Origin of the sequence: Kitasatospora cinereorecta, from assembly GCF_024172095.1 — a bacterium.
In the GTDB taxonomy this organism is placed as follows: Bacteria; Actinomycetota; Actinomycetes; order Streptomycetales; family Streptomycetaceae; genus Kitasatospora; species Kitasatospora cinereorecta.
Window position 1 is genome coordinate 1,235,686 of record NZ_JAMZDX010000001.1, and the last position, 57,671, is coordinate 1,293,356.

Genomic DNA, 57,671 nt, shown 5'->3' on the forward strand with positions numbered 1-57,671 from the left:
GCGCGCGGCTTCGGCGGCCCGGTGATCGTCCACTGCATCACCGAGAAGGGCCGCGGCTACCACGCCGCCGAGAACAACGACGAGGACCGCTTCCACGCCGTCGGCGTCATCCACCCCGACACCGGCCTCCCGGTGAAGTCCTCCGGCAAGGACTGGACCTCCGTCTTCGGCGAGGAGATGGTCGCCCTCGGCCGCGAGCGCCACGACATCGTCGGCATCACCGCCGCCATGCTCCACCCGGTCGGCCTGGCCCCCTTCGCCAAGGCCTACCCGGACCGCATCTTCGACGTCGGCATCGCCGAGCAGCACGCCGCCGTCTCCGCCGCCGGCCTCGCCACCAACGGCCTGCACCCGGTCGTCGCCGTCTACGCGACCTTCCTCAACCGGGCCTTCGACCAGGTCCTGATGGACGTCGCCCTGCACAGGCTCGGCGTCACCTTCGTCCTCGACCGGGCCGGCGTCACCGGCACCGACGGCGCCTCGCACAACGGCATGTGGGACATGTCGATCCTCCAGGTCGTCCCGGGCCTGCGGCTCGCCGCGCCGCGCGACGCCGACCAGCTGCGCGCCCAGCTGCGCGAGGCCGTCGAGGTCGGCGACGCGCCCACCGTCGTCCGCTACTCCAAGGGCACCGTCGGCCCCGCCGTCCCCGCCCTCGGCAAGATCGGCGGCATGGACCTGCTCCGCGGCGCCGCCGACGAGGACGCCGACGTGCTCATCGTCTCCGTCGGCGCGCTCGCCCAGACCTGCCTGGAGACCGCCGAGCTGCTCGCCGCCCAGGGCGTCACCAGCACCGTCGTCGACCCCCGCTGGGTCAAGCCGGTCGACCCGGCGCTGCCCGGCCTCGCCGCCCGCCACCGCCTGGTGGTCACCGTCGAGGACAACGGCCGCGTCGGCGGCGTCGGCACCGCGATCGCGCAGGCCCTGCGGGACGCGGACGTCGACGTCCCGCTGCGCGACTTCGGCATCCCGCAGGAGTTCCTCGACCACGCCTCGCGCGGCGAGATCCTCGAGGAGATCGGCCTGACCGCCCCGGCGATCGCGGCCAAGGTCCTCGCGACGGTCGGCGAGCGTACGCAGGTGGGTTGAGAAGTCAGGGGCGCGGGGAACTGCGCGACAAGCCATGCACTCACGTAGAGCGGTGGCCGGTCGCGCAGTTCCCCGCGCCTCCGGTGTACCCGAACGAGTGAACAAGCCAGCCGTCGCGCTGCGGCCTCGCCCGCGGGTGGAACACCTCGTCCCATGGAGCTGCGCGAGCTGATCCGGGCCAAGCCTGTCGAGAAGTCCCTCGCGGACACCCACGAGAGCGGTCACGCCCTCACCCGCACGCTGTCCGCCCTCGATCTCACCGTCTTCGGTGTCGGCGTCATCATCGGGACCGGCATCTTCGTGCTGACCGGCACCGCCGCCAAGAGCCACGCGGGCCCGGCCGTCGCGCTGTCGTTCGCCGCCGCGGGCGTGGTGTGCGCGTTGGCGGCGCTGTGCTACGCGGAGTTCGCGTCGACGGTGCCGGTGGCCGGGTCGGCGTACACGTTCGCGTACTCGACCATCGGCGAGCTGCCGGCGTGGATCATCGGCTGGGACCTGGTGCTGGAGCTGACGCTGGGTGCGGCGGTGGTGTCGGTCGGCTGGTCGGGGTACGTGCAGTCGCTGCTGAAGAGCGGCGGGGTGACGCTGCCGCACGCGATCTCGGGGGCGTCCACCGGCGGTTGGAGCTTCAACCTGCTGGCGTCGCTGCTGGTGCTGCTGCTGACGGCGGTGATCCTGCTGGGGATGCACCTGTCCGCCGAGGTGACCCGGGTGATCGTGGCGATCAAGGTGACCGTGGTCCTGATCGTGATCGTGGCGGGCCTGTTCTTCGTCAAGGCGGACAACTACTCGCCGTTCATCCCGCCGGCCCAGGAGACTCCGGGGAAGGCGGGCGGCTCGCAGCCGCTGATCCAGGCGCTGTTCGGGTACACGCCGACGGACTTCGGCGTGATGGGCATCTTCACCGCGGCGGCCGTGGTGTTCTTCGCGTTCATCGGCTTCGACATCGTGGCGACCACCGCGGAGGAGACCCGCAATCCGCAGCGCGACCTGCCGCGCGGCATCCTCGGTTCGCTGGTGATCTGCACGGTGCTGTACATGGCGGTGTCGCTGGTGGTGACCGGCATGCAGAAGTACACCGAGCTGTCGACGGACGCCCCGCTGGCGGACGCGTTCAAGGCGGTCGGGCAGGACGCGTTCGCCGACATCATCGACGTGGGCGCGGTGGCGGGCCTGACCTCGGTCACCATGATCATGCTGCTGGGGCAGAGCCGGGTGTTCTTCGCGATGAGCCGGGACGGGCTGCTGCCGCGGCTGTTCTCCTCGGTGCACCCGAAGTACAAGACGCCGACCCGGGCGATCCTGCTGCTGGGGCTGGTGGTGGCGGTGCTGGCGGGACTGATCCCGCTGGAGGAGCTCTCCGAGCTGGTGAACATCGGCACGCTGTTCGCGTTCATCGTGGTGTCGATCGGGGTGGTGATCCTCCGTCGGACCCGGCCCGATCTGCCGCGGTCGTTCCGCTGCCCGTGGGTGCCGGTGCTGCCGATCCTGTCGGTGCTGGCGTGCCTGTGGCTGATGCTCAACCTTCCGGTCCAGACGTGGTGGCGATTCCTGGTCTGGCTGGTGGTCGGCCTGGTGGTCTACTTCCTGTACGGACGGGGCCACAGCCGGCTCGGTCGGGACGCGGACGGCGGAGTCGAGCCGTAGCCGTACCAATCCGGGACCGGCGCTGCCCGCCCCGACGCCGCCCGGTAGGTTGTCATCCGTGTCCCTTGCCATCAGCCGCCTGAGTGCGCTCGCCGAACGCCTGCCCGAGCGTGTCCGGACCGGCTACTGGACCAGACTGGTCCCGGCACTGGCGCTGCTGGCCGTGGCCACCCACATCCCGTCGTTCCTGCGGCCGGTGTGGAGCCCGGACGAGGGCTACCTCGCCACCCAGGCCAGGATGCTGGCCGACGGCGGGGTCCTCTACGACACCGTGGTCGACCGCAAGCCGCCGCTGCTGCCCTGGCTGTACGAGGCGTGCTTCGCGATCTTCGGCTCGGTCTCGCTGTGGCCGCTGCGGACCCTGGCGATCGTCGCCCACCTGGTGACCGCGGTGCTGCTGGCGTCGATCGCCCGCGGCCGCTGGGGCAACCGGGCCGGGGCGTACGCCGGCGCGCTCTTCCTGCTGCTGTCCATCGGCCTCTCGCCGGAGGACACCCAGGCGGCCACCTTCGAGGTCTTCATGCTGCCCGCGATGGTGGCGGCGTTCCGGTACGCGGAGCGGCGCCGCTGGCTGGCGGCGGGCATCGCGGTGGCGCTCTGCTCGCTCACCAAGCAGACCGGCGGCGCGGTGCTGCTGCCGGTGCTGTGGATGCTGTTCCAGGACGCCCGGCGGCGCGGGGTGCGGTGGCTGCCCGCGCTGTTCAAGATCGGGTTCGGCTTCGCGCTGCCCATAGCGCTGGTCGCGATGATCCTCACCAAGCCGAAGGGCTTCCTGTTCTGGGTGGTCACCGGCAGCGGGGACTACGCCACGTTCGGCTCGAACTGGCTGCAGATGCTCGGCCGGGCGCTCGGCAACTCGGCGATCCTGCTGGCCGCCGGGCTCGGCTTCCTGCTGCCGGTCGGCCACCGGCTGTGGCTGCGCCACCGCGGCCGGCCGGTGCCGGTGCGCGGCGAGTCGTACGGCTCCTCCACCGACCTGTGGGTGTGGCTGGCCTCCTCGGTGGTCGCCGTCTCGGTGGGCTTCCACTTCTTCGGCCACTACTACCTGCAGCTGATGCCGCCGCTGGTGCTGCTCGGGGTGGCCGCGGTCTGCGCCTCGGCGGTGCGCTGGAAGCCGGTGCTGGTGTACTCGATGGTCGCGTGCACGGTCTTCTGGGGCCTGGCGATCTTCTGGCCGGGGCAGAAGCTCGACCAGACCACCGAGGTGGCCACCGCGGTCGCCGCCCAGACCACGCCGAAGGACACCGTGCTGGTCTGGGGCATGCACCCCGAGCTCTACTGGCTGGCCGACCGCCGCCCGGCCACCCGCTACCTGACCGCCGGCTTCCTGACCAACTACAGCGGCGGCAAGGACGGCCAGAAGGTCGGCGAGCAGTACAGCGTCAGCGACGCGTGGCAGACCTTCGACGAGGAGCTGGCCGCCAAGGGCCTGCCGGAGGTCGTGGTCGACGACTCCGGCACCGCCCCGTACCAGCCGGTGATGATCCCGCGGATCGAGAGCCTGCTGGACACCCACTACGAGGTCGTCGGCGTCACCGGCGACACGGTGATCTACCGCCTCAAGCGCTGACCCGCGCCACCCCGCCGGCCCGGCCCGGAAAACCGGTTGTGCCCCCTCCTAGGCTCGCCACGGGGGGTGACAGTCAGTGTGCGATGGGTGCTCCCTGCGGTGGCGCAGGAGCGCCGCCGGTCCGACGACCGGGAGAAATCACACCGTGGTCCTCAGTACCGCACTGGGCCGCAGAATCGCCTCCGGGACGGCCGCGCTCGCGCTGGCCGTCCTTCCGGCCGTTCTGGGCCTCCAGCCCGCCGCCGCGGCGGCGTCCGGCCCGCCGACCCCCGCCGACCTGAACACCTCGGGCAGCTTCGCGGACTCCTTCACCCAGGGGACCGAGCTGGACACCGACCCGATGTACGGCCTGAACGTCGGCCTCGACCGGCGCGAGCAGGACGGCACGGCGCGGCAGATCTCGTACACCCGGGTGTCCGGCCGCTGGGACACGGCCGTCCCGCCGGCGCCCTGGTACGTCCAGACCAGCCACCCGCAGCACCCGAACAAGCTGCTGTTCTCGCTCGGCCACTCCGCGGTCATGCTGGACGCCCCGGCGCTGGCCGACGAGAGCGGGCACTACACCGTGTCCACCACGGTCGACCCGGTGGAGGGCGACACCACGGGCGCGGACTGGGCCTCGATCATGCTCAGCCGCAGCCACCGCAGCACCGGCTACGTCACCAACGCCGATGTGGACCTGGGCCTGACGGTCTCCTCCGGCGGCAAGCTGGCGCTGTTCCACGGCGGTGGCGGCGAGGTGCCGTTCTGGACCGGCCGGGTCACCCCGGGTGCCGGGCCGTTCGCGGTCTCGCTGACCGTCTCCACCGGCGCCGACCGGCTGGTCTCGCTGACGGTCGACGGCACCCGCTTCGACGTCACCGCACCGGCCGGTGTCACCCGCTGGCCGAGCAGCTCCTACCTCTACCTCGGCGCCTACCTGGACTCGGCGGGCGAGGTGACCACCTTCGGCGACGGCACCGGCCACGGCCTGGCGGTCAGCCGGGTCGACACCACGGCGGCGAGCGGGCCCAAGCCCTTCGTCGACACCTTCGACGGGGTGCCGGGCGACACCGCCGACTTCGGCCTCGACCAGCAGCTGAGCGCCCGTCAGCCGTCCCCGGCGTCGGCTCACTACACCCAGGTCTCCGGCGCGCCGGGCCTCCCGGTGACGCCGGCCGCGGGCGGGGTCCGGGTGAACAGCCCGGACCGGCCGAACGCGCTGTCCTTCACCGCCCCGACCGCCGTCCGGCTCGACAAGCCGGCCACCGCCGACCTGTCCGGCACGTACACCGTCCACGCGGTGCTCACCCCCGTCGTGGGCAGCCGGACCAGCCGGGACTGGGCCTCGCTCGCGGTCAGCGGTTCGGAGGCCGGGACCGGTTGGGTGGAGGGACCGGACGTCGCGCTGGGCCTGCGGATCCGGGCCGACGGCACGCTGCAGCTGTTCCAGCACGGGACGGCCACCTGGGCGAGCGAGCAGTCCGTCCCGGCCGCCGACTCCTACCGGGTGTCCCTGGCCGTCGCCGCCGGAGCGGCCCGCCAGGCCACCCTGGTGGTCAACGGCACCGCCTTCACCGTGCCGGCCACCGCGGACCTCCCGCGGGACGGCTACGTCTACCTCGGCTCGCACCCCTCGACCACCGGCCAGGCCGGCACCGTGGACGACCTGCGGATCTCGATGATCGGCGGCCTCTCGTACTACGGCTACTTCGACATCATGGACCCGGACGCGCCGAACAACAGCGCCGACCACAGTGCGGAGGTGGCGTCCTGGACCAACCTGAACGGCTACCTCGCGCAGGACCCGCGCAAGGGCTACCTGGACTACTGCGGCCCGGCGTCCTGCATCGTCGACGCCGGCTACCAGGTCTACGACCAGGCGCACGGCGGGCCCAACCCGGACGCGCCGGCCGCGCTCGCCGGGCTGCGCGCCGCCATCGGTTCCAACATCGACAAGGTCGCCGCGGTCTACGTGATCGACGAGCCGTACTACCACGGCCTCGACGCCCGGCAGGTGCAGACCGCGGTGGACCAGATCCGGGCGGTCTTCCCGGACAAGATGATCCACCTGACCATGGACGCCGGGAGCCTGTTCAACCCGGCCGACACCATCCCGAGCGGCGTGGACGTCGTCGGGTTCGACGACTACTGCAAGGGCCGCGCCACGGTCCGCGACGAGCTCAGCCAACTGGAGCGGAAGCTCGCCTCGCCCGACCAGCACCTGATGCTCTTCCCGGAGTCCATCACCGCGGGCCTGTGGGGGTGCGAGCACACCACCGACGCTGCCATGGCGGCGGCCAACGCCGAGTACCGGGCGATCGCCGGGACCGACCCGCGGGTGGTCTACCTGCAGGACTTCCGCTGGCTCGGTCCCGACCAGGCCGCGACCTACCCGCTGACCGTCGCCGAGCAGCAGCGGGAGGGCCGCGCGGTCGTCAACGCGACCCCGCACCCGCCACTCTCCTCGGTCGGCGTCCACCGGCCGGGCGACCGCAGCTTCCACGAGGCCGACCGCGCCGCGGCGACCATCGGCAGCGCGCAGTTCGGCGCGGCCGGCGACGTCCCGCTGGTCGGGCACTGGACCGGCCCGGGCACCGACACGATCGGCGTCTACCGGCCGAGCAGCCAGACCTTCCTGCTGAGCGCCGACAACGCCACCGCGACGGTCACCGCCAGGTTCGGCAACCCCGGCGACGTCCCGCTGGTCGGCGACTGGAGCGGCCAGGGCCGGGACACCATCGGCGTCTACCGGCCGGGCGACCAGACCTTCTACCTGAGCAACGACAACGCCACCGTCGCGTACGCGATCAAGATGGGCAACCCCGGTGACACCCCGCTGGTGGGCAACTGGAGCGGCCAGGGCCGGGACACCATCGGCGTCTACCGGCCGAGCACCCAGATGTTCTACCTGAGCAACAGCAACACCAGCGCCAACCCCGACCACGTGGTGAAGTTCGGCAACCCGGGCGACGTCCCCCTCAAGGGCGACTGGGACGGCACCGGGATCGACACGGTCGGCGTCTACCGGCCCGGTGACCGCACGTTCTTCGGGGCCGCGCGCGACAGCAACGTGGTGGTCCACAGCGCCACCTTCGGCGACCTGGACGACCTCCCGCTGATCGGCAACTGGGGCTGACCCCCTCCCGTCGGCCGACCGACCGGAAAACCGGTGGGTACCGTTGACATGTCCTCCCCGTGCTGTGAATCTTGCGTCGAAACTCGGACTTTCGAGCAGTTCTGCGCAGTCATGAACAGCATGTGTTCGGTCGACGGGAGAACACCCCTTGCGCTTACTCCGCATCCAGAGCCTGGCCATCAGCCTGGCCGCCTTCACCGCCCTCGCCGGGGCCACCGTCCCGGCGAGGGCGGCCACCCCGCACTCCGCCGTCCTCGACCAGGGCCACCAGGACGTCACCTGGCAGAGCCCCCGCTACGCCAAGGGCACCCTCGGCGGGCCCACCGACTGCCCCACCGCCGAGCAGGACCCCGACGGCGCGGTCTGCGACCGCTTCGACCTCACCGTCGACGTCCCCGCTGGGTACTGGGACGACAACCCCGAGGGCGGCATCCCGGTCTCGATCCAGTGGCAGACCCCCACCGACGACTTCGACCTGTACATCTACGACTCCACCGGCCGGCAGGTCGCCAGCAGCGCCGGCACCGCCGACCCCGAGGCCACCGTCATCCCCAAGGCCTCCGGCACCTACCACCTGGTGGTCGTCCCGTACGACGTCCACGACAACGCCTACACCGGCCACGCCTACCTGCCGCGGACCACCGACGCGGGCGACCTCACCGCCTTCTCCGGGTCCCAGGGCGGCTACGACATCACCGCCGGAACGCTCCGGGCCCGGGTCGACTTCCTCGCCGACGACCAGCTGCGGCTGCGCGCCGCCCCCGACGGCGTGCTCACCGACCCGGCCGGCTCCACGATCGTCCGCACCCAGCCCGAACCGCAGCGCGACACCAGCACCTTCGACGCCGGCGACTACTACGGCATCCGCGCCAGGAACGTGGTGCTGCGGGTCTACAAGCACCCGCTGCGCTTCGGGCTCTACCGGGCCGACAACCGCACCGCGATCTGGCAGGAGTCCGCCCCGCTGCGCTGGAGCACCGGGGGCATGCGGCAGAGCCTGGTCCGCGGCGCCGACGAGCAGTTCTTCGGCGGCGGCGAGCAGAACGGCTCCTTCTCGCACCGCGACACCACGATCCGGGTCGCCAACAGCTTCGACTGGAACGAGGGCGGCTACAACAACTCCCAGCCCTTCTACGTCTCCACCGCCGGCTACGGCGTCTTTCGCAACACCTTCGCCCCGGGCGTCTACGACTTCGGCTCGCCGGTCCGCACCGGCCAGCAGGAACGCCGCCTGGACGCCTACTACTTCACCGGCGACCTGAAGACGGTGATCGGCCGCTACACCGCGCTGGTCGGCAAGCCCTTCATGCCGCCGGTCTACGGCCTGGAGCCCGGCGACTCCGACTGCTACCTGCACAACGCCAACCGCGGCGAACGGCACACCCAGGACGCGCTCAAGGTCGCCGACGGGTACGCGCAGAACGGGATGCCGCTCGGCTGGATGCTGGTCAACGACGGCTACGGCTGCGGCTACGAGGATCTCGCCGCGACCGGCGCGGGCCTGCGCAAGGACCACGCCCAGCTCGGCCTGTGGACCCAGAACGGCCTGCCCAACCAGGCCGAGGAGGTCAAGGCCGGCGTCCGGGTCCGCAAACTGGACGTGGCCTGGGTCGGCAACGGCTACGACTTCGCCCTGAACGCCTGCGACCAGGCCAAGGCCGGCATCGAGGACAACAGCGACGCCCGCGGCTTCGTCTGGCTGCCCGTCTCCTGGGCCGGCGCCCAGCGCTGCGGCGTGCTGTGGAGCGGCGACCAGAGCCTGTCCTGGGACTACATCCGCTGGCAGATCCCCACCTACGCGGGCGCCACCATGTCCGGCATCGCCTACAACACCGGCGACGTGGGCTCGATCTACCGGCACGACCCGAAGATGTACGCCCGCGACCTGCAGTGGAAGGCCTTCCTGCCGGCCGTCATGACCATGGACGGCTGGGCGAGCGACCTCACCACCAAGCAGCCGCACGACCAGCAGCCCTGGCTCGACGGCGAGCCGTACACCTCGATCAACCGGAAGTACCTGCAGCTCAAGGAGCGGCTGCTGCCGTACATGTACACCCTGTCCGCCGAGGCCGCGAGGACCGGCGTCGGCGCCGTCCGCCCGCTCGCGCTGGAGTACCCCGACGACCCGGCGGCGCTCGGGCCGCAGGCCACCTACGAGTTCATGGCCGGGCCGGACTTCCTGGTCGCGCCGGTCTACTCGGACACCGAGGTCCGCGACGGCATCTACCTGCCCAAGGGCACCTGGACCGACTACTGGACCGGCCGCACCTACCAGGGCCCCACCGTCGTCAACGGCTACCGGGCGCCGCTGGACACCCTGCCGCTGTTCGTCAAGGGCGGCTCCATCGTGCCGATGTGGCCGAAGGGGACGCTCTCCTGGGAGAACCGCGACCGCACCGAACTGGACTACGACCTCTACCCGCAGGGCGACACCGCCTACACCCTCTACGAGGACGACGGCGTCACCCGGCAGTACGCCCAGGGCTCCTCGGCCACCCAGCGGGTGGACGTGCACGCCCACGGCGCGGCCACCGTCGTCCAGGTCGGCGCCAGCGAGGGCACGTACGCCGGCCAGCCCGCCGCCCGGGCCTACCGCTTCACCGTCCACGGGCAGGGCGAACCCCGGCTGGTGGTCGGACCGGGCGGCCCGCTGCCGAAGCTGACCACCGACGACCCGGCCGCCACCGGCTGGCGGTACGACCCCGCGACCGGCGTCACCGAGATCAGGACGCCCTCGCGCCCCACCGACCGCCCGTTCTCGGTCGAGATCATCCACTGACGGCGCGGGTCCCGGCCCCGGTGCGGGGCCGGGACCCGACGTCACACCGTCGCCAACTCCCGGGCGGGCACCGGGGTGCGCAGCCCCGGCGCCAGCGCCAGGGTGACGGCGATCGACCCGGCCGCGAGCACGGCCATCGCCGTCGCGGGCGAGGTCCATCCGGCGACGGCACCCGCCAGCCCGGCTCCCACGCCCTGCAGGGTGAGCAGGCCGGAGGAGTGCAGCCCGAGCGCGTGCCCGCTCATGTCGTCCGGGGTCAGCGCCATCAGCCGGTCCTGGAGCAGCAGGCTCGCCGAGTACCCCACCGAGGCGAGGGTCACGGCCGCCAGCGCGAGCCACAGCGTCGGACGCAGCGCGAACACCAGGTACGGGACGGCGAGCAGCAACCGCAGCGGCGAGCCGAGCCGGGCCCGCCAGTGGCCGGGCAGGAACCGGCCGGTGAGGGTGTCACCCACCAGCATGCCGAACGCGGCGCAGGCCAGCAGCAGACCCGAGTGCGCGGGCGCGTACGGCACGAACAGCGACTCGCAGCCGACGATCAGCCCGTTCGGCACCCAGAGCGCGAGGTACACGTACCGGCGCGGCCGGGCCGACCACAGCGCCGCGTTGTTCCGCCAGGTCCGGGCGACCGACGGACGTCCGACCGCCCGCGGCGCCCGCGGGCGCAGACCGAAGCGCGCGATCCCCGCCGCCGCGACGTACAGGCCGGCGGCCACCAGCAGGGTCCCGCGCGCGGACACCTGCTGCACCAGGACACCACCGATCGCGAACCCGCAGATCTGCACCACCCCGACCGACATGCTGAGCACCGAGCGGCCGAGGAGGAAGTCCTGCCTGGCCAGGATGTCGGTCAGCAGCCCGAACGTCGTGCCGCGGCCCGCGGCGGTCACCAGCCCGAAACAGAGCAGGACGGCGAACACCGCCCACACCGGCAGCCCGGGGACGGCCTGGACGGCCGTCCCGGCGCCCAGCACCAGGGCCAGGCCGCTCATCGCCGCGCGCGGCGGCAGCCGGTCGGCGGCCGACAACAGCGTCGCGGCGCCCACCACCTGGGCCAGCGCCGGACCGAACATGGCGAGCGAGGACAGCAGCGGCGAACCGGTGGCCGAGTACACGAGTGCGGCGAGCGCCGGCCCGGCCACCGTCTGCGCGGCGGTCTGGACCGACCAGGTCAGGAAGAACGGCGCGAACTCCGGTGCACGGAACAACTCTTGATACGTACGCATGACCCGGAGTCTGCAAATCCCCGGCGGCCGGGCGATACAGTTTCGCGGGGAGGCGAAACGTGGGGCTGTGGCAGATCAACGCGGACACCCTGGCGGGCAGCCGCTTCGTCGTGTCCGAACTGGCCGAGGCCGTCGCGAGCCTCAAGGCCCTGCACACCCGTAAGGCCACCGACCCGGGGGCGCGCGCCTGGCTCGACGCCCACCTGCCCGCCTACCGGAGGCGGACGGCCGCCGACCCGATCACCGCGCTGATCGTCCGGTGCGCGCTCGACACCACCTGGAACCCCGACTACCTCACCCCCACCCCGACCGGCGAGGGCGAGGCGGGCTTCGCCGAGGAACTGGCGGCGGTGCGGGCGACCGCACCGGACACCGCCCGGGCCGACCTCGCCGTCTCCGTCGGCGGACCACTGCCGGCCGCCCTGCACCGCGACGACCTCGCCGCCCGCACCGCCGACCTGCTCGCCTGGGTCTGGACCGAGACCGTCCTGCCGTACTGGCCCCGGCGCCGACGCGTCATCGAGGCCGACATCGTCGCGCGCACCGCCCAGTTGAGCCACAGCGGCTGGGCGGCGGCGCTGGACGACCTGCGGCCCGGCATGCGCTGGCTGGGGGACGGGCGGCTGCGGATCAACCGCTTCGACTACCCGCCGCGCGAGGTCGCCGATGCCCGGCTGATGTTCGTCCCGGTGACGCCGAGCACGGGCTGGGTCTCCTGGGACAGCGCCGGACGCCGCTTCGCCGTCGTCTACCCCTGCTCCGGCACCCTGGCCGACTCCGCGCCGCAGCCCGTCCCCGACCCGCTGGGCCGGCTGCTCGGGCCCGGCCGGGCCGCCGTCCTGGTCCTGCTCGACACCCCCAAGAGCACCACCCACCTGGTGGCGCTCACCGGCCAGGGCCTCGGCTCGGTGGGCCGCCACCTCAAAGTGCTGCTGGACGCCCGCCTGATCGACCGCCGCCGCGCCGGCCGTTCCGTGCTCTACTACCGGACGTCCGCCGCCGAGGCACTGCTCGCCGCCCAGCGCGAATGACCGCTCGTCAGCAGAACACCAGCGCGTGGCCGGTGGCGATGCTCGCCTGGCACGCCCGGTACAGGCCGTACCAGGTGAACTTCTCCGCCTCGTACGGGTCGCCCGCCGGGACGTCCGCCAGCAGCGCCTCCTGCCCCGGCGCGAGGGCCCCGGCCTCCACCGCGATGCCGATCGCCGGCGCGCACCGCACCAGCTCCGCCAGCAGCCGCTGCGTCGACCCGACCATCCCGCCGCCGGCCACCGCCTCCTCGTCCAGGAACAGCGGGTCGTCGAACTCCACCGGCACGTAGAAGCCCGCGCAGTCCGAGTGGCACAGCAGGTGCGAGGACATCATCATCGTCTCGTCCTCCACCAGCTCCGCGTCCCGGGCCAACCGCTCCGGCGCCGTCGACCCGGCCGGCGACACCGGCTCGCCGTTCACATGCAACGCGTACGCCCGCCGCACCTGGTGCAAGTAGCTGTACGGGAACCCCACCGAGGCACCCTCGGCCGCCACCCCCTCCGGCTCGCGCCACCCGACGCCCACCGCAGCCAGCACCCCGGACAGTGCGGCAAGATCCTCGGAGTAGTGGTCGTTCTCCCCGACCGACAGTGCAAGTCCCATACCCCGCAGGCTAGGGGGCACGTCCGACAACGCCGACGGGCGGTACCCCCGGTTCTGGGAGTACCGCCCGTCGATGCGTCACTGCGTCACTGCGTCAGGTTCAGGCCGGGACGGAGGCCAGGCCCGGGGCGAGGAACTTCTTGCCGATGACCCGCTCGGAGACGCCCTCGCGGTCCAGGTACGGCGTGATGCCGCCCAGGTGGAAGGGCCAGCCGGCGCCGGTGATCATGCAGAGGTCGATGTCCTGCGCCTCGCCGACGACGCCCTCGTCGAGCATCAGGCCGATCTCCTGCGCGACGGCGTCCAGGGCCTTGGCGAGGACCTGCTCCTCCGTCAGCACGGTGTCACCGAAGGACAGCAGCGCCAGGACCTCGGGGTCGAGCACCTGCTGGCCGTCCTGCCAGACGTAGAAGCCGCGCTTGCCGGCCTTGACCAGCTTGGTGAGGTTCTCGGAGACGGTGTACCGCTCCGGGAAGGCCGCGGCGAGGGTCTCCGACACGTGCAGGGCGATGGCCGGGCCGACCAGCTCCAGCAGCACGATCGGGGACATCGGCAGACCGAGCGGGAGCACGGCCTTCTCGATCGTCTCGATCGGGGTGCCCTCGTCGATGGAGCTCTGGATCGCGTCCATGAAGCGGAGCAGGATCCGGTTCACCACGAACGCCGGGGCGTCCTTGGTCAGGACGGCCGTCTTCTTCAGCTTCTTGGCGACACCGAAGGCGGTGGCCAGCGAAGCGTCGTCGGTCTTCTCCGCGCGGACGATCTCCAGCAGCGGGAGGATCGCGACCGGGTTGAAGAAGTGGAAGCCGACCACGCGCTCCGGGTGCTGGAGCTTGGAGGCCATCTCGGTGACCGACAGCGACGAGGTGTTGGTGGCCAGGATGGTGGTCGGCGAGACCACGGCCTCCAGCTCGGCGAAGACGTTCTGCTTGACGCCCATCTCCTCGAACACGGCCTCGATCACGAAGTCCGCGTCACCGAAGGCGACGGCCTTGTCCAGGTGGCCGGTGACCAGGCCCTTGAGCTTGTTGGCCTTGTCGTTGCCGATCCGGCCCTTGGCCAGCAGCTTGTCGATCTCGGCGTGGACGTAGCCCACGCCCTTGTCGATGCGCTCCTGGTCGATGTCGGTCAGGACGACCGGCACCTCCATGCGGCGGGCGAACAGCAGCGCCAGCTGCGAGGCCATCAGGCCCGCGCCGACCACGCCGACCTTGGAGACCGGGCGGGCCAGCGACTTGTCCGGGGCACCGAACGGCTTCTTGGCCCGGCGCTGCACCAGGTTGAAGGCGTACAGGCCGCTGCGCAGCTCGCCGGTCATGATGAGGTCGGCCAGCGCCGTGTCCTCGGCGTCGAAGCCGGCCTGCAGGTCCTGGTCCTTGACCTGCTGGATGATGTCGAGCGCCTTGTACGCGGCCGGGGCGGCCCCGTGTACCTTGGCGTCGGCGACCAGGCGGCCCCAGGCGACGGCGTCGTCCCAGGCCTTGCCGCGGTCGATCTCCTCGCGCTCGACGGCGACCTCGCCCTTGAGGACCTTGGCGGCCCACAGGATCGACTGCTCCAGGAAGTCGGCCGGCTCGAAGATCGCGTCCGCGATGCCGAGCTCGAACACCTCGGCGCCCTTGAGCTGCTTGTTCTGGCTCATCGAGTTCTCGATGATGACCTTGATCGCCTTGGAGGGGCCGATCAGGTTCGGCAGGATGGTGCAGCCGCCCCAGCCGGGGACCAGGCCGAGGAAGACCTCGGGCAGCGAGAACGCCGGGACGCCCGAGCTGACGGTGCGGTAGGTGGCGTGCAGGCCGACCTCCACGCCGCCGCCCATCGCCGCGCCGTTGTAGAACGCGAAGGACGGGACGGGCAGCGCGGCGATCCGCTTGAAGACGTCGTGGCCGCCCTTGCCGATGGCCAGCGCGTCGGAGTGCTCCTTGAGCACCTCGACGCCCTTGAGGTCGGCGCCGACCGCGAAGATGAACGGCTTACCGGTGATGGCGGCGGCGACGATCGTGCCCTCGGCCGCCTCGGCCTCGACCTGGTCCAGCGCCTCGGACAGCTTGGCCAGCGAGCCGGGACCGAAGGTGGTCGGCTTGGTGTGGTCGAAGCCGTTGTCCAGGGTGATCAGCGCCAGCTTGCCGGCCTGCAGCGGCAGGTCCAGGTGACGCACGTGCGCGGTGGTGACGACCTCGCCGGGGAACAGCTCGGCGGCGCGCTTCAGCAGCTCAGTGGTGCTCATGGTCACTTACCACCCTCGAAGTGCGGGTTTTCCCAGATGACCGTGGCGCCCATGCCGAAGCCGATGCACATGGAGGTCAGGCCGTAGCGGACGTCGGGGCGCTGCTCGAAGCGGCGGGCCAGCTGGGTCATCAGGCGCACGCCCGAGGAGGCCAGCGGGTGGCCGAAGGCGATCGCGCCGCCGTACGGGTTCACGCGCTCGTCGTCGTCGGCGATGCCGAAGTGGTCGAGCATGGCCAGCACCTGGACGGCGAAGGCCTCGTTGATCTCGAACGCCTGGATGTCGTCGATCGTCAGACCGGCCTTGGCCAGGGCCTTCTCGGTCGCCGGGACCGGGCCGATGCCCATGACCTCGGGCTCGACGCCGACGTAGGCGTAGGAGACCAGGCGCATCTTGACCGGCAGGCCGAGCTCCTCGGCCACGTCCTCGGCCGCGAGCAGCGAGGCGGTGGCGCCGTCGTTCAGACCGGCCGCGTTGCCCGCGGTGATGTTGCCGTGCGGGCGGAACGGGGTCTTCAGGCCCGCCAGCGACTCCAGCGTGGTGCCGGGGCGCATCGGCTCGTCCGTGGTGGACAGGCCCCAGCCGGTCTCGCCGGCGGCCGGGTTGGTGTTGCGGACCGCGATCGGCACCAGGTCGGGCTGGATGTCGCCGTTGGCGTACGCCTTGGCGGCCTTCTCCTGCGAGCGCACGGCGTAGGCGTCGCAGCGCTCCTTGGTGATGTGCGGGAAGCGGTCGTGCAGGTTCTCGGCGGTCATGCCCATGAACAGGGCGGACTCGTCGACCAGCTTCTCGGAGACGAAGCGCGGGTTCGGGTCCACGCCCTCGCCCATCGGGTGGCGGCCCATGTGCTCGACGCCACCGGCGACCACGATGTCGTACGCGCCGAAGGCGATGCCGCCCGCGGTGGTGGTGACGGCGGTCATCGCGCCGGCACACATGCGGTCGATCGCGTAGCCCGGGACGGACTTCGGCAGGCCGGCCAGCAGGCCCGCGGTGCGGCCGATGGTCAGGCCCTGGTCGCCGATCTGCGTGGTCGCGGCGATGGCGACCTCGTCGATGCGCTCGACCGGCAGGTTCGGGTTGCGGCGCACGAGCTCACGGATGCACTTGACGACCAGGTCGTCCGCGCGGGTCTCGGCGTAGATGCCCTTCGGGCCGGCCTTGCCGAACGGGGTGCGGACGCCGTCGACGAAGACGACGTCCCTCGCGGTACGAGGCACGGGGGCTCTCCTCCCAAGGGGACATGACGTTGAACGCGCAGTCCGCACGGCTCACGGGTATGAAGCGGCGTTGCTGCGCCAGCCATGCTACCCGCCAGTAACTAGCTTGGACAGGGGAGGAGGGGGTGTGTTCCGCACCACGTCAAGCATGAGGGGCGCGGGGAACTGCGCGCGGCCGTGCTCCACGAGGGTGCATGGCCGGGCGCGCAGTTCCCCGCGCCCCTTCAGGTGCCTACTCCGCCGGAGTCGAGAAAGCTTCCGCCATGACCGGGGCCACCAGGTCGACCTGCCACTGGCGGGCGCCGAGGGCGCGGAGGGCGGCGGCGACGGACTCCGCGTCCGGGGTGGCGGGCGGCTCCCAGGAGACGCGGCGGACCAGGTCGGGGGTGATCAGGTTCTCGGCGGGCAGGTTGTGCTGCTCGGCGAGTTCCGTGACGGCGGCGCGGGCCGCGGAGAGCCGGGCGGCGGCGACCGGGTCCTTGTCGGCCCAGGCGCGCGGCGGCGGCGGGCCGTCGTGCGGGGCGGCGGCGGGCGGCAGCTGGTTCTCGGGGATCTCGCGGGCGCGCTGGAGCGCGGCCAGCCACTGGTCGAGCTGGCGCCGGTTGGCACGCGGACCGAACCCGGTGACGGCGAGCAGCGCGGGCGCGTTGAGCGGCATGGCGAGCGCGGCGTTGACGATCGCGGCGTCGGGCAGCACCCGGCCGGGGGAGACGTCGCGCTCGCGGGCGATCCGGTCGCGGGCGAGCCACAGTTCGCGGACGGCGGCGAGCTGGCGGCGGCGGCGGACCTTGTGCAGCTGGGAGGTGCGGCGCCAGGGGTCGGTGCGCGGGGCGGGACGGGGGGCGTCGACCAGGGCGGCGAACTCCTCCAGCGCCCAGCCGAGCTTGCCCTGGGCGTCCAGCTCGCGCTCGAGTTCGTCGCGCAGCTCGACCAGCACCTCGACGTCCAGCGCGGCGTAGCGCAGCCAGGGTTCGGGCAGCGGGCGGGTGGACCAGTCCACCGCGGAGTGCTCCTTGGCGAGCGACAGGCCGAGCACGTTCTCGGTCATCGGGCCGAGGCCGACCCGGGGGAAGCCGGCCAGACGGCCGGCCAGCTCGGTGTCGAAGAGCCTGCGCGGGGTCATGCCGACCTCGGCCAGGCAGGGGAGGTCCTGGGTGGCGGCGTGCACCACCCACTCGGCGTCGGCGAGGGCGGCGCCGAGCGCGGAGAGGTCGGGGCAGGCGATCGGGTCGATCAGCGCGGTTCCGGCGCCGGCCCGGCGCAGTTGGATCAGGTAGGCGCGCTGGCCGTAGCGGTAGCCCGAGGCGCGCTCGGCGTCGACGGCGACCGGCCCGGTGCCGCCGGCGAACGCGGCGACGGTCTCGGCGAGCGCGGTCTCGTCCGCCACGACCGGTGGCAGCCCCTCCCGCGGCTCGAGGAGCGGGACCGGGGCTGTCTCTTCAGGGATGGCTGCTACGGCGTCGGTCACTCCCCAAGGGTACGACGGGGAGGGGCGCCGGGAGTGTTGTCCGACTGGTCGGACCATGTTCCGACATATGCCACGGACCGTTCGTGGTGGACCGGACCGCCTCTGGCCGGGGCGTTCCCGGTTCGTGGCGACGGCGGCCCGGAGGAAACGTTCCTCCGGGCCGCCACCAGGGAAGTCACCGATCCGTCAGTGGATGATTCCGGTTCGCAGCGCGACGGCGACCATGCCGGCCCGGTCACCGGTGCCCAGCTTGCGGGCGATCCGGGCGAGATGGCTCTTCACGGTGAGGGCGGAGAGCCCCATCGCGACGCCGATGGCCTTGTTGGACTGGCCCTCCGCCACCAGCCGCAGGACCTCGACCTCACGGCCGGACAGCTCCCGGTACGCCGAGGGCTGCGCGCCGGGGGCACCGGGCGCCGCGCCCGGGGCGCCGGGCTGGCCGTGGCCGCCGGGGACACCCGGCATGCCCGGACGCCGCATCCGCCCGGCCAGGCCGGCCGCGCCGAGCGGCATCCCGGGGCGGCCCGGCATCGCCACGTTGGTGCGGGTACCGGTGACCACGTAGCCCTTGACGCCGCCGGCCAGCGCCGAGCGGACCGCGCCGATGTCGTCGGCGGCGGACAGCGCCAGGCCGTTGGGCCAGCCCGCGGCCCGGGTCTCGGCGAGGATCGTCAGCCCGGAGCCGTCCGGGAGGTGGACGTCCGCGATGCAGATGTCGCGCGGGGTGGCGACCCGGGGACGGGCCTCGGCGATCGAGGAGACCTCGATGACGTCGCGGACGCCCAGCGCCCACAGGTGGCGGGTGACGGTGTTCCGGACCCGGGGATCAGCGATGACCACCATCGCGGTGGGCTTGGTCGGACGGTAGGCGACCACGTTTGCGGGGTGCTCGAGAAGGACCGACACCAGCGCCTCCTGTGGGGAGTGGCGGACGGCAGCTCCTCGTCGCCGCCTCTGGCCTGGGGGCGCTCGGAGTGTTCCGCGTTTGGAAAGGGTCACTGACACCTTCGGCATCAACCGTGCCCGCCTTTAGCGAGTGATCACGATCTAGTGAGTAACAATACGGACAAATCGCGCAGGTGACCGGTACGACATGCCCGGCATTCGTACGTTTTCGATCGGAAATCGACACGCGACGATCGGCATCAGTCGATGAATTGACACGGAGTGCGACACAAGTCACACTCCGTCAGTCCTGCGGGTGGCTTCGCGCCCGCGCCGCGCCGGTGTCCCTCAGTGGGGGCGCGGACGGCGTCGCGCCGGCATCGGAACCACTCCGCCGAGTGACGTCGCCTCCGGCAGCGGAACCGCGGCCGAGACCGGCGGCAGGCCGGCGCAGACGCACAGCAGGTCGCCCCAGGCGGCCAGGTGCCGCTCGAACCGGCCGTCCGACGGCGTCCAGGACGCCCGCAGTTCGATCTCGGTGGAGGAACCGCGCTCGGCGAGCGCGCCGAAGTACTGGGAGTGGCAGCGGGTCACCGTGCCGCCGGCCTCGGAGTGCCCGGCGCCGTGCGCCTGCAGCGCGTCCAGCAGCCAGGCCCAGCCCACCTCGGAGAGCATCGGGTCGCCGGCGATCTCCGGCTCCAGCTCGGCCCGGGTCATGGTGACCACCCGGAAGTCGCCGTGCCAGGCCTCCGGGCCGGCCGGGTCGTGCAGCAGCACCAGCGTGCCGTCGGCCAACTCCTCGCCGTCCACCTCGACCGAGGCGGAGAGCGCGAAGGTGAACGGGGCGAGGCGCCGCGGCGCCGGAGTGGGCGAGAGCACCAGCTCCGGACGGAGCCGCGCCGAAGTCAGCGCCTCGACCGCGTCGCGGAACTCGATCGGCGCCGACTCCTTGCCCGCCCCGCCACCCTGTGCGGATTGCCCGCCGACCGCTGCCATGACCGGAAGCCTAGGTGGCGCGAGCCCGCAAGCCGAGCACTTTCGGGTGCGTGGCGTGCCGGATTCGGGCCGGAAGCAGGTCCGCAGCCTGCTCTGGAGGAACCCACGACCTGCGGAAAGCCGGTGGCGGGGGAGGCGCGTGCGAAGATTTGACCCGTGAGTGAGACTTCCGCGGCGACCCCCGCAGCCCAGCCCGGTCAGCAGTCCAGCCAGGTCACCGCGCGCCGCGGTGCCGCGCACGACTCCGTGTTCCTGCGCGCGGCCCGGTTCGAGCCGGTGCCGTACACCCCGGTGTGGTTCATGCGCCAGGCCGGCCGCTCGCTCCCCGAGTACCTCAAGGTGCGCGAGGGCATCCCGATGCTCGAGTCCTGCATGCGGCCCGAGCTGGTCAAGGAGATCACCCTCCAGCCGGTGCGCCGGCACGGCGTCGACGCCGCGATCTTCTTCTCCGACATCGTGGTGCCGCTCAAGGCCGTCGGCATCGACGTCGACATCAAGCCCGGCGTCGGCCCGGTCATCGCCGACCCGATCCGCTCGTTCGACGACCTGCAGCGGCTGCGCCCGCTCGAGCCGGACGACATGCCGTACATCGCCGAGGCGGTCGGCCTGCTGGTCGACGAGCTCGGCACCACCCCGCTGATCGGCTTCGCCGGCGCCCCCTTCACGCTGGCCAGCTACCTGATCGAGGGCGGGCCCTCGCGGACGTACGAGAACACCAAGGCGATGATGTACGGCGAGCCCGAGCTGTGGGCCGCCCTGGTCGACCGGCTGGCGCAGATCACCTCGGCCTTCCTGAAGATCCAGATCGAGGCCGGCGCCTCCGCGATCCAGCTGTTCGACTCCTGGGCCGGTGCGCTCGCCCCCGACGAGTACCGCCGCTCGGTGCTGCCCGCAAGCTCCAAGGTCTTCGACGCGGTGGCCCCGTACGGCGTGCCGCGGATCCACTTCGGCGTCAACACCGGCGAACTGCTCGGCCTGATGGGCCAGGCCGGCGCGGACATCGTCGGCGTCGACTGGCGGGTGCCGCTCCACCTGGCCGCCGAGCGGGTCGGCCCGGGCAAGGGCCTGCAGGGCAACCTCGACCCGGCGGTGCTGTTCGCCCCGACCCGCGTGGTGGAGACCAAGGCCCGCGAGGTGCTGCACGCCGCCCAGGCGATCGGCGACAGCGGCCACATCTTCAACCTCGGCCACGGCGTCATGCCGTCCATGGACCCGGACGCGCTGACCCGGCTGGTCGCCTTCGTCCACGAGGCCAGCGCCCGCTGAGCCCCCCGGTGCGGGGAGGCCCGGCCTCCCCGCACCACCGCCCGGTCACGTTCGGTCCGGCGCCGTCTCCCCGGCGGAGCCGCCGCTCGCCCACGGGTCGGGTGCCGTGGCCGTCGTCCTGGGCGCGGCGGACCGGCGCCGGCGCAGCCGCCACAGCATCCAGCCGAGCGGGCTCAGCACCAGCAGGAACGGCGCCGCCCCGGCGAGCACCATCAACACCACCCGCACCGTCGCCACCAGGCCGTGCCAGCCGGCCGCCAGCGCGCCCCCGACCGACGCCCAGAACCCCTTCTCGTGCGCGGGTGCCACCGCCGCCTCGGTGTGCTCGGCCACCAGCTGCAGCGTGATGGTGGACAGCGAGGTGCGCCCGGCCAGCTCCTGCTGCTGGCGCTGCAGCGCCTCCAGGTCCGCCTCCCGGCGGCTCAGCTCGCTCTCCAGCGACACCACGTCCGACAGCGACTTGGCCTCCGCCATCAGCGCCCGCACCCGGTCCACGCTCGCCTGCTGCGACTTCAGCCGGCTGTCCACGTCCGCCACCTGCTGGGTCACGTCGTCGGCCGAGCTGGTCAGCGCCAGCGTGGTGCCCAGCGCGGCGAGCGCGTCCAGGGTCTTCCGGTGCTCCGCCGAGGGGACCTTCAGCGTCAGCGTCGTCCCGTCCGCCACCCCGTCCCGACCGGCCGACCGGTCCTCGCCCGCCACATAGCCGCCCGCCGTGTCCACCAGCGCCAGCGCCCTGGTCCGGGCGCCCTCCACCGCGGTGACCCGGACGCTCAGCTGCGCCTTGTACGCGATCAGCCGCGGCGCCGCCACCGCCGTGCTTCCCTGGCCCGGCGCCGTCGCCTTGTCACCGGCCACCGCCGGTGCCGCCCCGCCGCCCGCACCGGGCGCCTTCTCCGGCGCCCCCGCGTGCGCCACCGCCGGCGCGGCCCGGTCCGAGCTCGCGCCCGAGCCGTGCGACGCACTGCACCCGCCCGCCAGCAGCACCGCCGCGGCCACCGCCACCGGCACAAGTCTCCGACCCCGCACGCCCATTCGTCCTCCCCCTCGCCCCGGCGCGGACCGCGTGCCCGCGCCTGTGACCCTTGGACGGAGGCCCGCCCGGATCGGATCCGGTGCGGCGGTACCGGGTCGATCACGTCCCGGCCTCGCCCCGGTCTCGGCGTCGGCCGCGGGGCACGGTCGGTGACGACCCGTCAGCAAGCGCCGAGGCGGCGGCCCGCTGTCGACACCCTGCGGCGGGCCGCCGGTGCGCGGGAGCGGATGTAAGGGCTGAGAGACTGGCGGCATGGGAGAACGTCATGTCGTGGTGGTCGGTGGCGGCATCGCGGGGCTGGCGGCCGCCGCGTTCCTGAGCGCCGGACCGGACCGGGTGACGCTGCTGGAGGCGTCCGGGCGGGTCGGCGGGAAGCTGCTGGCCGGCGAGGTCGGCGGCGTCCGGGTCGACCTGGGCGCCGAGTCGATGCTCGCCCGGCGCCCGGAGGCGGTGGAGCTGGCCCGACTCGTCGGCCTCGGCGAGGAACTGGAGCCGCCGACCACCGCCAAGGCGGCGATCTGGACCCGCGGCGCGCTGCGGCCGATCCCCGGCGGACAGGTGATGGGCGTCCCGGGTGATCTCGAGGCGCTCGCGGCGTCCGGCGTGCTCTCGGACGCGGGCCTGGCCCGGGTCCGGCACGAGCGGGACACCGGCCCGGTGGACGGGGACGTCCCGCTCGGCGAGTACGTCGGCGGCCGGCTCGGATCCGAGGTGGTCGACCGGCTGATCGAGCCGCTGCTCGGCGGCGTCTACGCCGGCCGGACCGGCGAACTCTCGCTGCGCGCCGCCGTCCCCCAATTGGTGCCGATCGCGCAGGCGGGCGCCTCGCTGGTCGAAGGCGTACGCGCGCTGGCCGCCCGGGCGACCGCCTCGGGCCCGGTGTTCCAGGGGCTGCGCGGCGGCCTCGGCACCCTCCCGGAGGCGGCCGAGGCGTACTGCCGCAAGGCCGGCGTCGACCTGCGCACCGACCGCCCGGTCGACGGGCTGCGCCGCACCGCGGACGGCTGGCAGGTCACCTCCGGCGGCGAAGTGCTGGACGCCGACGCCGTGGTGCTCGCCGTCCCCGCGCCGCACGCCGCCCGACTGCTCGCCGCCGACGTCCCCGGGGCCGCCGCCGAGCTGGAGCGGATCGAGTACGCCGGCATGGCCCTGGTCACCCTGGCGTTCCGCCGCGCCGACCTGGCCGACAGCCCGCTGGTCGGCAGCGGCTTCCTGGTCCCGCCGGTGGACGGCCGGGCGATCAAGGCGTCCACCTTCTCCTCCAACAAGTGGGGCTGGCTGGACCGCTCCGCCCCCGACGCCTTCCTGCTGCGCACCTCGCTCGGCCGGCACCGCGAGGAGGCGGCGCTCGGCCTGCCCGACGAGGAGCTGGTGGCCCGCTCGCTCGCCGACCTGGGCGAGGCGGTGGGCCTGCGGGCGAAGCCGTACGACTCGACCGTCACCCGCTGGCTCGGCGGACTGCCGCAGTACCCGGTGGGCCATCTCGACCGGGTGGCACGGATCCGCACGCTTGTCGCGGGCATCGGCGGGCTTGCGGTCTGTGGCGCCGCGTACGACGGCGTGGGCATCCCGGCGGTGGTCGCGAGCGCGCGTCGCGCCGTCAACGATTTGTCGACCCCCACGATGGGCTGACCCGTTCAGGAAGGGACAATGGGCACATGACCGAAAGCACTGAGCAGCCCGTGAAGAAGAAGGCCCGTGACCTCAACCAGGTCATCCGCTACACCATGTGGTCGGTGTTCAAGCTTAAGGGCGAGCTGCCGGAGGACCGCGCCGCCCTCGCCACCGAGGTCGAGGCGCTGTTCGAGCAGCTCGCCGCCAAGGACGTCACCGTCCGCGGCACCTACGACGTCTCCGGCCTGCGCGCCGACGCCGACGTCATGATCTGGTGGCACGCCGAGGACTCCGACGACCTCCAGGAGGCGTACAACCGCTTCCGCCGCACCGCCGTCGGCCGCCTGCTGGAGCCGGTCTGGTCGAACATGGCGCTGCACCGCCCCGCCGAGTTCAACAAGTCGCACATCCCGGCGTTCCTCGCCGACGAGCGGCCGCGCGACTACGTCTGCGTCTACCCCTTCGTGCGTTCCTACGAGTGGTACCTGCTGCCCGACGAGGAGCGCCGCGCGATGCTCGCCGAGCACGGCATGATGGCCCGCGGCTACCCGGACGTGCGCGCCAACACCGTGGCGTCGTTCGCCCTCGGCGACTACGAGTGGCTGCTCGCCTTCGAGGCGGACGAGCTGCACCGGATCGTGGACCTGATGCGGGACCTGCGGCCGTCGCGGGCGCGGCTGCACGTGCGCGAGGAGGTCCCGTTCTTCACGGGTCGCCGCAAGCCGGTGTCGGAGCTCCTCAACGGCTTGGCGTGATTTGTCAGGGGCGCGGGGAACTGCGCGACCGACCACCGCTCTACCTGAGCTGTCGGCTGGTCGCGCAGTTCCTCGCGCCCCTGCCTGTCAGCCCCTGAGTGCGGCGCGCAACCTTGCGTCGGGGACGGCGTCCGGTCCGACCATGGCGACGGCGGTGAGCAGTTCGCGTTCCGCGTCGTCGACCGGGCCGAACTGCCAGGGGAGGCAGGCGGCTCGCAGGACGGCCTGGCCGGCGGGGGCGGCCCAGGCGGTGTAGGCGTGGACGTCGACGCGGGCCATCAGCAGCGTGCCGCCGGTGAGGACGAGCGGCAGCGCGAACCAGGCGGCCGCGGTGGCCGCCTCGCCGGTGCCGGGGGTGGTCAGCACCAGGGCGACGGCCAGCAGTCCCACCGCCAGCAGCATGGCGTACCGCACCTGCTTGATTGCCAGCAGCGCGTTCTCGCGGACCGCGAGGGGGGTCGCCAGGCCGGCCATGGTGAGGCGCTCACCGATGTCGCGGACGGTCTGGTGGGCGGCCAGCGCTGCCCTGAGATCGGCGGTGCGGCACTGGCCGTCGGGGCCGATCTCGCCGATCAGGGCCCGTTCGAGCCGGCTGCGGCCCTGCGGGTCGACCACGGTGGTCCAGCCGGTGTGGGCCAGGTGCAGCCGGCCGCGGCCGGCCATCCGGACCAGGGCCAGGTCGACCACCCGGGAGGGGCCACCGGCGAGGTACGCGGTCTCGAAGAGCCCCACCCCGACCGCCTCCTCGGGCCGTGCCGCGGTGAGTCCGGCGAGCGAGTCGGCGGTGGCCGCCACCCGGACCAGCCGCAGACAGGAGAGCACGGCGGCGGCACAGGCCGGGATCAGGAGGAGCACCCACATGGGTTTTTTCTAGACCCGCATCGCGCCCCGGGGAACGGTAGTCCGGAGCGCGATACCGAAATGTGACCGTCCGCCCGGGTCAGGACCCGCAGCTGGAACCGCCTCCGCAGCTGCTGCCGCAGCTCGACGAGGAGCCGCAACTGCTGCTGCTGCCACAGCTGGACGAGGACGACCCGCAGCTGGAGGAGGAGCCGCAGCTCGACCCGGACGATCCGCAGCTCGACGAGGACGACCCGCAGCCGGAGGAGGATCCGCAGCTGCTCCCGCCGCCGCTGTCGCCGCTTCCGCTCCCGCACCACGTCGAGTAGTCGCTGCCCGAACTGTCGGAACCGCCCGAGCTGTCGCCGGAGCCGTCGTAGCCGCCCGAGCTGTCCGCGCTGCCGGCGGAGCCCGAGGAGACGGGTTGCGGCCGCAGGGCCTCGCGCAGGTCGGGGTCCTCGACCGCGGCGATGCCGGCCAGGGCGACCGCGCCGAACATCATCGCGTCGGTGGTGTCGCTGTCGTGCGGCCGCCAGGGCGAGCCGTCCCGGACCAGCCGCAGTTGGCGGATCCCGGCCGGGGTGATCCGGTTGCGGGGCGGCTTGGTCGCCACCAGGAAGACCACCAGGAAGATCCCGAGCGCGCCGAAGGCGAAGATCGGGGGAGTGGTGGCGTCCCGGTCGAAGTCCGGCAGCGCCGCCCAGTCGATGCTGGTGGAGACCCCGAGCACCACGGCGACCAGCAGGGCGAGCCAGAGCAGTCGGCGGGCCCAGCGGGCGGTGCGCAGCCGGTCGGGGCGGCGCATCAGGCCGCGCGCGGCGAGGCGGTCGCCGATCCGCTGGACCTCTCCACTGCGCATCACGTCGCGGCGCAGCGCGTGCAGGTCGCGGCCGCGCCCGGCGGCGGCGATCAGCGCGGCCTCCACCCCGTCCCGCGGGACGGGGTCGGTGACGGTGACGTGGCGGCCGCGGGAGACCACGGCGCGGCCCTCGCGCTCCATCCTGACCAGGACCACGTCCACCACCCGGCCGGGACCGCCGGCCAGGAAGGCGGCGTCGAGCAGCGGGATCCCGCGCCCGGGCAGCCCCATCGGCTCGGTCACCCGGCGGACCCGGCGGCCCGTCACCGCCACCGCGACCACCGCCACCAGCGCCACCGCACAGGCGACGGCGAACTCCTCGTGCCACATCGTCCTTGCCCCCGTTGTCGTTCGGTGCGAATCAGGAAGTCGCCGGCGCCGCCCGTGGTGCGGACGCTGCCCGGGGTGCGGGCGCCGTGCGTGGAGCGGACGCCGTCAGTGCCGGCGACCGGCGGCGGTGCGCAGCCGGCCCCAGCGGCTGCCGGCCGGGCGCAGCCACTCCCGCAGCTCCCGGCGCCACCGCGCCGACGGCCCGGCGGTGAGCGCCCACTCGGCGAACGCGCGGGCATCGGCCCGGTAACCGCCGGTCTGCGGCCGCTCGGCGGCGTACCGCAGGAACAGCGGGTCGTAGTCGGTGCCGAGGATCGCCGGCAGTTCGGGCGCCAGGTGGGCGACCGTCTCGCGGCGCTTGGCGGCCAGGCCGGCGGACTGGATGCGCACCTGCCGCGGGTCGAAGCCGACCGGCACCGGGCCGCCGGCCACCAGGGCGGTCAGCAGTTCGGTCTGGCGCCGGGCGAGCGAGGTGCGGGCCAGCAGGAGTTCGGCCTCCTCCTGGTCGCGGACGAGGTACTCGAAGTGCTCAGACATGGTGGGGTACCCCCTCGATGACGCGTCGGATCGCGTCGAGTTCGCCGGCCAGCTCGGCCGGCGGCGGAAAGCGGTCGTCGCGCTCCAGCAGGACGCCGGGCGGCACCCCGCGCCGGCAGAGCTCGGCCAGCACCTCCAGGACGGGCTCACCGACCGGGTGGGCGTGGGTGTCGTGCCAGACGCCGTCCCGCTCGATGCCGCCGGCGACGTGGACGTAGGCGATGGCCTCCAGCGGCAGCCGGTCGAGTTCGGCGGCCACGTCCAGGCCCAGGTTGACCCGGTTGGTGTGCAGGTTGGCGACGTCGATCAGCAGCCGTACCCCGGTGCGTTCGACCAGTTCGGCCAGGAACTGTCCCTCGGTCAGTTCCTCGCCGGGCCAGGACAGGTGGGCGGCGATGTTCTCCAGGGCCAGCGGTACGGGCAGCTCCCGCTGGGCGATCCGGACGTTGGCCGCGACCACCGCCAGGGCCTCGCGGGTGCGCGGCACCGGCAGCAGGTGGCCGGCCTCCAGGCCGGCGGCCCGAACGAACGCCAGGTGCTCGGTGACCAGCGGCGCCCCCAGCGCCTCGGCGGTCTGGGCGAGCCTGGCCAGTCGGGCCGGGTCCGGCTGCTCGGCGCCGCCGAGGCCGAGCGAGACCCCGTGCGGGACCACGGTGACCCCGCGGGCCCGCAGCAGCCGCAGCGACTCCGGCAGGTGCCCGGCGCACACGTTCTCCGCCACCACCTCGACCCAGTCGAGGCCCGGCAGCCGCTCCACCACGGTGTCGATCTCGGCCCGCCAGCCGAGACCGACACCGAGGTGCGGAGTCGGGTGAACAGCCATCGGAATCCCCCTTTCCGGTGAGCCGTGCCCGGCTCCGTTCCCCCCTGTTGCCGAGGGTGTATCCACGGCGGCGGATTGCCAAGCGGCGGGGGCCGTTCTCAGAGCTGAACTTGAGCTTTCCGCCCACGGGTGGAAATTCAGGGGCGGTTCAGCACAGCCGTGGTTAACGTGACATGCCTATGACTGTGACGATTCGTGAATTCCGCGCCGCCGATGCCGAGGGTGCCGCCGCCGCGCGCGTCGCGGGCCACCCGCACCTGGTGACCACCCCCGAAGTGACAGCCTGGCAGGCCGGCCTGCCCGGCTTCGACGTCCTGGTGGCCGAACGCGACCGCCTGATCGTCGGTACCGCCCGCTTCGGCATGGTGACCGACTCCGCCACCCCCGGCCAGGCCTTCCTCTCGGTGAGCGTGCTCCCCGCGGAGCGCCGCCGGGGCGCCGGCGCCGCCCTGCTGCGGGCGGCCGAGCGGGAGCTGGCCGGGCGCGGCGCCACCCACGTGGGCGGCTGGGTCGACGACGAGCCGTCGGCGCTGGCGTTCGCCGCCGCCCACGGCTACCGGGCCGGCCGCCGGGCGCACTTCGCGAGCCGGGACCTCACCGCCGACCTGCCGCCCGTCCCGCCCGTCCCCGCCGGGGTCGAACTGCGCACCGCCGCCGACTTCCTGGACGACCCCTACCCGGTCTACCTGGTCGACATCGACGCGGCCCGCTCCGAGCCCGGCGACCTGGAGATGAACGACCAGGGGTACGAGGAGTGGCTGGCCGAGATCTGGCAGCGGCCGGACCTCGACCACGTGCTGACCACCGTGGTGGTGAGCGGCGGCGAGCCGGTGGCGTTCAGCGCGGTGCAGACCGACGGCGCCGCCCGGTACTGGTCCTCGTTCACCGCGACCCGGGCCGCCCACCGCGGCCGCGGCCTCGCCAAGCTGGCCAAGACCGACTCGCTCCACCGCGCCCGCGCGGCCGGACTGACCACCGCGTACACCAACAACGACGCCACCAACGCGCCGATGCTGGCGATCAACACGTGGCTGGGCTACCGGCGTTGCGCGAGCGAGGTGAAGCACAGCCGGGAGCTCTGAGGGCGGGTCCGGCACTCCGGTCGTCGGCGGCCGGGTGCGCGCGTCGCGGGGTGGGGGAGGTGGTTGGGGGCTGGGCTACCGGCGTTGCGCAAGCGAGGTGAAGCACTCCCGGGAGCTCTGAGTCGGGACACCACAGGGCGGGTCAGGACACGTCGACGCCGTGGGCGCGGGCGAGGCCGGCCAGGCCGTCGGCCCAGCCCTGGCCGACGGCGCGGAGCTTCCAGCCGCCGGCGTGGCGGTAGAGCTCGGCGACCAGCATCGCGGAGATCGCCGGGTCGGCCGGGGGCCGGAACAGCCAGGCACCGGGGCCGGCCCGCAGCTCCAGTTCGGCCTCGCCGAGGGCGTCGCAGGCCAGCCCGGTGTCGGTGTCCATGTTGACCGACACCGCGACCCGCCGGACGTCCTCGGGCAGCGCGGCCAGCCGTACGGTCGCGCTGCCGTCGGCCGGGCGCAGCACCACCGCGTCCCGCTCGGCGCTCGGCTGGTGGTAGAAGACGAAGTCGCGGTCCCCGCGCACCACCCCGGCCTCGCCGAGCAGCAGCAGGGTCAGGTCGGCCGCCGCGCCGGAGGAGCGGAAGGCGATGACCACCTCCTCGGCGGCCAGCGGGGTGTTCTGCCCGGGGGCGAGGGTCTCGGGCGCGGGTCGCCCGGCGTCGGCCGCCGCGGCGGGGGCGGCGCCGAGCCGTCCGCGCAGGCCGTGCTCGTGCAGCAGGGAGACCAGCATCGGACCGTCCACCAGGGTCAGCGGCTTGCCCTCCACCCAGCGCCGGGAGCCGGGCCCGAAGCCCGAGGTGGTGACCAGGATGCCGCGGTTGGCGCCCTGGCGGACCATGGTCGCGTCCAGGTCGCGGACGGCGGTCGGCGGCACGGTGTGCCGGTAGCGCTTGGCCTGGATGACGATCCGCCCGCCGGTGATCGGGTCCGGGTCCTCGGCGAGGACGTCCACGCCCTCGTCGCCGCTGCGGGCGGTGGTGGCGGTGTCCAGCCCGCGGCGGCGGAACAGCTCGGCGATCAGCTTCTCGAAGTCGATCGGGTCCATGGTGAACAGGTCGGGCTCGTCCTCGCCGGCCGGCGGGGCGACGGCCACCGCCCGGGCGGCCCGCGCGGTGCGCACCGGCTCGGCCTTCTCCGGCCGGGCGGACAGCCGTCCGCCGAGGCCGTCGACCAGGCAGTCGACGGCCGCCACCCGGTCCAGGGCGAGCGAGTCGAAGGCCGCCCGCTCCACCGCGACCGACAGCAGGCAGCGCCGCTGCTCCTGGCCGGTCGCCGGGTCCACCGCGGCCACGTGGCCGTTCAGCACCACCGAGGCGAGCAGTTCGGACTCGTCCGCCCGGAACACCGCGTCCAGCACCCGCAGCGCGCACTGTGCCAGCACGTCGCGGTAGACCGTCTTGCGTTCGGTGGCGGGCCGGGCCACCTCGGCCTCGCTGTCGTCCGCCTTCACGTAGCGGTAGCGGCCGACCGCGGGCACCACCTCGTACGGGGGCAGCTCCCACTCGACCACCAGCTGCCGTGCCCCGGCGTCCCAGGCGGCCTCGACGTCGACCGGGAAGCCCTCGGGCCAGTCGTCGCGCCAGCCGAGCGCCGTCTCGAACAGCTCGACCACCGCGTCCACCGCCCCGGAGCGCAGCTCGGCGGCCAGCCGGTCGGTCTGCCCGGACTGCTCGCCGACGAGCCGGCGGCGCTCGGCCGCCCACGCCTCGTACTGGGCGCGGTAGTCGGCGAGGCGGCGCTGCCGCTCCTGCTCGGCGGCCTGCGCGGCGTACCAGTCGTGCTCGAAGCGGGCCCGCGCCTGGGCCGCCTGTTCGTCCCAGTGACGGCGGGCGAGCGGGTCGTACGCCTGCGGGCCGGACAGCGGCGGGACCTGGTACCAGCCCTGGTCCGGCATCGGGACCGGGGTGCCGAGCGGACCGGGGTCGAACGGCGGCACGTCGGTGCGGGCCGAGGCCTCGGTGAGCCGGAAGGCCGGGCCGGCCAGGCCGGCGGCCAGTACCCCGCGGAGTTCGGCGACCCGCGCGTCCAGTTCGGCGGTCCGGGCGGCGGCGTCGGCCTCCCGGCTCTGCTGGTAGGCGCGCAGCGCCTCCTTCTCGCCCCGGACGGCGGCCCGCTGCGCCTCGCGCTGGGCCCGCTCGTAGCGCCGCTGCTGCTCGGCGGCCGCCCGGCGCTGCGCCTCCTCCCGGCGATGCTGCTGTCGCTGCGCCTCGGCCAGCATCCCCAGCACACCCGAACCCTGCCGCCGCGCCACCGGCTACTCCCTCCCCTACCGATCTGACGATCAGTCTGGCATGGATCGGGAGGCGGCCGGGGCGCGGTGCTGCTACTCGGCGGGCTTGAGCGTCAGCGAGATCGAATTGATGCAGTAGCGCTGGTCGGTCGGGGTGGAGTACCCCTCACCCTCGAACACGTGTCCGAGGTGGCCGCCGCAGCGCGCGCAACGCACCTCGACCCGCCGCATGCCGAGCGAGGTGTCCTCGATGTACTCGACCCGGCCCTCGGCCAGCGGCGCATAGTACGAGGGCCAGCCGCAGTGGCTGTCGAACTTGGTCTCGCTGCTGAACAGCTCCGCGCCGCAGGCCCGGCAGCTGTAGACGCCGACGGTCCTGGTGTCGGTGTACTCGCCCACGAACGGGCGCTCGGTGCCCGCCTCCCGCAGGACGTGGTACTCCTCCGGCGACAGTTCGGCCCGCCACTCGGCGTCGGTCTTCTGGATCTCGTAGGTCACGGCTGACTCCCCTCAGGCAGTGGGTGCAACACCGGCGAGCGCGGCCAGAATTTCCGGTCCCAGGTTGGTGACGTCGCCGGCACCCATGGTGAGCAGCAGGTCGCCCGGCCGGGACAGGCCGGCCAGTACGGCGGGGGCCGCGGCGAAGGAGTGCTCGGCCCGGACGTCGGCGCCGGCCCGGTGGGCGGCGTCGATGATCAGCTCGCTGGTCACGCCGGGGATCGGGTCCTCGCGGGCGGGGTAGATGTCGAGCACCACCGAGGCGTCGGCCAGCGCCAGCGCCCGGCCCATCTCCTCGGCCAGCTGCTGGGTCCGGCTGAACAGGTGCGGCTGGAATACCACCAGTACCCGGCCCTCGCCGACCGCCTCGCGGATCGCCTCCAGGTCGGCGGCCATCTCGGTCGGGTGGTGGGCGTAGGAGTCGATCACCTGGACGCCCGCGGCCTCGCCCTTGAGCTGCAGCCGGCGCCGTACGCCGGTGTAGGCGCCGAGCGCCTTGGCCAGGTCCTCGGCCGGGACGCCCAGCGCCACGCCGGCGGCCAGCGCGGCGACCGCGTTGTGCGCGTAGTGGCGGCCGGGCACCGAGACGGTGAAGGCCAGCCGGGCGCCGCCGAGCTCGACGGTGACCTCGCTGGTCATGCCGCGCGGGACGACCGAGACCACCCGTACGTCGGCGTCCTCGGCGGCGCCGACCGTCACCACGTTCAGGTCCGCCCGGCCGCCCACCCGGCGGGTCAGCTCGCGGGCGCCCTCGTGGTCGGCCGAGACCACCAGGGTGCCGCCCGGCACGATCCGGCCGACGAAGGTCTCGAAGGACTCGTAGATCTCTTCCATCGACGCGTAGTTGGCGTGGTGGTCGAGCTCCACGTTGAGCACGATCGCCACCTCGGGCGCGTACTTGTGGAAGCTGCGGTCGCTCTCGTCCGCCTCGGCGACGAAGATCTCGCCGGCGCCGTGGTGGGCGTTGGAGCCCGGCACGTCCAGGTCGCCGCCGATCGCGTACGAGGGCTCCAGGCCGAGCTCGCCGAGGCTGACCGCCAGCATCGAGGTGGTGGTGGTCTTGCCGTGGGTGCCGGCCACCGCCAGCGCCCGGCGGCGGCCCATCAGCGCGGCCAGCGCGTCCGAGCGGTGCACCACCGGGATGCCGCGCTCGTGGGCGGCGACCAGCTCGGGGTTGTCGGCCCGGATGGCGCTGGAGACCACCACGCTGCTGGTGCCGGCGGGCAGGTTCTCCGCCGCGTGGCCGACGTGCACCTCGGCGCCCAGCGCGCGCAGCGCGAGCACGGTCTCGGACTCCTTGGCGTCACTGCCCGACACCTTGGCGCCGCGCACCGCCAGGATCTTCGCCAGACCGGACATGCCGGCGCCGCCGATACCGATGAAATGCGGGGCGTGCAGGTCGTGGGCGGCGTCGTTCACCGGATGCTCCGTACATGCTGGGGGCCAGAGTGCCGATCGTCCTCGCGGATGACCGCAAGGACGATTCTGCCCTACCCGGACGGCTCGGACGGTGTGGCCAGGGTCCGTCTTCACACCCCCGTCGTCCGCCCGGAGGGCGGGCCCGGCGGTGTCTGGGTGCGTGCATCGCAAGGCGGAGGAGGGAGTCCATGCGGAGCATCGGCGACCGACGACAACGCGGCGAGGTGCGTGCCCGGGCGCCGCCAGGCAGGCGGGGGTGTGAAGACGGACCCTAGGACTCGCTGGCGAAGAGCTTCAGCACCGGGACGCCCACCTTGTGCCGGGCGCGCGAGGCCCAGTCCCGGTGGAAGAACTCCTCCACGAAGTGCGGGGAGGTCAGCACCAGCACCTCGTCGGCCCCGGTGCGCTCGACGACCTCCTTGAGGTGGTCCAGCGGGCTGCCCGAGACCACCTCGCCGTCCGCCTGCGCGCCGCCCTGCCGCAGGTGCCGCAGGCTGTGCTGGAGGGATTCGCTCGCCACGGTCGCCTGGTCGCCGTGGTCGTCGCGCTCGTGCACCGCCCGGTCCAGGTGGCCGAGGGCCACGTCGTCGAGTGAGCGCAGCAGTTCGTCCTGCTTCCCGCGTGGTTGCATCAGGACGACGAAGGCCACCTCCTCCTCGCCGTGGAGGGTGGTGACCAGCTCCACGTCGGCGTCGGAGAGCGCCTTCTCGATCAGCAGTACGGTCTTGAACACGTGAGTCCCTTCGCTGGTGCAGGCCCCCGGGTCCGGTGTCCCTTCCCGTATTCATAGTGCCCGGAGGAAGCTTTCCTCACGCTGCGCACGCGCCACACGGGCCACGCGGCGGCCGGGTCACTCGGGGACGGGCGCCGGGTCGTCCGGGCGCAGGTAGCGGGAGAAGAGGAAACCTTTCTGCTCGATCAATGAGACCAGCCGCATGTGCTGCGCGTCCGGCATTTGCGGACCTTCGACAATGCGCGGCGCGTCACCACCGGTGACCAGCGGCGCCGTGGTGAGGCAGAGCTCGTCCAGCACTCCGGCCGCCGCGACCTGCCCGAGGACCCGCGGACCGCCCTCGGTCAGCTGCCGGGTCCAACCACGCTCGGTGAGCGCCGCGACGGCCCGCGCCAGGTCCACCGAGCCCTCGCCGGCCGTGATCACCTGCGCCGCCCGGGAGACGTGGGCCAGCGCCTCGGCCGGGGCGTCCTCGGTGGTGACCACCACCGTCGGCACCAGCGCCTCGGTGAACAGCGGCGCCGACAGGTCCAGCCGCAGGCTGCGGCTGACGATCGCGATCGCCGGGGCGGGCGCCTGACCCGCCGCTCGCCGGGCCTCGGCGAACTCCGCCCGCGCCCGGGCCGGCCGGTACCCCTCGGCGCGCACCGTCTCCGCGCCCACCAGCACCACGTCCGCCAGCGCCCGCAGCACCCCGAAGATCCGCTTGTCCGCCTCCCCGGACAGGCCCTCCGACAGGCCCGCCAGCCGGGCCGCGCCGTCCAGCCCGGAGACCATGTTGGCGCGCAGCCAGGCCCGACCGCGGCGCACCCGCTCCGGGTAGGCGTACACCCGGGCCAGCGACTCCAGCGACCACAGGTCGTCCACCGGCTCGTCGAGGGGGTTGATCAGCAGCTGCATGCGTCGAGTCTTCCACGCCCCGAGGATGTGCTCCTGGTCTCACGACGTGCCGGGCCCCCCGCCGGGCGGCGTACCCTCTATGCGTGCCTGCTGCCTCTTCCCCCGACGCCGCCACCGCGATAGCCCTGACCGCCCGCCGCCCCGCGGTGACCGCCGACCGGCTGGTCGCGGAGATGGTCCCGCCCCCGCGCTTCGCCGGCGTCAGCTTCGGCAGCTACCTCCCGGACGGCTCGCAGCCGAGCCAGTACGAGGCCGTGCAGATCCTGGAGCAGTTCGCCGCCTCGCTGAACGGCTCCGCCGCCGCCCCCAAGCGCGGCTGGTTCCGCCGCTCCGCCCCGGCCCCGGCCGGTCCGGCCGGCATCTACCTGGACGGCGGCTACGGCGTCGGCAAGACCCACCTGCTCGCCTCGCTCTGGCACGCCACCCCCGGCCCCAAGGCCTTCGGCACCTTCGTCGAGCTGACCAACCTGGTCGGCGCGCTCACCTTCCGGGGCGCGGTCGAGACCCTCTCCTCGCACCGCCTGCTGTGCATCGACGAGTTCGAACTGGACGACCCGGGCGACACCGTGCTGGTGTCCACCCTGCTCAGCCGCCTGGTGGAGAACGGCGTCAAGCTCTGCGCCACCTCCAACACCCTGCCGGAGAAGCTCGGCGAGGGCCGGTTCGCCGCCGCCGACTTCCTGCGTGAGATCCAGGGCCTGTCCGCGCACTTCCGCCCGGTGCGGATCGACGGCCAGGACTACCGTCACCGCGGCCTGCCCGCAGCCCCGCCGCCGTACACCGACGCCGAGGTCACCGAGCGGGCGAGCCGCACCCCGGGCGCCGCGCTGGACGACTTCGACGCCCTGCTGGAGCACCTCACGAACGTCCACCCCAGCCGGTACGGCGCGCTGCTCGACGACATCCAGGCGGTTTTCCTGCGCGGCGTCCACCAGGTCGACGACCAGTCGACCGCGCTGCGCCTGGTGGTGCTGGCCGACCGGATGTACGACCGGGAGCTGCCGATCACCGCCTCGGGCGTGCCGTTCGACCAGGTCTTCACCGAGGAAATGCTGCGCGGCGGCTACCGCAAGAAGTACCTGCGGGCGGTCTCCCGGCTGGTGGCGCTGGCGCGCGACTCGGCGAAGTGACCCCCCGTCGGGCCTGACGGCATGACAGGCTGACGAGTGATCAACTCGTGATCTCGGCTCCCTAGGATGACGGGCCGTCCATTCGTTCGGACACACCCGTCTTCCTGTGGAGCCGCTCACATGCCCCGCGCCGTCCGCCGACCAGGAGTCCTCCTGGCGGTCCTGTTCCTGATATCCGCCCTGTTCGGCGCCGTGCAGACCACCGCGCACGCCGACACCCCCGCCGCGCCGCCGACGACCGGGGTGACCGTCACCGGGATCGACCTGCACGACGGGCAGATCCAGAAGTACGGCTCGACCTACTACCTGTACGGCACGATGTACGCCTGCGGCTACCACTGGCTGCAGAGCCCCACCCCGTGGTGCGGGTTCGGCGTCTCGACCGCGCCGAGCATGAGCGGACCGTGGTCGACGCCGGTGCCGCTGTTCTCGCCGAACGCCGCCGACCCGTACAACCCGGGCAAGACCTACCAGGCGGTCTGCGGCGGCTACGGCTCCGGGTGCTTCTCGCCGCGGATGGTGCAGCGCAGTGGCTGGGGCGCCAACGACGGGGTCTTCGTGCTCTGGTTCAACGCGCCCTCCTACATGGGCCTGGGCGCCTCGCACGCCTACATGACCATGGGCTGCAACGGTCCGGCCGGCCCGTGCGGCGCCTCGGCCGGCGCCCCGTACGGCTCCACCCACCGTCCCGCCCTGCACCAGTGCGACGGCGCCAACGGCGACCCGGGCCTGACCGCCGACTCCGAGAACGGCGCCATCGCCCTGATCTGCCCGATGCCCGGCACCACCTCGGTCGGCATCGAGCAGCTGGACAAGTGGGGCACCAACGGCACCGGCACCGGCACGACCAAGGTCGCCGACCTGACCCACGCCGAGGCCATGGGCGCCTACCGGGACCGGGCCACCGGCACCTGGGTGATGACCTACACCGACAAGAACTGCGGCTACTGCGCGGGCACCGGTGCCGGCTACGCCACCGCGCCGAGCATGCTCGGCCCGTGGACCGCCCCGACCAACCGCGGCGCCGGCGCCTCCCTCAACGCCCGCCGGGTGTTCTCGGCCAACTCCTGCGGCGGCCAGGTCGACACCGTCTCGGTCATCGACGGACAGCCCTGGGAGAAGATCGACCTGTGGACCGGCGACATGAACGAGGAGAAGGCCGGCCTGCGCTTCGAGCCGCTCAGCTTCCGGCCGGTCGGCGACACCGTCGGTGACGGCAAGCTCTGGCAGACCGGCCTCGCGCCGTTCACCTGCACCGACACCCCCGCCGCCGCGGGGCCGGCGCCGGTGACCGTCGCCGGGGTGGACCTGCACGACGGGCAGATCCAGAAGTTCGGCTCGACCTACTACCTGTACGGCACGATGGACGACTGCGGCTTCCAGTGGGGGAAGACGCCGACCACCTGGTGCGGCTTCGGCGTCTCGACCGCGCCGAGCATGAACGGCCCCTGGTCGTCCCCGACGCTGCTGTTCTCGCGCGACGCGGCCGACCCGTACAACCCCGGCAACACCTACCAGGCGGTCTGCGCCGGCTACGGCTCCGGGTGCTTCTCGCCCCGCATGATCCAGCGCAGCGGCTGGGGCGCGAACGACGGGGTCTTCATCCTCTGGTTCAACGCACCCGCCTACAAGTCGAACCTGGGCGCCTCGCATGCCTACATGACCATGGGCTGCAACGGTCCGGCCGGCCCCTGCGGCGCCTCGGCCGGGGCCCCGTACGGCACCACCCACCGCCCCGCCCTGCACCAGTGCGACGGCGCCAACGGGGACGCGGGCCTGACCACCACCCCCGAGAACGGCACCATCGCGCTGATCTGCCCGATGCCCGGCACCACCTCGATCGCCCTGGAGCAGCTCACCTACTGGGGCGCCGACGGCTCCGGCACCGGCGCCACCAACCTGGCCAAGCTCTCCAACGTCGAGTCCACCGGCGCCTACAAGGACCCGGCCACCGGCACCTGGGTGATGACCTACGCCGACGTGAACTGCGGCTTCTGCACGGGCACCGGCACCGGCTACGCCACCGCGCCCAGCGTGCTCGGCCCGTGGACCGCGCCGGAGAACAAGGGCGTCTGGGAGCAGGCCGCCGACTCGCCGGCCCACGGCCGCCGGCAGATCAGCGCCGGCAGCTGCGGCGGCAAGCCCGACACCGTCTCGGTGATCGACGGGCAGCCCTGGCAGAAGATCAACCTGTGGACCGGCAGCGCCGCCCCGGCCGGCTCCGGGCTGCACTTCGAGCCCCTGCACTACACCCCCTCGACCCGCAAGGCCGGGGACGGACAGGTCTGGGTGCCCGAGGTCGCGCCCTTCGCGTGCAGCTGATCGCTTGATCGCTCCTTGCTTGTCAGTGATGGGTCGTACGGTGGACACGTGCGACCCATCACGAGCATTGAGCGGTCCGTGGCGCCCTTCGAGGTCGTCAGCCCCTACCAGCCCAACGGCGACCAGCCGGCGGCCATCGCCGAGCTGGACCGCCGCATCCGCGCGGGCGAGAAGGACGTCGTCCTGCTGGGTGCCACCGGTACCGGCAAGTCGGCGACCACGGCGTGGATGATCGAGAAGCTCCAGCGGCCCACCCTGGTGATGGCGCCGAACAAGACCCTGGCCGCCCAGCTCGCCAACGAGTTCCGCGAGCTGCTGCCGAACAACGCGGTCGAGTACTTCGTCTCGTACTACGACTACTACCAGCCCGAGGCGTACGTCCCGCAGACCGACACCTACATCGAGAAGGACTCCTCGATCAACGAGGAGGTCGAGCGGCTGCGCCACTCCGCGACCAACTCGCTGCTCACCCGGCGGGACGTGATCGTGGTCGCCTCGGTCTCCTGCATCTACGGCCTCGGCACCCCGCAGGAGTACGTGGACCGGATGGTCCCGCTCAAGGTCGGCGAGGAGATCGACCGGGACCAGCTGCTGCGCCGCTTCGTCGACATCCAGTACACCCGCAACGACCTCGCCTTCACCCGCGGCACCTTCCGGGTCCGCGGCGACACCGTCGAGATCTTCCCGGTGTACGAGGAACTCGCCGTCCGGATCGAGATGTTCGGCGACGAGATCGAGGCGCTCTACACCCTGCACCCGCTCACCGGCGAGATCATCAGCCAGGACGACTCGGTCTACGTCTTCCCCGCCTCCCACTACGTCGCCGGCCCCGAGCGCATGGAGCGCGCGGTCAACGACATCGAGAAGGAGCTGGAGCAGACGCTCGCCCGGATGGAGAAGCAGGGCAAGCTGCTGGAGGCCCAGCGGCTGCGCATGCGCACCACCTACGACCTCGAGATGCTCCGCCAGATCGGCACCTGCTCCGGCGTCGAGAACTACTCGATGCACTTCGACGGCCGCGAGCCCGGCTCCCCGCCGAACACCCTGCTCGACTACTTCCCCGACGACTTCCTGCTGGTCATCGACGAGTCGCACGTCACCGTGCCGCAGATCGGCGCCATGTACGAGGGCGACGCCTCCCGCAAGCGGACCCTGGTCGAGCACGGCTTCAGGCTCCCCTCCGCGATGGACAACCGCCCGCTGAAGTGGGAGGAGTTCCTGGAGCGCGTCGGGCAGACGGTCTACCTCTCGGCCACCCCCGGCAAGTACGAGCTGTCCCGCTCCGACGGCACCGTCCAGCAGATCATCCGCCCGACCGGCCTGATCGACCCCGAGGTCGTCGTCAAGCCGACCGAGGGCCAGATCGACGACCTGGTGCACGAGATCCGCAAGCGGGTCGAGAAGGACGAGCGCGTCCTGGTCACCACGCTGACCAAGAAGATGTCCGAGGACCTCACCGACTACCTGATCGGCCTCGACATCCGCGTCCGCTACCTGCACAGCGACATCGACACCCTGCGCCGGGTCGAGCTGCTGCGCGAGCTGCGGGCCGGCGAGTACGACGTGCTGGTCGGCATCAACCTGCTCCGCGAGGGCCTCGACCTCCCCGAGGTCTCCCTGGTGGCCATCCTGGACGCCGACAAGGAGGGCTTCCTGCGCTCCGGCACCTCGCTGATCCAGACCATCGGCCGCGCCGCCCGCAACGTCTCGGGCCAGGTGCACATGTACGCCGACAAGATCACCCCGGCGATGGAGCTCGCCATCGACGAGACCAACCGGCGCCGGGCCGTGCAGCAGGCGTACAACGAGGCCAACGGCATCGACCCGCAGCCGCTGCGCAAGAAGATCGGCGACATCCTGGACACCCTCAGCCGCGAGGACGTCGACACCGAGCAGCTGCTCGCCAGCAACTACCGCGGTCAGGGCAAGGGCAAGACCGCCCCGGTGCCCGCGCTCGGCGCCGACCGCAAGCCCGCCAAGAGCCTGCCCGCCGCCGAACTCGCCCAGCTCATCCAGGACATGACGGACCGGATGCACGCCGCCGCCGCAGAGCTGCAGTTCGAGGTCGCGGCCCGACTCCGGGACGAGGTCAAGGAACTGAAGAAGGAGCTCCGGCAGATGCGTGAGGCAGGGATGGCCTGACCCGGGCCCGAAGGGCCTAGGGTAGGGGCCCGGGGGGCCGCCGTGCCGCCATCAAGGTGATCCGGGCCAGCACCGGAGAGCACCGGAGACAGTTCCGGCAAGAGAGGACCGCACCGTGTCGGTGAACCTGGCGAAGGGCCAGAGCGTCAGCCTGCAGAAGTCCACCGGCGAGTCGCTGAGCGTCGTCCGGATGGGGCTCGGCTGGAAGGCCGCCCCCCGGCGCGGCCTCTTCGGCCGCCGCACCCGCGAGATCGACCTCGACGCGTCGGCGCTGCTCTACGCCGAGCGCACGCCCACCGACGTGGTCTTCTTCCAGCACCTGGTGAGCAACGACGGCTCCGTCCGGCACACCGGCGACAACCTGGTCGGCGGCGTCGGCGCGGGCGGTGACGACGAGTCGATCGTGGTCGACCTGGCCCGGGTGCCGGTCCACATCACCCAGATCATCTTCACCGTCAGCTCCTACACCGGCCAGACCTTCCAGGAGGTCGAGAACGCGCACTGCCGCCTGGTCGACGAGACCAACGGCCAGGAGCTGGCCCGCTACGAGCTCACCGGCGGCGGCGCGCACACCGGCCAGATCATGGCCAAGGTCGCCCGCGACGGCTCGGGCCGCTGGGCGATGACCGCCATCGGCACCCCGGCCCGCGCCACCGCCCGCACCTTCCAGGACATGCTGCCGGACATCGAGCCCTTCCTCTGACCCGGCCGCCGGGCACGCCCCGGACGACCACTCGGATCCCCCGGACGCCCAGCCGTCCGGGGGACTCGTCCTACCCCGGGCCCGTTCACGGGCCGGGGTTCCCACCACCTCGGTCCTGAGCCGGCTCGGGCGCGCGCGGGAGCGCGGGCCTGCCGGCCGGCCGGGGCGCAGCAGCCCGGGCACGTAGGCCGCCCGGGACGGAAAGGCCCCGGGCGGCGAGTCGGCCCGGGCTCGGAACGCCCCGGACGCCGGTCGGCCGGGGGAGGGGAGACCGCGATGGCCGCCGCCGAACTGGTGCGAGGGCAGAACCACCCGCTGCCGGGCACCCGGATCACCGTCCGGCTCTCGTCCGCGCACCCGGCGGCCACTGCCGTCCTGCTCACCGACGAATCCGGCCGCCTCGCCGACGGCGAGGGCCGGCTCGTGCACGCCGGCAGCCCGGAGCTGCCCGGCGTCCGGCTGGCGGCGGACGGCGAGGTCGCCGTCGACCTCGGCGCGCTGGCCGCCGACGTCCACCGGCTCCAGCTCGCCCTGCTCCTGCCGACCGGCCGCACCTTCCGCGACCTGCCCGCGCCGGTGGCCGCGGTCGCCGGCCCCGACGGCGGGATCGCCTCCTTCACGCTCACCGGCCTCGCCGACGAGAGCGCCCTGGTCGCCGTGGAGTTGTACCGGCGGGCCGGCGGCTGGAAGGTCCGCGCGGTCGGCCAGGGCTACGCGGGCGGGGCCACCGCACTGCTCGCCGACCACGGCTGCCCCGACCCGTCCGCCCTCGCCGCGGCGCTCACGCCCGAGGTGAGCGCCGAGCTGCCCACGTCCCGGCGCTCGGCCGACGGCGGGCAGCGGGCCGACGGCGGCAGCGACGGCGCGGGGGTGGTGGCGCCCACCGGGGCCGCCGGGAGCCCGATCAACACCGTCCACCCGCGCCGCGGGCCGTCGGGGCCGGCCGCCACCACCCCAGCGCCGGAGGTGCCGCCGTCGGCGGCCCGCGGCCCGGTCGACACCACCCACCCCGGCCGCCCGTCCCCGCCGCCCCCGGCCGCCGGCCCGTCCGGTCCGGTCTTCGCACCGCCCGTCCCGCCGTCGCCGAGCTCCCCGACCTCCGCGACCTCGCCGACGTCCCCGACGTCCGCGCCGTCCTCAGTGCCGCCGCCGATCGCCGGCGACGCCGCCGGAGCGACCATGGACGAGCGGCTCTACAACCAGGTCTGGGGCATCTTCGAGGACGCCGCCCGCTCCGCAGCCGCGTACCGCTCGGCCGTCGAGTACGCCGACCACCGGCAGGACCAGGAGATCGAGGCGCTGCTCGCCGACCCGCGGATGCGCTTCGGCCCGGACGCGGAGCTGGGCCGCCTGCAGGCGCGCACCCGCCGCGACGAGTTGGAGGGCCGCGCCCGCGCGGTGCTGGACCGGGACGCCGAGCAGTTGCGCGAGGAACTGCAGGTGGTCGAGCGGGCGATGCCCGCCGCCATGGCGGCCTGGGGGAGCGCCGCCTGGACGGCGTGGCAGCCCGTCGCGGAGCGGCCGTTCGCGCTGCGGCTGGGCGACCTCCACCTCCCCGAGAACCCCGACATCAGGGTGCCGATGCTGACCCGCTTCCCGCTGCACCGCGGCCTGTGGGTGGACACCGGCAGCGGTCCGGAGTCCGCCGGTCCCGGCAGCGCGCCGCTGGGTTCGGCCGACCGCAAGGCCTTCGGCACCGGGGTTGCGACCGCCGTCGCCGCCCGGCTGCTGGCGTGCCACCCGCCGGGCGGGCTGCTGCTGCACGCCGTCGCGCCGGGCGCCGGCGGCCCGGGTGGCTCCGGTGACGCCTGGGCGCCGTTCGCCCGGGCCGGTCTGCTGGCCGGGCCGCCGGCCACCTCCCGGGCGGAGGTCGCGGCGCTGCTGGAGTCGCTGGTCGAGCGGGTGGACCTGGTGCAGATGGCGCGGCGCGCCGGCGCCCCGGACACGCTGCCGCCGCACGTCGACCCGGCCGACCGCCTGCTGCTGGTGCACGACTTCCCGTACGGCTTCGACGACCGGACGGTGGCCCGGCTGCGCTACCTCGCGGACGAGGGCCCGGCGGTCGGCGTCCACCTGCTGCTGGTGGCGGACCGGGCCGAGTCGCGCGAGTACGGTCCGCTGCTGGACCCGTTCTGGCGCGGGCTGACCCGGCTGGCCCCGGTGGAGCAGGCGTACCTCGCCGACCCGTGGGTGGAGCACCTGTGGACCTTCTCGCCGGCCGTCCCGCGGCCCGGCGACCCGGCGCTCCCCGCCCTCCTGGAGGCGATCGCCCGGCACCGCCGCTGAGCCGCCCCCCACCCCGCTCTTTACCTTCTTTACCTTCTCTTGGTGGATCTGTTAGCCTCGGTGGGAACGGAGGGGAGTATTCCCCGACAGTGATCCCGTCATCACGGACGCCCTTTCATCCGGGCCTCCCGGGGCGCTGGCCCGCCGGACATCGCGGCGGGTGGAAGAGACCTCCGGCAGTGACGAAGTCCATCTCGCCTATTGCCGGAGGAGCAGCAGTGGACGTTTCCCTTGGCCTGTGGATCGGCACGATCGGTGTGCTGATCGCCCTGATCGTGGCCGACTTCTTCATCGGCGGCCGAAAGCCGCACGAGGTCTCCCTCAAGGAGGCCGGAATCTGGACGGCCGTCTGGGTCGCCCTCGCCGCCGTGTTCGGCGGTTTCCTGTGGTGGTACGGCGGATCGCGCCCGGCCGGCGAGTTCTTCGCCGGTTACGTCACCGAGAAGTCGTTGAGCGTCGACAATCTCTTCGTCTTCATCCTGATCATGAGCAAGTTCGCGGTGCCGCGGATCTACCAGCAGCGTGTGCTGATGGTCGGTGTGATCATCGCGCTGGTGCTGCGTGCGGTGTTCATCGCCGGTGGCGCCGCCCTGGTCACCACGTTCTCCGGGGTGTTCTTCATCTTCGGCGCCTTCCTGATCTGGACCGCCTGGAAGCTGATCAAGGAGGCCCGGGCCGGCGAGGAGGACGAGGAGTTCGAGGAGAACCTTCTGCTCAAGTCGATCGAGCGGCGCTTCCCGTCCACCGACCGCTACCACGGCACCAAGCTCTTCATCCGGGAGAACGGCCGCCGGCTGATGACCCCGATGCTGGTGGTGATGCTGGCGATCGGCACCACCGACGTGCTGTTCGCGCTCGACTCCATCCCGGCGATCTTCGGCCTGACCCAGGACCCGTACATCGTCTTCACCGCCAACGCCTTCGCCCTGATGGGCCTGCGCCAGCTGTACTTCCTGATCGGCGGCCTGCTGAAGAAGCTGGTCCACCTGTCGTACGGCCTGTCGGTGATCCTCGGCTTCATCGGTGTGAAGCTGGTGCTGCACGCGCTGCACGAGACCGGCGTGCACGTGCCGGAGATCGGCATCCCGTTCTCGCTGGGCTTCATCGTGGTGGTGCTGGCCGTCACCACCGTCACCAGCCTGCTCGCCTCCCGCCGGGCGGAGCGCGACGCCGGGGCCGCGCCGGAGTCGGAGCCGGCGAAGATCGACGCCTGATCCCCGCTGATCCCCGACGCACGGAAGGGCCGCCCGCGGGCGGCCCTTCCGTCGTTCGCGCGGCCGGTCACCAGCCGCGTTCGCGCCACTCGTCGAGGTGCGGGCGCTCCGCGCCGAGGGTGGTGTCGTTGCCGTGGCCCGGGTAGACCCAGGCCTCGTCGGGCAGGACGTCGAAGATCTTCTCGTTGACGTCCCGGAACAGGCTGGCGAACGCCTTCGGGTCCTTCCAGGTGTTGCCGACGCCGCCGGGGAAGAGGCAGTCGCCGGTGAACACGTGCGGGTGGCCCTGCGGGTCGTCGTAGACCAGCACGATCGCGCCCGGGGTGTGCCCGACCAGGTGCCGCACGGTGAGCTCGACCGAGCCGACCCGGACGGTGTCGCCGTCGTCCAGCAGCAGGTCGGTCGGCACGTCGATGCCCTCGGCGTCGATCCGGCCGGCCGCGGCGCGGGCGCCGGTGGCGGCGACCACCTCGGCCAGGGCGGCCCAGTGGTCGTGGTGCCGGTGGGTGGTGACCACGGTGGCCAGCCGGTCGCCGACCGTCTCCAGCAGCACCGGCGCCTCGGCCGCCGCGTCGATCAGCAGCTGCTCGTCGGTGGCCCGGCAGCGCAGCAGGTAGGCGTTGTTGTCGAACGGGCCGACCGCGACCTTGGTGATGATCAGATGGGCGAGCTCCCGGACGTCGGGCGGGCCGCCGACCTTGACCGAGCCGTGGTACGTCATCGTGCCGCTCCTCGCTGCCGCGTGGTGGGTTCCGTCGGGATCATCATCCCGCGATCACAGCATCGGGGGCAGCTCCGGCAGGGCGGTCCTGGCGTCGCTCACCAGCTCGCCGCCCCGGTGCACCTGGAGGCCGTCGCCGTCGGCCCGGCCGGACAGCCAGGCGGTGAGCGCCCGGACCGGGCCCTCCACGGTCAGCTCGGGCTCCCCGGCACCCAGCTGCTCGCGCAGGCCGGCGTCCTCGGCGACCAGCACCATCCCCGGCAGGCCCTCGACCGCCCGGAACTGCGCCGCGAGCCGGGTGAACTGCGAGGTGGCCATGGTGTCCGGCCAGTGCGCCGGGGTGTGCCCGGCGGCCAGGTCGACATGGTGGTACTCCAGCTCCAGCAGCCGCTTGTAGGGCAGCTCGTGCGCGGGGAAGAGGTACCCCGAGCGGTGCTTCAGCTGGACGCTCCAGGCCTCGTCCGGCAGCAGCGCGGCGGCGTCCATGAACCGCCGGTGGCTCGCCTCCAGGTCGGCGAGCTGCTCGTCCAGCGGCCGGCCGGCGCCCTCCTCGATGCCCTGGTCGCGGGCCTCGGGGCTGGCGTACTGGGGAATGTCCCGGCCGGTCCGGGCGCTGTCCAGAAGGTTGACCAGGGAATCGGCGTTGCGGGAGATGTGCGCCAGGACGTGGCCGCGGGTCCAGCCCGGCAGGGCGGACGGCTCGGCGACGGCCTCCGGCTTCAGCTCCGCGACGTCGGCGAGCAGTTGCTCGGTGCTCTCGACGACGGCACGCAGCCAGGCGGCAGCGGACTGGGCGTCGCTGCGGGCGGCGGTCTGGGCGTCGGTCATGGGCGTGTGCCTCCTGTGGGGAGCGGCCCGGGCGTTGCCCGGACGGGTCCGCTGTCGTTGACGCTATATCGCCGACAGTGCCCCGCATCACTCGTTCGGGTGGACTCGGCTGGACAAGCTCGATATTCGAACGCCTGAGCTATAGGCTGGCTGCCGCATCCTGGAAGAAGTACCTCCCAACCTCACGCCCGGAGAAAGGCGCCAGAAGCAGTGGCCGACCGCCTCGTCGTCCGTGGTGCTCGCGAGCACAATCTCAAGAACGTCTCGCTCGACCTGCCCCGCGACTCCCTCATCGTCTTCACGGGCCTCTCCGGGTCCGGCAAGTCCTCGCTGGCCTTCGACACGATCTTCGCCGAGGGGCAGCGCCGGTACGTCGAGTCGCTCTCCTCCTACGCCCGCCAGTTCCTCGGGCAGATGGACAAGCCGGACGTCGACTTCATCGAGGGCCTCTCCCCGGCCGTCTCGATCGACCAGAAGTCCACCAGCCGCAACCCGCGGTCGACTGTCGGCACCATCACCGAGGTGTACGACTACCTGCGCCTGCTGTTCGCGCGGATCGGCAAGCCGCACTGCCCGCACTGCGGCCGCCCGATCGCCCGGCAGTCGCCGCAGGCCATCGTCGACCAGGTGCTGAAGCTCACCGAGGGCACCCGCTTCCAGGTGCTCAGCCCGGTGGTGCGCGAGCGCAAGGGCGAGTTCGTCGACCTCTTCGCGGACCTGCAGTCCAAGGGCTACGCCCGGGCCCGGGTCGACGGCACGACGGTCCAGCTGACCGAGCCGCCCACGCTGAAGAAGCAGGAGAAGCACACCATCGAGGTGGTCATCGACCGCCTCACGGTCAAGGACAGCGCCAAGCGCCGGCTGACCGACTCGGTGGAGACCGCTCTCAAGCTGTCCGGCGGCATGGTCGTGCTCGACCTCGTCGACCTCGCGGAGGACGACCCCGAGCGCGAGCGGATGTACTCGGAGCACCTCTACTGCCCGTACGACGACGTCTCCTTCGAGGAGCTGGAGCCGCGCTCCTTCTCCTTCAACTCACCGTTCGGCGCCTGCCCCGACTGCTCGGGCCTGGGCAACCGGATGGAGGTCGACCCCGAGCTGATCGTCCCGGACGAGGAGAAGTCGCTCGACGAGGGCGCCATCCACCCGTGGTCCCAGGGCCACACCAAGGAGTACTTCCAGCGGCTGGTCGACGCGCTGGCCGGCGAGCTCGGCTTCCGCACCGACCTCCCGTGGGCCGGGCTGCCCGCCCGGGCCCGCAAGGCGCTGCTGTACGGCCACAAGACCCAGGTCGAGGTGCGCTACCGCAACCGGTACGGCCGCGACCGCTCGTACACCACGGCCTTCGAGGGCGCCGTCCCGTTCGTCACCCGGCGGCACTCGGAGTCGGAGAGCGACTCCAGCCGGGAGCGCTTCGAGGGCTACATGCGCGAGGTGCCCTGCCCGACCTGCTCCGGGACCCGGCTCAAGCCGGTGGTGCTCGCGGTGACCATCCAGGACCGGTCGATCGCCGACGTGGCCGGGATGTCGATCAGCGACTGCGCCGACTTCCTCGGCGCGATGAAGCTGACCGCCCGCGACAAGCAGATCGCCGAGCGGGTGCTCAAGGAGGTCAACGAGCGCCTGCGCTTCCTGGTCGACGTCGGCCTGGACTACCTCTCGCTCGACCGCGCGGCCGGTACCCTCTCCGGCGGCGAGGCCCAGCGCATCCGGCTGGCCACCCAGATCGGCTCCGGCCTGGTCGGCGTGCTGTACGTGCTGGACGAGCCCTCCATCGGCCTGCACCAGCGTGACAACCACCGGCTGATCGAGACCCTGGTGCGGCTCCGCGACATCGGCAACACCCTGATCGTCGTCGAGCACGACGAGGACACCATCAAGACCGCGGACTGGGTGGTCGACATCGGCCCCGGCGCCGGCGAGCACGGCGGCAAGGTGGTCCACTCCGGCGCGCTGAAGGAGCTGCTGGCCAACGAGAAGTCGCTGACCGGGCAATACCTGTCGGGCAAGCGCTCCATTCCGATCCCGGCCGCGCGCCGCCCGCGCGACAAGAAGCGCCAGATCACCGTGCACGGCGCCCGCGAGCACAACCTCAAGGACGTCACGGTCGCCTTCCCGCTCGGCACCTTCACGGCGGTCACCGGCGTCTCGGGCTCCGGCAAGTCGACGCTGGTCAACGACATCCTCTACACGCACCTGGCCCGCGAGCTGAACGGCGCCCGCAGCGTCCCCGGCCGGCACACCCGGATCACCGGCACCGACCTGGTCGACAAGGTGGTCCACGTCGACCAGTCGCCGATCGGCCGCACCCCGCGGTCCAACCCGGCGACGTACACCGGCGTCTTCGACCACGTCCGCAAGCTCTTCGCGGAGACTCAGGAGGCCAAGGTCCGCGGCTACCTGCCCGGCCGGTTCTCCTTCAACGTCAAGGGCGGCCGGTGCGAGAACTGCTCCGGTGACGGCACCATCAAGATCGAGATGAACTTCCTGCCGGACGTCTACGTGCCGTGCGAGGTCTGCCACGGCGCCCGGTACAACCGGGAGACGCTGGAGGTCCACTACAAGGGCAAGTCCATCGCCGAGGTGCTGGACATGCCGATCGAGGAGGGGCTCGACTTCTTCGAGGCCGTCCCCGCCATCGCCCGCCACCTGCGGACGCTCAAGGAGGTCGGGCTCGGGTACGTGCGGCTGGGGCAGCCGGCGACCACGCTGTCCGGCGGCGAGGCGCAGCGCGTCAAGCTCTCCGCGGAGCTGCAGAAGCGCTCCACCGGGCGCACCGTCTACGTGCTCGACGAGCCCACCACCGGCCTGCACTTCGAGGACATCAGCAAGCTGATCAAGGTCCTGGAGGGGTTGGTCGAGAAGGGCAACACGGTGATCGTCATCGAGCACAACCTCGATGTGATCAAGACCGCCGACTGGATCGTCGACATGGGGCCCGAGGGCGGCAGCGGCGGCGGCAGCGTGACGGTCGAGGGCACGCCGGAGGAGGTCGCGGCGTCGACCGCCAGCCACACCGGCAAGTTCCTCCGCGACATCCTGGGCGGCGCCCTGGACGCCACGCCGGTGAAGGCCTCGCGCAAGCGCAAGTGACGCGAACCTGCACCAACCCGGCGCGACCTGCGTGCGAACGCAGCGCACACCGAGGGGCGCGGGGAACCTGCGCGACCGGCCGTCCGCTCACGGAGAGCGGCGGCTGACCGCGCGGTTCCCCGCGCCCCTCGGGCGTGCCCGGCCGGGCCCGCAAGCTTTGCCGATCCCGGGGTCGGCCCCGCCGTTCCACGCCCTCCGGTGGAATTAGACTCCTCGGACCGCGTTCGCCGACCCGCAGGAGCCCGCCTTGTCCGAGAGCCCCGCCACCTCCCGTCGTACCGTGCTCTGCTGTGCCGCCGCCGTGCTGGCCGGCGGTTCCGCGGTGGCCGTCACCGGCTGTTCGTCGTCGGGGTCGTCCTCGTCCTCGAACAACTCCGCCAACTCCGCCGGCACCTCCGGTAACGCGGGCAGCTCCGGCAACGCCGGCAGCGCCGCCGCGGGTGCGGTGGTGCTCGGGGCGGCGACCGACGTGCCGGTGGGCGGCGGCAAGGTGTACCGGGACCAGAAGATCGTGGTGACCCAGCCGGCGGCGGGGGAGTTCAAGGCGTTCAGCGCCAAGTGCACCCACGCGGGCTGCATCGTCGACCAGGTGACGGCGGGTCAGATCAGCTGCCCGTGCCACGGCAGCAAGTTCGCGATCGCGGACGGCTCGGTGAAGGGCGGCCCGGCGCCGTCGCCGCTGCCGGAGTACCAGGTCGCGGTGCAGGACGGAAAGCTGCAGGTCACCAAGGTGTGACCGCCCGGCCTCCTGCCCGCACCCCCGTGCCGGGCAGGAGGCCCGCGGCCCCGCCGCCCCCGATGATCGGCCCGGGCGACGGCGGACGCCAGTGCATCGGCTCCTGCCCCGATGGTCCCGCCGGACGGCCCCGCCGCGGCCGTTGATCGTCCGGAGGCCGGAACCGGGCACGGACCGTCACCGGCAATCGGTACGGTAGGAGTCATGGCTGATCCGTCCACCTACCGTCCGGCACCCGGGGCGATTCCGGTCTCGCCCGGGGTGTACAAGTTCCGCGACGCCCACGGGCGGGTCATCTACGTCGGCAAGGCGAAGAGCCTGCGGCCCCGGCTCTCCTCCTACTTCCAGGACATCGCCGGCCTGCACCCGCGCACCGCGACCATGGTCACCACCGCGGCGTCGGTGGAGTGGACGGTGGTCGGCACCGAGGTCGAGGCGCTGCAGCTGGAGTACTCCTGGATCAAGGAGTTCGACCCGCGCTTCAACGTCAAGTACCGGGACGACAAGAGCTACCCGGAGCTCGCGGTCACCCTGAACGAGGAGTTCCCGCGGGTCCAGGTGATGCGCGGCGCGCACAGGAAGGGCGTGCGCTACTTCGGCCCGTACGGGCACGCGTGGGCGATCCGCGAGACGGTCGACCTGCTGCTGCGGGTCTTCCCGGTGCGCACCTGCTCCAACGGCGTGTTCAAGCGCGCCCAGCAGGTGGGCCGGCCGTGCCTGCTCGGCTACATCGGCAAGTGCGCGGCGCCGTGCGTCGGCAAGGTGACCGCGGCCGAGCACCGCGACCTGGCCGAGGAGTTCTGCGACTTCATGGCCGGCCGCACCGGCAACTACCTGCGCCGTCTGGAACAGCAGATGCAGGAGGCCGCGGAGGAGCTGGAGTACGAGAAGGCGGCCCGGCTGCGCGACGACATCGGGGCGCTGAAGCGCGCGATGGAGAAGAACGCGGTGGTGCTGGCCGACGGCACCGACGCCGACCTGCTGGCCCTCGCCGAGGACGAACTCGAGGCCGCGGTGCAGATCTTCCACGTCCGCGGCGGCCGGGTGCGCGGCCAGCGCGGCTGGGTCACCGACAAGGTCGAGGACGTGGACACCGTCGCCCTGGTCGAGCACGCGCTGCAGCAGCTGTACGGCGCGGGCACCGAGCCGGTGCCGCGCGAGGTGCTGGTGCCGGCCGTCCCGGACGACGCGGTGCGCGAGTGGCTGAGCGGGCTGCGCGGCGCCCAGGTCGACCTGCGGGTGCCGCAGCGCGGCGACAAGAAGGACCTGATGGAGACCGTCCAGCGCAACGCCCTGCAGGCGCTGGCCCTGCACAAGACCAAGCGCGCCTCCGACCTCACCACCCGCAGCCGTGCCCTCCAGGAGATCGCCGACGCACTGGAGCTGGACTCGGTGCCGCTGCGGATCGAGTGCTTCGACATCTCGCACCTCCAGGGCGAGGACGTGGTCGCCTCGATGGTGGTCTTCGAGGACGGCCTGGCCCGCAAGAGCGAGTACCGCCGGTTCCAGATCAAGGGGTTCGCCGGGCAGGACGACGTCCGCTCGATGCACGAGGTGGTCGGCCGGCGCTTCCGCCGCTACCTCCAGGAGCGCGAGCAGACCGGCGAGTGGGCCGTCCCGGAGGAGGACGACCCGCAGACGGACGCCGCCGAGGGGCCCCGCACCGAGGACGGCCGCCCGAAGCGCTTCGCCTACCCGCCGCAGCTGCTGGTGGTCGACGGCGGCCGGCCGCAGGTCGCCGCCGCCCGGCGGGCACTGGACGAACTGGGCATCGACGACGTCGCGCTGTGCGGCCTGGCCAAGCGCCTGGAGGAGGTCTGGCTGCCCGGCCAGGACGACCCGGTGGTGCTGCCGCGCACCAGCGAGGGCCTGTACCTGCTGCAGCGGGTCCGCGACGAGGCGCACCGGTTCGCCATCGCCTACCAGCGCACCAAGCGCTCCAAGCGGCTCACGGCGGGGGAGCTGGACTCCGTCCCCGGCCTTGGAGAGACTCGCCGCCAGGCCCTGCTCAAGCACTTCGGCTCACTGAAGAAGCTGCGCGCGGCCACGGTGGACGAGCTGTGCGAGGTCCCCGGCATCGGTCGCCGCACCGCGGAGACTGTTGCCGCAGCCTTGGCCTCCCGTACACCTGCCGCACTCGCGGTGAACACCGCCACCGGCGAGATCATCGATGACAGCGCCGAGCCCGACCGTACCGAGACCAGTGGGCCCGACGCGCCCCAGGAGACGCCATGACGGCCGAAGCCGCCCGTCGCCGCGACAGCACCACCGAGAAGCGGGGAATCGAAGTGAACACGTCCAACGGGGGAGAGACCGCCCCCGAGCTGGTGATCATCTCCGGCATGTCCGGAGCCGGCCGCTCCACCGCCGCCAAGTGCCTGGAGGACCTGGGCTGGTTCGTCGTCGACAACCTGCCGCCCGCCCTGATCCCGACCATGGTCGACCTCGGCGCCCGCTCCCAGGGCGCGGTGCCGCGGATCGGCGTGGTGGTCGACGTCCGCGGCCGCACCTTCTTCGACGACCTGCTGACCTCGCTGGACGAGCTGGAGAAGCGCGGCGTCCGGCTCCGGGTGGTCTTCCTGGAGTCCTCCGACGAGGCCCTGGTGCGCCGCTTCGAGAACGTCCGCCGCCCGCACCCGCTGCAGGCCGACGGCCGGATCGTCGACGGCATCGAGCGCGAGCGCGACCTGCTGCGCGAGCTGCGCGGCGAGGCCGACCTGGTGATCGACACCTCCAACCTCAACGTGCACCAGCTGCGCGCCAAGTTCGACACCCAGTTCAGCGGCAACGACGAGCCGGAGCTGCGGGCCACCGTGATGTCCTTCGGCTTCAAGTACGGCCTGCCGGTCGACGCCGACCTGGTGGTCGACTGCCGCTTCCTGCCCAACCCGCACTGGGTGCCGGAGCTGCGGGCCCGTACCGGAACCGACGCGGACGTGGCAGAGTACGTGTTCCAACAGCCGGGCGCCCAGGAGTTCCTGGACGGCTACACGGAGCTGCTGCGCATCGTCACGGAGGGTTACCGCCGGGAGGGTAAGCGCTACATGACTCTTGCCGTAGGCTGCACCGGTGGCAAGCACCGGAGCGTGGCCATGTCGGAGCGGCTGACGAAGCGTCTGATCGCGGACGGCGTGGAAACGGTGCTGGTCCACCGCGACATGGGCAGGGAGTGACCGGCCGGGCAGTGTGACAGCATCGCCCCGCCCGTCGCCACAGGCACGAGACAGGAACATGGGGTCGGTGTGACGGGATACTCGCCAGCGCGCCAACTGCAGCACCGGCCTGCCGAGCGAGCCCAGCAACGGAACCGACCCGGTGCGCCGCGGATCGCCGCGCTCGGCGGCGGGCAGGGGCTGTCCGCCTCGCTGTCGGCGCTGCGCCGGCTGACCACCGAGCTGACCGCCGTGGTCACGGTGGCCGACGACGGCGGCTCCAGCGGCCGGCTGCGCGCCGAACTCGGCGTGCTGCCGCCCGGCGACCTGCGCAAGGCCCTGGCCGCGCTGTGCGGCGACGACGAGTGGGGCCGCACCTGGTCCGAGGTGCTGCAGCAGCGCTTCACCGGCACCGGGGAGCTCGGCGGCCACGCGGTCGGCAACCTGCTGATCGTCGCCCTGTGGGAGAAGCTCGGCGACCCGGTCGAGGCACTGAACTGGGTCGGCCGGCTGCTCAACGTCCAGGGGCGGGTGCTGCCGATGTCGGCCGTCCCGCTCGACATCGAGGCCAAGGTCCGCGGCCACGACCCGGAGCGGCCGACCGAGGTCACCGCGGTGCGCGGGCAGGCCGACGTCGCGGTCACCCCGGGCACGGTCGAGTCGGTGCGGCTGCTGCCGGACGAGCCGCCGGCCGTCCCGGAGGCGGTCCAGGCCGTCCTGGAGGCGGACTGGGTGGTACTCGGCCCGGGTTCCTGGTTCACCAGCGTGCTGCCCCACCTGCTGGTCCCCGAGCTGGCCAAGGCCCTCACCGAGACCCGCGCCCGCCGGCTGCTCACCCTGAACCTGGCCCCGCAGCCGGGCGAGACCGAGGGTTTCACCCCGCAGCGCCACCTGGACGTGATCGCCGACCACGCCCCGGACCTCGAGGTGGATGCGATCCTGGTTGATGAGCGAGCCGTCACCGGCGGCGCCTTCGGCGTCTCCGACCTCACCGGCCTGGAGAAGGCCGCGGAGCGGATGGGCGCGTCGCTCGTCCTCGGCCGGGTGGCCCGCGCCGACGGCACGCCGCGACACGACCCGGAGCTCTTGGCGGCGGCGTACGACCGGATTTTCCGGACTCATGGAAGGATCGGCCCATGGCGATGACGGCAGCGGTCAAGGACGAAATCTCCCGGCTCCCCGTCACCCGTGCCTGCTGCCGCAAGGCGGAGGTCTCGGCGATCCTGCGTTTCGCGGGCGGACTGCACATCGTGAGCGGCCGCATCGTGATCGAGGCGGAGCTGGACACCGGCATTGCGGCACGGCGGCTGCGCAAGGACCTCCTGGAGATCTTCGGACACTCCTCGGATCTGGTGGTGATGGCCCCCGGCGGGCTGCGACGCGGCAGCCGGTACGTGGTGCGGGTGGTGAAGGACGGCGAACTGCTGGCCCGGCAGACCGGGCTGGTGGACGGGCGCGGACGCCCGATCCGGGGGCTCCCCCCGGCGGTGGTCTCGGGCGCGACCTGCGACGCCGAGGCGGCCTGGCGCGGGGCCTTCCTGGCCCACGGCTCGCTGACCGAGCCCGGCCGGTCCTCCTCCCTGGAGATCACCTGCCCCGGCTCGGAGGCGGCACTGGCCCTGGTCGGTGCGGCCCGGCGGCTCGGGATCCCGGCCAAGGCGCGCGAGGTGCGCGGCGTCGACCGGGTGGTCATCCGGGACGGTGACGCGATCGGCGCGCTGTTGACCCGCCTCGGCGCGCACGAGTCGGTGCTCGCCTGGGAGGAGCGCCGGATGCGCCGCGAGGTGCGGGCCACCGCCAACCGGCTGGCCAACTTCGACGACGCCAACCTCCGCCGCTCGGCCCGCGCGGCGGTCGCCGCCGGCGCCCGGGTGCAGCGCGCGCTGGAGATCCTGGGCGAGGAGGTGCCCGAGCACCTCGCCGCCGCAGGGCAGTTGCGGATGCAGCACAAGCAGGCCTCGCTGGAGGAGCTGGGCGCACTCGCCGACCCGCCGCTCACCAAGGACGCGGTGGCCGGTAGGATCCGCCGCCTCCTCGCGATGGCCGACAAGCGCGCCGCCGAACTCGGCCTGCCCAACACCGAGGCCAATCTGACGGAGGAGATGGCACTCAGCTGATTTCGAGCCGTCTCATAACCAGGGGCGCATCCGGCCGTGACCAGGCCGGGTGCGCCCTTGGTGCTTCGTGCGCCCGTCTCGCCCCTCGGCCACGCGATGTGCCCATGCGGCGCCGGGCGAGGTAGGGTCAGTGGTGGTCGGGGACAACCCAAATTCACCCCCGTCGGCGACTTGCCGGCGTACCTCAGAGGAGATCGGTTCGTGACGATCCGGGTAGGCATCAACGGGTTCGGCCGCATCGGCCGTAACTTCTTCCGCGCGGTCAAGTCCCAGGGCGCGGACATCGAGATCGTCGGTGTCAACGACCTCACCGACACCAAGACCCTCGCTCACCTGCTCAAGTACGACACCACCCTCGGCACCTTCCCGGGCACCGTCTCGCACACCGAGGACAGCATCACGGTCGACGGCAAGACCTTCAAGGTCACCGCCGAGCGCGACCCCGCCAACCTCCCCTGGGCCGAACTGGGCGCCGACATCGTCGTCGAGTCCACCGGCATCTTCACCAAGGCCGACCAGGCCAAGAAGCACCTCGCCGCCGGCGCCAAGAAGGTCATCATCTCGGCGCCCGCCACGGACGAGGACGTCACCATCGTGATGGGCGTCAACGACGACAAGTACGACGCCGCCAACCACGCGGTCATCTCCAACGCGTCCTGCACCACCAACTGCGTGGCCCCGATGGCCAAGGTGCTGAACGAGAGCTTCGGCATCGTCAAGGGCCTGATGACCACGGTGCACGCGTTCACCAACGACCAGGTCACCCTGGACTTCCCGCACAAGGACCTGCGCCGCGCCCGTGCCGCGTCGCAGAACATCATCCCGACCTCGACGGGTGCCGCCAAGGCCACCGCCCTGGTCCTGCCGGAGCTGAAGGGCAAGCTGGACGGCACCTCGCTGCGCGTCCCGGTGCCGACCGGCTCGATCACCGACCTGGTGGTCACCCTCGAGCGCGAGGTCACCAAGGACGAGGTCAACGCGGCCTTCCAGAAGGCCGCGGAGGGTCCCCTCAAGGGCATCCTGGCCTACACCGAGGACCCGATCGTCTCCTCGGACATCGTCAACGACCCGGCGTCCTGCATCTTCGACGCCCAGCTCACCATGGTCCAGGGCAACCAGGTCAAGGTGCTCGGCTGGTACGACAACGAGTGGGGCTACTCGAACCGTCTGGTCAACCTGACCTCCCTCGTCGGTGGCCAGCTCTGACCCTCGGCGGATCTGACGTGATGTAAGGGGTGGGGCCCGGACGGCGACTGAGCCGCCGGGCCCCTCCTCTGTGTACGCACCCTCACTCGCCTCGATGGCCGGGTTACTGTGCCATCACCCTCTTCATCTCCCCAGGAGAATGTGCTCACCGTGAAGACGATCGAAGACCTCGAGGTCACCGGCAAGCGGGTGTTCGTCCGCGCCGACCTCAACGTGCCGCTCTCCGGCGCCACCATCACCGACGACGGCCGGATCCGCGCCGTCGCGCCGACCATCGCCAAGCTGCTCGCGCGGGGCGCCCGCGTGGTCGTCGCCTCGCACCTGGGCCGCCCGAAGGGCGAGCCGGACCCGCAGTTCTCCCTCGCCCCGGTCGCCGTCCGCCTCGGTGAGATCCTCGGCGCCCCGGTCGCGTTCGCGACCGACACCGTCGGTGAGAGCGCGAAGGCCACCGTCGCCGCCCTCGGCGACGGCGAGGTCACGCTGCTCGAGAACCTGCGCTTCAACGCCGGCGAGACCAGCAAGGACGATGCCGAGCGCGGCGCCTTCGCCGACGAGTTGGCCGCCCTGGCCGACCTCTACGTCGGCGACGGCTTCGGTGCGGTGCACCGCAAGCACGCCTCGGTGTACGACCTTCCGGCCCGCCTGCCGCACGCGGTCGGCGACCTGATCGCCACCGAGGTGGGCGTGCTCAAGCGCCTCACCGAGGAGGTCGCCCGCCCGTACGTGGTGGTGCTCGGCGGCTCCAAGGTCTCCGACAAGGTCGGCGTGATCGACAACCTGCTGGGCAAGGCCGACCGGATCCTGATCGGCGGCGGCATGGCGTACACCTTCCTCGCGGCCCTGGGCCACGAGGTCGGCATCTCGCTGCTGCAGAAGGACCAGATCCCGACGGTCCTGGAGTACCTGGAGCGCGGCAAGGCCAACGGGGTCGAGTTCGTGATCCCGGTGGACGTCGCGATCTCGGCGTCCTTCCCGGACCTCAAGACCAAGGCCCCGGTCGAGGACTTCGAGGTCGTCGACGCGGACGCCATCCCGGCCGACAAGGAGGGCCTGGACATCGGCCCGAAGACCCGGGCGCTGTTCGCCGAGAAGATCGCCGACGCGGCCACCGTCTTCTGGAACGGCCCGGTGGGCGTCTTCGAGCACCCCGCCTTCGCCGAGGGCACCAAGGCCGTCGCGCAGGCGCTGCTGGAGAGCGACGCGTTCACCGTGGTCGGCGGCGGCGACTCCGCCGCGGCCGTCCGCATC

General features: G+C 72.7%; 41 protein-coding genes and 1 pseudogene (2 of these 42 only partly in view). 24 read left to right on the plus strand and 18 right to left on the minus strand.

What is annotated here, in order from left to right; genetic code table 11:
• From dxs to FHR36_RS05505, 5 genes are all read left to right on the plus strand, one after another.
• On the plus strand, positions 1-1,089 hold the 3' portion of the coding sequence (gene dxs, locus FHR36_RS05485; RefSeq protein ID WP_253794214.1) for a 1-deoxy-D-xylulose-5-phosphate synthase. 798 nt of this gene lie to the left of the window's left edge; 1,089 of the gene's 1,887 nt are visible here — the last part of the coding sequence; its start codon lies beyond the left edge, outside the window; its stop codon occupies positions 1,087-1,089.
• Between the two features lie 153 nt (positions 1,090-1,242).
• Positions 1,243-2,736: an amino acid permease gene (locus FHR36_RS05490; RefSeq protein ID WP_253794216.1), complete on the plus strand. Its 1,494-nt coding sequence runs from the start codon at positions 1,243-1,245 to the stop codon at positions 2,734-2,736.
• A 58-nt stretch (positions 2,737-2,794) separates the two neighbouring features.
• A complete protein-coding gene (locus tag FHR36_RS05495) occupies positions 2,795-4,306 on the plus strand; it encodes an ArnT family glycosyltransferase (RefSeq protein ID WP_253794218.1) in 1,512 nt (503 codons plus the stop codon).
• Positions 4,307-4,451: 145 nt separating this feature from the next.
• Positions 4,452-7,424 carry a hypothetical protein gene (locus FHR36_RS05500; protein ID WP_253794219.1) on the plus strand — a complete coding sequence of 991 codons (2,973 nt, stop codon included), beginning with the start codon at positions 4,452-4,454 and terminating at the stop codon, positions 7,422-7,424.
• A gap of 628 nt (positions 7,425-8,052) precedes the next feature.
• Positions 8,053-10,203, plus strand: a complete 2,151-nt coding sequence (locus FHR36_RS05505; RefSeq protein WP_407660803.1) for a glycoside hydrolase family 31 protein — start codon at positions 8,053-8,055, stop codon at positions 10,201-10,203.
• Positions 10,204-10,244: 41 nt separating this feature from the next.
• Here FHR36_RS05505 and FHR36_RS05510 read toward each other — a convergent pair whose 3' ends face one another.
• Positions 10,245-11,429 (minus strand): MFS transporter, encoded by a 1,185-nt coding sequence (locus FHR36_RS05510; RefSeq protein ID WP_253794221.1) that lies wholly within the window; start codon positions 11,427-11,429, stop codon positions 10,245-10,247.
• Positions 11,430-11,488: 59 nt separating this feature from the next.
• Here FHR36_RS05510 and FHR36_RS05515 point away from each other — a divergent pair, with 59 nt between their 5' ends.
• The gene (locus FHR36_RS05515; RefSeq protein WP_253794222.1) at positions 11,489-12,460 is read left to right on the plus strand and encodes an ArsR/SmtB family transcription factor; all 972 of its coding nucleotides are present in this window, start codon (positions 11,489-11,491) and stop codon (positions 12,458-12,460) included.
• Positions 12,461-12,467: 7 nt separating this feature from the next.
• Here FHR36_RS05515 and FHR36_RS05520 read toward each other — a convergent pair whose 3' ends face one another.
• The 6 genes from FHR36_RS05520 to FHR36_RS05545 all read right to left on the minus strand — a co-directional run bounded on the left by FHR36_RS05520 (position 12,468) and on the right by FHR36_RS05545 (position 19,860).
• Positions 12,468-13,064 carry a putative DNA-mimic protein gene (locus FHR36_RS05520; RefSeq protein WP_253794223.1) on the minus strand — a complete coding sequence of 199 codons (597 nt, stop codon included), beginning with the start codon at positions 13,062-13,064 and terminating at the stop codon, positions 12,468-12,470.
• Between the two features lie 100 nt (positions 13,065-13,164).
• Positions 13,165-15,291 carry a 3-hydroxyacyl-CoA dehydrogenase NAD-binding domain-containing protein gene (locus FHR36_RS05525; protein WP_253794224.1) on the minus strand — a complete coding sequence of 709 codons (2,127 nt, stop codon included), beginning with the start codon at positions 15,289-15,291 and terminating at the stop codon, positions 13,165-13,167.
• A 2-nt stretch (positions 15,292-15,293) separates the two neighbouring features.
• Positions 15,294-16,511: a thiolase family protein gene (locus FHR36_RS05530; protein ID WP_253794226.1), complete on the minus strand. Its 1,218-nt coding sequence runs from the start codon at positions 16,509-16,511 to the stop codon at positions 15,294-15,296.
• A 232-nt stretch (positions 16,512-16,743) separates the two neighbouring features.
• A complete protein-coding gene (locus FHR36_RS05535) occupies positions 16,744-17,979 on the minus strand; it encodes a ribonuclease D (RefSeq protein ID WP_253794227.1) in 1,236 nt (411 codons plus the stop codon).
• 186 nt (positions 17,980-18,165) lie between these two features.
• The gene (locus FHR36_RS05540) at positions 18,166-18,885 is read right to left on the minus strand and encodes a LuxR C-terminal-related transcriptional regulator (RefSeq protein ID WP_253794228.1); all 720 of its coding nucleotides are present in this window, start codon (positions 18,883-18,885) and stop codon (positions 18,166-18,168) included.
• A 327-nt stretch (positions 18,886-19,212) separates the two neighbouring features.
• Complete coding sequence (locus FHR36_RS05545) at positions 19,213-19,860, minus strand: DUF3000 domain-containing protein (protein WP_253794229.1); 648 nt, start codon at positions 19,858-19,860, stop codon at positions 19,213-19,215.
• A gap of 246 nt (positions 19,861-20,106) precedes the next feature.
• Here FHR36_RS05545 and hemE point away from each other — a divergent pair, with 246 nt between their 5' ends.
• Positions 20,107-21,126, plus strand: a complete 1,020-nt coding sequence (gene hemE, locus FHR36_RS05550) for a uroporphyrinogen decarboxylase (protein WP_253794767.1) — start codon at positions 20,107-20,109, stop codon at positions 21,124-21,126.
• Positions 21,127-21,171: 45 nt separating this feature from the next.
• On the opposite strand, the gene FHR36_RS05555 is transcribed toward hemE, so the two are convergent.
• Entirely contained in the window at positions 21,172-22,128 is a 957-nt protein-coding gene (locus tag FHR36_RS05555) for a DUF4349 domain-containing protein (protein WP_253794230.1), read from the minus strand.
• 283 nt (positions 22,129-22,411) lie between these two features.
• On the opposite strand from FHR36_RS05555, the gene hemG reads away from it, so the two are divergent.
• Together hemG and hemQ are read left to right on the plus strand one after the other, a co-directional pair.
• On the plus strand, positions 22,412-23,791 hold the full coding sequence (hemG, locus tag FHR36_RS05560) for a protoporphyrinogen oxidase (protein ID WP_253794231.1): 1,380 nt from the start codon (positions 22,412-22,414) through the stop codon (positions 23,789-23,791).
• Between the two features lie 26 nt (positions 23,792-23,817).
• The gene (hemQ, locus tag FHR36_RS05565) at positions 23,818-24,528 is read left to right on the plus strand and encodes a hydrogen peroxide-dependent heme synthase (protein ID WP_253794232.1); all 711 of its coding nucleotides are present in this window, start codon (positions 23,818-23,820) and stop codon (positions 24,526-24,528) included.
• 87 nt (positions 24,529-24,615) lie between these two features.
• Here hemQ and FHR36_RS05570 read toward each other — a convergent pair whose 3' ends face one another.
• From FHR36_RS05570 to FHR36_RS05580, 3 genes and pseudogenes are all read right to left on the minus strand, one after another.
• Positions 24,616-25,389 carry a TIGR04222 domain-containing membrane protein gene (locus tag FHR36_RS05570; protein ID WP_253794233.1) on the minus strand — a complete coding sequence of 258 codons (774 nt, stop codon included), beginning with the start codon at positions 25,387-25,389 and terminating at the stop codon, positions 24,616-24,618.
• Positions 25,390-25,468: 79 nt separating this feature from the next.
• Positions 25,469-26,557 carry a TIGR04222 domain-containing membrane protein gene (locus tag FHR36_RS05575; protein ID WP_253794236.1) on the minus strand — a complete coding sequence of 363 codons (1,089 nt, stop codon included), beginning with the start codon at positions 26,555-26,557 and terminating at the stop codon, positions 25,469-25,471.
• 105 nt (positions 26,558-26,662) lie between these two features.
• Positions 26,663-27,917 (minus strand): annotated as a pseudogene (locus tag FHR36_RS05580) (DUF692 domain-containing protein).
• A 179-nt stretch (positions 27,918-28,096) separates the two neighbouring features.
• On the opposite strand from FHR36_RS05580, the gene FHR36_RS05585 reads away from it, so the two are divergent.
• On the plus strand, positions 28,097-28,999 hold the full coding sequence (locus FHR36_RS05585) for a GNAT family N-acetyltransferase (protein WP_253794238.1): 903 nt from the start codon (positions 28,097-28,099) through the stop codon (positions 28,997-28,999).
• Positions 29,000-29,141: 142 nt separating this feature from the next.
• Here the strand turns inward: FHR36_RS05585 and FHR36_RS39830 are convergent, their stop codons facing one another.
• From FHR36_RS39830 to FHR36_RS05610, 5 genes are all read right to left on the minus strand, one after another.
• On the minus strand, positions 29,142-31,244 hold the full coding sequence (locus FHR36_RS39830; RefSeq protein ID WP_308199174.1) for a restriction endonuclease: 2,103 nt from the start codon (positions 31,242-31,244) through the stop codon (positions 29,142-29,144).
• Between the two features lie 72 nt (positions 31,245-31,316).
• The gene (gene msrB / locus FHR36_RS05595) at positions 31,317-31,721 is read right to left on the minus strand and encodes a peptide-methionine (R)-S-oxide reductase MsrB (RefSeq protein WP_253794241.1); all 405 of its coding nucleotides are present in this window, start codon (positions 31,719-31,721) and stop codon (positions 31,317-31,319) included.
• A 12-nt stretch (positions 31,722-31,733) separates the two neighbouring features.
• Positions 31,734-33,119 (minus strand): UDP-N-acetylmuramate--L-alanine ligase, encoded by a 1,386-nt coding sequence (gene murC / locus FHR36_RS05600; RefSeq protein WP_301329924.1) that lies wholly within the window; start codon positions 33,117-33,119, stop codon positions 31,734-31,736.
• Between the two features lie 292 nt (positions 33,120-33,411).
• Complete coding sequence (locus tag FHR36_RS05605; RefSeq protein ID WP_253794243.1) at positions 33,412-33,873, minus strand: protein kinase family protein; 462 nt, start codon at positions 33,871-33,873, stop codon at positions 33,412-33,414.
• Positions 33,874-33,990: 117 nt separating this feature from the next.
• On the minus strand, positions 33,991-34,773 hold the full coding sequence (locus tag FHR36_RS05610; RefSeq protein ID WP_253794245.1) for a pyrimidine reductase family protein: 783 nt from the start codon (positions 34,771-34,773) through the stop codon (positions 33,991-33,993).
• Between the two features lie 83 nt (positions 34,774-34,856).
• Here FHR36_RS05610 and zapE point away from each other — a divergent pair, with 83 nt between their 5' ends.
• The 6 genes from zapE (at position 34,857) to FHR36_RS05640 (ending at position 44,570) form a co-directional block, all read left to right on the plus strand.
• Complete coding sequence (gene zapE, locus FHR36_RS05615) at positions 34,857-35,903, plus strand: cell division protein ZapE (protein WP_253794247.1); 1,047 nt, start codon at positions 34,857-34,859, stop codon at positions 35,901-35,903.
• A gap of 120 nt (positions 35,904-36,023) precedes the next feature.
• Positions 36,024-38,225 carry a glycoside hydrolase family protein gene (locus tag FHR36_RS05620; protein WP_253794249.1) on the plus strand — a complete coding sequence of 734 codons (2,202 nt, stop codon included), beginning with the start codon at positions 36,024-36,026 and terminating at the stop codon, positions 38,223-38,225.
• Between the two features lie 48 nt (positions 38,226-38,273).
• Positions 38,274-40,367 (plus strand): excinuclease ABC subunit UvrB, encoded by a 2,094-nt coding sequence (uvrB, locus tag FHR36_RS05625; RefSeq protein WP_253794251.1) that lies wholly within the window; start codon positions 38,274-38,276, stop codon positions 40,365-40,367.
• Between the two features lie 115 nt (positions 40,368-40,482).
• Positions 40,483-41,070, plus strand: a complete 588-nt coding sequence (locus tag FHR36_RS05630; RefSeq protein ID WP_253794253.1) for a TerD family protein — start codon at positions 40,483-40,485, stop codon at positions 41,068-41,070.
• 276 nt (positions 41,071-41,346) lie between these two features.
• Positions 41,347-43,356, plus strand: a complete 2,010-nt coding sequence (locus tag FHR36_RS05635) for a TerD family protein (RefSeq protein ID WP_253794254.1) — start codon at positions 41,347-41,349, stop codon at positions 43,354-43,356.
• A gap of 218 nt (positions 43,357-43,574) precedes the next feature.
• Positions 43,575-44,570: a TerC family protein gene (locus FHR36_RS05640; protein ID WP_253794256.1), complete on the plus strand. Its 996-nt coding sequence runs from the start codon at positions 43,575-43,577 to the stop codon at positions 44,568-44,570.
• A gap of 67 nt (positions 44,571-44,637) precedes the next feature.
• Here the strand turns inward: FHR36_RS05640 and FHR36_RS05645 are convergent, their stop codons facing one another.
• Positions 44,638-45,291, minus strand: coding sequence for an MBL fold metallo-hydrolase (locus FHR36_RS05645; protein ID WP_253794258.1), 654 nt, complete (start codon positions 45,289-45,291; stop codon positions 44,638-44,640).
• Between the two features lie 54 nt (positions 45,292-45,345).
• On the minus strand, positions 45,346-46,119 hold the full coding sequence (locus tag FHR36_RS05650; RefSeq protein ID WP_253794261.1) for a maleylpyruvate isomerase family mycothiol-dependent enzyme: 774 nt from the start codon (positions 46,117-46,119) through the stop codon (positions 45,346-45,348).
• Between the two features lie 210 nt (positions 46,120-46,329).
• Here FHR36_RS05650 and uvrA point away from each other — a divergent pair, with 210 nt between their 5' ends.
• The 8 genes from uvrA to FHR36_RS05690 form a co-directional block, all read left to right on the plus strand.
• A complete protein-coding gene (gene uvrA / locus FHR36_RS05655; protein ID WP_253794263.1) occupies positions 46,330-49,212 on the plus strand; it encodes an excinuclease ABC subunit UvrA in 2,883 nt (960 codons plus the stop codon).
• A gap of 247 nt (positions 49,213-49,459) precedes the next feature.
• Complete coding sequence (locus FHR36_RS05660; protein ID WP_253794265.1) at positions 49,460-49,948, plus strand: Rieske (2Fe-2S) protein; 489 nt, start codon at positions 49,460-49,462, stop codon at positions 49,946-49,948.
• Positions 49,949-50,152: 204 nt separating this feature from the next.
• Positions 50,153-52,183: an excinuclease ABC subunit UvrC gene (uvrC, locus tag FHR36_RS05665; protein ID WP_253794266.1), complete on the plus strand. Its 2,031-nt coding sequence runs from the start codon at positions 50,153-50,155 to the stop codon at positions 52,181-52,183.
• 107 nt (positions 52,184-52,290) lie between these two features.
• Complete coding sequence (gene rapZ / locus FHR36_RS05670; RefSeq protein WP_253794770.1) at positions 52,291-53,121, plus strand: RNase adapter RapZ; 831 nt, start codon at positions 52,291-52,293, stop codon at positions 53,119-53,121.
• A gap of 69 nt (positions 53,122-53,190) precedes the next feature.
• Positions 53,191-54,246, plus strand: coding sequence for a gluconeogenesis factor YvcK family protein (locus FHR36_RS05675; RefSeq protein WP_380231682.1), 1,056 nt, complete (start codon positions 53,191-53,193; stop codon positions 54,244-54,246).
• Entirely contained in the window at positions 54,237-55,217 is a 981-nt protein-coding gene (gene whiA / locus FHR36_RS05680; RefSeq protein ID WP_253794268.1) for a DNA-binding protein WhiA, read from the plus strand. Before FHR36_RS05675 ends, whiA begins: the two co-directional genes overlap by 10 nt.
• A 201-nt stretch (positions 55,218-55,418) precedes the next feature.
• Positions 55,419-56,423 (plus strand): type I glyceraldehyde-3-phosphate dehydrogenase, encoded by a 1,005-nt coding sequence (gene gap, locus FHR36_RS05685; RefSeq protein ID WP_253794270.1) that lies wholly within the window; start codon positions 55,419-55,421, stop codon positions 56,421-56,423.
• A 150-nt stretch (positions 56,424-56,573) separates the two neighbouring features.
• A protein-coding gene (locus tag FHR36_RS05690; RefSeq protein ID WP_253794272.1) for a phosphoglycerate kinase crosses the window boundary here: on the plus strand, positions 56,574-57,671 show its 5' portion. It continues 108 nt past the right edge of the window; only the first 1,098 of its 1,206 coding nucleotides appear in the window; its start codon is at positions 56,574-56,576; its stop codon lies beyond the right edge, outside the window.

Bases quoted from the DNA above. Each gene is read 5' to 3' on its own strand.
- FHR36_RS05490 (WP_253794216.1), top strand. From the start codon at position 1,243: ATGGAGCTGCGCGAGCTGATCCGGGCCAAGCCTGTCGAGAAGTCCCTC.
- FHR36_RS05510 (WP_253794221.1), bottom strand. From the start codon at position 11,429: ATGCGTACGTATCAAGAGTTGTTCCGTGCACCGGAGTTCGCGCCGTTC.
- FHR36_RS05520 (WP_253794223.1), bottom strand. From the start codon at position 13,064: ATGGGACTTGCACTGTCGGTCGGGGAGAACGACCACTACTCCGAGGAT.
- FHR36_RS05525 (WP_253794224.1), bottom strand. From the start codon at position 15,291: ATGAGCACCACTGAGCTGCTGAAGCGCGCCGCCGAGCTGTTCCCCGGC.
- FHR36_RS05545 (WP_253794229.1), bottom strand. From the start codon at position 19,860: ATGGCAGCGGTCGGCGGGCAATCCGCACAGGGTGGCGGGGCGGGCAAG.
- hemG (WP_253794231.1), top strand. From the start codon at position 22,412: ATGGGAGAACGTCATGTCGTGGTGGTCGGTGGCGGCATCGCGGGGCTG.
- hemQ (WP_253794232.1), top strand. From the start codon at position 23,818: ATGACCGAAAGCACTGAGCAGCCCGTGAAGAAGAAGGCCCGTGACCTC.
- FHR36_RS05570 (WP_253794233.1), bottom strand. From the start codon at position 25,389: ATGTGGGTGCTCCTCCTGATCCCGGCCTGTGCCGCCGCCGTGCTCTCC.
- FHR36_RS05575 (WP_253794236.1), bottom strand. From the start codon at position 26,557: ATGTGGCACGAGGAGTTCGCCGTCGCCTGTGCGGTGGCGCTGGTGGCG.
- FHR36_RS05585 (WP_253794238.1), top strand. From the start codon at position 28,097: ATGACTGTGACGATTCGTGAATTCCGCGCCGCCGATGCCGAGGGTGCC.
- FHR36_RS05610 (WP_253794245.1), bottom strand. From the start codon at position 34,773: ATGCAGCTGCTGATCAACCCCCTCGACGAGCCGGTGGACGACCTGTGG.
- FHR36_RS05620 (WP_253794249.1), top strand. From the start codon at position 36,024: ATGCCCCGCGCCGTCCGCCGACCAGGAGTCCTCCTGGCGGTCCTGTTC.
- FHR36_RS05635 (WP_253794254.1), top strand. From the start codon at position 41,347: ATGGCCGCCGCCGAACTGGTGCGAGGGCAGAACCACCCGCTGCCGGGC.
- FHR36_RS05645 (WP_253794258.1), bottom strand. From the start codon at position 45,291: ATGACGTACCACGGCTCGGTCAAGGTCGGCGGCCCGCCCGACGTCCGG.
- FHR36_RS05650 (WP_253794261.1), bottom strand. From the start codon at position 46,119: ATGACCGACGCCCAGACCGCCGCCCGCAGCGACGCCCAGTCCGCTGCC.
- uvrC (WP_253794266.1), top strand. From the start codon at position 50,153: ATGGCTGATCCGTCCACCTACCGTCCGGCACCCGGGGCGATTCCGGTC.
- rapZ (WP_253794770.1), top strand. From the start codon at position 52,291: ATGTCCGGAGCCGGCCGCTCCACCGCCGCCAAGTGCCTGGAGGACCTG.
- whiA (WP_253794268.1), top strand. From the start codon at position 54,237: ATGGCGATGACGGCAGCGGTCAAGGACGAAATCTCCCGGCTCCCCGTC.